The sequence below is a fragment of the Pseudomonas sp. TNT3 genome, assembly GCF_010095445.2.
Taxonomy (GTDB): Bacteria; Pseudomonadota; Gammaproteobacteria; order Pseudomonadales; family Pseudomonadaceae; genus Aquipseudomonas.
Genome location: NZ_WFGV02000035.1, coordinates 1 through 57671 on the forward strand (window position 1 = coordinate 1; position 57671 = coordinate 57671).

Here is a 57671-nt window from a genome sequence, read left to right on the forward strand (position 1 = left end):
CTGCGCCAGGCGGCCGCGGCCAGAAGTCGGCGCCAGGGTGGCGACGGGCAACTCGCGCAGTACGGGCTGGCCCAGGCGGGCAGCCAGTCGATTGATGCGCACCAAGGCATTCTCGGGGCGGCGGGCGATCAGAAAGTCCAGCGACTCAGGTAAGTACAGCAACACCAGGGGAATCACCGCCAAGGTCGCGGCGCCACCAAAGATGAATACCGATCGCCAGCCAAAGTGCGTCAGCAGCCACACCGACAACAAGCCCCCAAGCGTCGCGCCCAAGGCATAACCGGTGGATTGCAGGCTCACCGCCAACCCTCGCCAGCGTTTATTGGCGTACTCACTGGCAATCACATTACTGCTGGCCAGGATTCCGCCAATACCCAGGCCGGTCAGCCCACGCAGTAGCGCCAGTTGTACGGGCGTCTGGCTCAGGGCTGACAACAGCATGCCGACCCCCGAAAGCAGCAAGCAAAAGAGGATCAGCGGCCGGCGACCGAAGCGATCCGCCCATGGCGCAATGAACAGAGAGCCTGCCGCCATGCCAAACAGTCCGGCACTCAACAACAGGCCGATTTGTGCTCCGTTCAAGCCCCATTCCGCGGATACCGATGAGGCCGTGAAGGCCATCACCAGCACGTCGAAGCCATCGATCATGTTCAGGACAATACAGATTCCCACGGCCAGCCATTGGAAACGCGCCATTGGCTGCTCGTCCAGTACGCTCTTCAGGTCGACACTCATGGCTGCCCCTCGACATGAGGGTGGGTAAAGGTAAAGCGAGAAAGGCACACGAAGCTGGATGCAAGCCGAAGCCTGGACCCGATAGAGAAATCACTCATCACGACACCCTTGTTATTTTTATGAGCGGGCAGGCGCTACACCTGACACCGTGCGGCGCCAGTCAATCAATTTATGGATCCATTGAAAAGTGATTGCGGAAAGGTTGTTGTTGTATTTTGTCTTATAGATATATAAATACGTTTAAAAACAGATAGTTATATTAAACACAAAGTGTTCGATTATCGATCATGTGTAGATGTTACTTGGAAAGGATCCATTGGCGCTGCGTGAAGTCCGGTGCACGTTGACGCTCAAGAGGGGACGGCGGTCGTGAAACCGCCTGATATCGCTAGAAAGTTGAAAACTTCGACGGGGTGCTCAACTGGCGGTATTGAGTGGTGCTTCAGTGGTAGAACTGGAGCGGGCGATCACGGTGATGATCGACAAGGCGGCGATCACCAGTCCGGGTGAAGTCGCCAACAGCACGCCAGTAGTGCCGGCACCGGCGGCAAGGAGTTGCCCGGCGGCCAAGGGGCCTGCCACTGAACCCAAGCGACCAATGGCCACGGCCGCGCCGACGCCGGTTGCGCGCACTGCGGTCGGGTAGGACGGTGGTGCCAGGGCATAGAGCACCAGTTGCGCAGCCATGACGAAAAGCCCGGCGGCAAACCCTGCGATCGACATTGACACGATGCCGATAGACAGGCCGACCCCGGCCAGCGCCGCCAGCAACCCGACATACACGAACAGCACGACCTTCAGGCCATTGCAACGGTCCAGAAGCAGGCCGCCGAGCAGCGAGCCGAGGGCGCCACCGATGTTGAACAGCATCTGGATCATGCCCGCCTGTGGTTTGCTGAAGCCCTGTTCCAGCAGTAATGAAGGGAGCCAGTTGAGCAGCATGTACATCACGGTCAAGGTGAAGAAATAGCTCATCCATAAGGCAAGCGTGTTGCGTGTGCGGCCTTCGCCGAACAGCGCCTGTGCGGTGGAGGGCCTTGGGATGCCAGTTGCGCAATTTTGCTGGCGGAAGGCGGTGGACTCGGGCAGCAGCAGTGCCATCAGCGGTACCACCAGCAAGGGCACCAGGCCGCCGATGATGAAGGTGGTTTGCCAGTGTTCGCTGGAAAACATCGCCACTACCGCAGCGAGCGCGCCGCCCAGGGGCACGCCGCAATACATGACGCTGATAGCGGTGCCGCGGTTGCGTTCGCTCACGGCCTCGGCGCACAAGGCTATAAGGTTGGGCAGGGCGGCACCCAGGCCCAAACCGGTCATGAAGCGCACCAGCAACAGGCTGGAGTAGCTCCCGACATAGGCAGTGCAAAGGGAAAACAAGCCGAACAGCAGCACTGCACCGACGAGGATTTTCTTGCGGCCGATGCGATCGGCGATCCAGCCGCCAAAAAATGCCCCGGGCAGCAGGCCGATGATCCCGGCGCTGAACACCCAGCCCATCATCTTCGGGTCCAGGGCAAAACTCTGGCGCAGCCCGGCGGCAGTGGTGCCGGCGGCCTGCAGATCGAAACCCTCGATCAGCGCAACGATAAAGCACAAAGCGATTGTCAGCGTCGAACGACGCGATGGACTGTCCATGGGTGAACCTCATTGTTATTTTTTTTGTGGAGTCGAGCCGCCACATCGCACTGGTGCTGGCTGCTGATTATTAAGATAACAAAGATAACTAAAATATGAAGCGATCCAATAAAATTTTAAAAAACAGTAAAAATATCAAATAGATCAATAAGTTAATGGTTGATCAATAGTTAATCATAAAAATAGATAATAATATTAATGTTCGATTATCGGTCATTTACGATTGACAGGTGTCATTGGCTGTTTCCATTCTCTGCTCGCGAAGCCGGTTGCACAGCGCTCCCTGGCAGCACTGACAATAATAAAAATGGAAAACAAACATGCCAAAACTCCCTCTGGACACCGTCGCGACGACGTCAGCCACCTGTGTGCCTGGTATCAGCCGAGGGCTGCTCCTGGCGCTGCTCGGTTTAAGCGTTCTGCCCACCCAACTCCGCGCCGGGGGCTTTATCGAAGACAGCCATGGCACCTTGACCCTGCGTAATTACTACCTGGATCGCCAATACAAAGACGATGGAACCAAGACCGCTGCCCAGGAGTGGGCTCAGGGTTTCATCATGAACATGGAATCGGGATTTACCGAAGGGCCGCTGGGTTTCGGACTGGACGTACGGGGGCTGCTGGGGGTCAAGCTCGACTCCGCGCCGGATCGTAGCGGCACCGAGTTGTTGCCGGTGTCGGCCAGCGACAACCGAGCGGCGAATGACTATTCGCGCCTGGCCCCGACCGGCAAGCTGCGTTTTGCTCAAACCACGTTGAAGTCCGGGGATGTGTCGATCTTCCTGCCCTTTGCTTTTGCCAGTCCCTCGCGACTGCTGCCCCAAACCTTTCGCGGTACCACTCTCAGCTCCAGGGACATCGATGGCCTGACGCTGAACACCGGGTACATCGATCGCATCGATAAGCGCAATTCCACGAACTATGAGGCGATGACCATCGCTGCGCCCAATCGGAGGTTCAACGCTGCTGCCACGACCTCGCACATGGCTTATCTGGGCGGCGATTATCAGGTCAACAAGGCGCTGAGCCTGCGTGTTTATCACGCCGAGGTCACCGACTTGTATCAGCAGGACACGTTTGCGTTATTGCATGACCTGCCGCTGGGCGGGGGGGTATTGACCAGCGACCTGCGTAGTTTTTTCAGTCGCGAGGACGGCAGTTCCAAAGCGGGTGAAGTGGACAATCGCAACGTCTCTGGACTGTTCAGCTACCGATATGGCGGGCACCGTTTTGGTGTCGGCTATATGCATTCCAGTGGCGACACGGCGACACCGTACATCTCTGGGACAGAGTTGATGGGGATGAGTGAGCTGACCATGGCGTCGGACTTTCTCAATGCCAAGGAGCGCACGTGGCAGGCCATCTATGACTATGACTTTGCCGCGTCCGGAGTCCCCGGGCTGAGAGGCCGGTTGCGTTATCTGCGCGGTGACAATATCGAGCTGCAAGCCTTCAACGCCGAGGACCGCAAGGAGCGTGAGTTTCAGATGGAACTGGGCTACGTGGTGCAGAGCGGTCCGCTGAAAGACGTTGCACTGGTGGCGCGCAAGGCGATCTACCGCAATGATTTCCCGACCGGTGCAGCATTTCGCGATGAAAACCAGACCCGGTTTCTGGTGATCTACACCTTGCCGATCTGGTAGCCCTTGGGTCACCCAGGCCTCTCACCGGCACGTTCCTTTTTTTGAGGGGGGGCGTGTCGGCGCTGCGCCGTCACTCCTGATAAATCTTCTTCAGCAGACGCAGTAGCTCTTCGCGTTCTTGATTGTCCAGGGCAGCGGTGGCGTCCAGGTCGCTTTGCGCGGCGATCTGATTCAGCTCCTTGAGCAGGGTCTCGCCGGTCTTGCTAAGAAAAATCCCATAAGAGCGCTTGTCCGGCTTGCAACGCACGCGCACTGCCAACGCACGGCTTTCCAGTTTATTGAGCAGCGGCACTACTTGGGGCGGCTCGATGGTCAGTGCCCGCGCCAGATCTGCCTGCATCAGGCCGGGGTTCTGATTGATGATCGCCAGGGCCGAGAATTGAGCGGGTCGCAGATCGTGGTCCGACAGGCGGCTGATCAGGTTCTGGAACAGTTTGAGTTGCGCGCGGCGCATGGCGTAGCCGATCAGGTCGTTCAGCGCCGAATCGAGAGGTGCCTGCATCTCGACGTTGGTCGACGGTGCCTCGATCGATTCGGCGAGGGGGGAGGGCTTGGCCATTGCAGGTGAGTCCTGAGTATTGGGAGTTAACAAGGCTATCTATTTTGCCGGCGTTGACCGGTGATTGCTATGACCAATGTTGCTTGGCGTCTAAAAAGCGGGGGGCTTTCAGAAGTGAAAAAATGGTTAATTCTATTAATAGTTAATTGACATAACTAATTTGGTGATTTAATTTCCAGTCATCTTCACTCCCAGAACAAGAGAGCATCGTCATGAGTAATTACGAAGGTCGCTGGACAACGGTCAAAGTGGAAATCGAGGAAGGCATCGCGTGGGTCATCCTCAACCGTCCGGAAAAACGCAACGCCATGAGCCCGACCCTGAACCGCGAGATGATCGATGTTCTGGAAACGCTGGAGCAGGATCCGGACGCCGGTGTACTGGTGCTGACCGGTGCGGGCGAAGCCTGGACTGCCGGGATGGATCTCAAGGAGTACTTCCGCGAGGTGGACGCTGGCCCGGAGATTCTTCAGGAAAAAATCCGCCGTGAAGCCTCGCAATGGCAATGGAAACTGTTGCGCATGTACGCCAAACCGACCATAGCCATGGTCAACGGCTGGTGTTTCGGTGGCGGCTTCAGCCCCTTGGTGGCCTGCGACCTGGCGATTTGCGCTGACGAAGCAACTTTCGGTCTTTCGGAAATCAACTGGGGTATCCCGCCGGGCAACCTGGTGAGCAAGGCCATGGCCGACACCGTGGGCCATCGCCAGTCGCTTTACTACATCATGACGGGCAAGACATTTGGTGGGCAGAAAGCCGCGCAGATGGGCCTGGTCAATGAAAGCGTACCTCTGGCGCAACTGCGCGAAGTCACCGTGGAGCTGGCGCGTAATCTGCTGGAGAAAAACCCGGTGGTGCTGCGAGCGGCCAAGCATGGTTTCAAACGCTGCCGTGAACTGACCTGGGAGCAGAACGAGGATTACCTGTATGCCAAGCTCGATCAGTCACGCCTGCTTGACACCGAAGGCGGCCGTGAACAAGGCATGAAGCAATTCCTCGACGACAAGAGCATCAAGCCCGGCCTGCAAGCGTACAAACGCTGAGGTGCTTACGTTCAAATCGTTCCTATGCATTCCCGTTAAAGTCTATAAAGAGGAATCACCATGCTGGACGTGCCCCTGCTGATTGGCGGCCAGTCGTGCCCCGCTCGCGACAGTCGAACCTTCGAGCGCCGTAACCCGGTGACCGGCGAGTTGGTATCGCGGGTAGCGGCCGCCACCCTGGAAGATGCCGACGCCGCGGTGGCCGCTGCGCAGAAGGCGTTTCCCGTTTGGGCTGCGCTGGCACCCAATGAACGTCGGACTCGTTTGCTCAAGGCTGCCGAACAATTGCAAGCGCGCAGTGCCGAGTTCATCGAGGCAGCCGGCGAGACCGGCGCGATGTCCAACTGGTACGCGTTCAACGTGCGGCTGGCGGCCAATATGCTGCGTGAAGCGGCGTCGATGACCACTCAGATCAATGGCGAAGTCATTCCTTCGGATGTGCCGGGCAGTTTCGCCATGGCCCTGCGCCAACCCTGCGGCGTAGTGTTGGGCATCGCTCCATGGAACGCCCCGGTGATTCTTGCCACACGCGCAATCGCCATGCCATTGGCTTGCGGCAACACCGTCGTGCTCAAGGCCTCCGAACTCAGCCCTGCGGTGCACCGTTTGATCGGCCAGGTATTACAAGACGCAGGCTTGGGCGATGGCGTCGTCAATGTCATCAGTAATGCACCAGCGGATGCAGCGGCGATTGTCGAGCGGTTGATCGCCAACCCGGCGGTGCGACGGGTCAATTTCACGGGCTCGACACATGTCGGACGCATTGTCGGCGAGCTCTGTGCGCGCCACCTCAAACCGGCTTTGCTGGAACTGGGCGGCAAGGCACCGTTGCTGGTGCTCGATGATGCTGATCTGGATGCTGCGGTTGAGGCGGCCGCCTTTGGCGCCTATTTCAATCAGGGGCAGATCTGCATGTCCACCGAGCGCCTGATCGTCGATGCCAAGGTTGCCGACGCTTTTGTCGCCAAGTTGGCGGCCAAGGTTGCCACCCTGCGCGCGGGCGATCCTGCGGCTGCGGGCTCAGTGTTAGGTTCGCTGGTAGACGCAAGCGCCGGTATGCGCATCAAGGGGTTGATCGACGATGCCTTGGCCAAGGGGGCGCGACTGGTGGTCGGCGGGCAACTGGACGGCAGCATTTTGCAGCCGACCCTGCTCGACGGCGTCGACGCGAGCATGCGTCTGTACCGCGAGGAGTCGTTCGGACCGGTGGCCGTGGTGCTGCGCGGTGAGGGGGACGAAGCACTGCTGCACTTGGCCAACGACTCCGAGTTCGGTTTGTCGGCGGCGATTTTCAGCCGCGATTGCGGGCGAGCCCTTGCCTTGGCCCAACGGGTCGAGTCGGGCATCTGTCATATCAACGGCCCGACCGTGCACGACGAAGCGCAAATGCCCTTCGGCGGGGTCAAGTCCAGCGGTTACGGGAGTTTCGGTGGAAAGGCATCCATTGAGCATTTCACCCAGTTGCGTTGGGTCACCTTGCAGAATGGACCGCGGCACTACCCGATCTGAACAGGCGTCGCCACGTCGGGCATCGACTTCCCCGGAAGCGAATCACTCGCGTGCAAGGCCGAAATAACAATAACAAGGCTGCAGCCATCGGCTGCCACGCTAACGATGAGTCACCTGTGTGTGGCTTGTTTTTAGCGTGCCTCGACGGAGAACAAGCACTTGAGTTCCGAATTCAATTTGCAATCACATGCCGAAGCCAGCGCACTGCGCTATCGCCACGTGTCCATCGGTAGCGCGCCGGTCGAAGTTACGGAGCAGCAGGGTGTACTGCACATGCGCTCCCTGGAACCGTTGGCCGAGATGCCCAGGCGGTTGCTCGACCGTCTGGTGCATTGGGCTCAAGTGCGTCCCGAGCAAACCTTTATCGCCGCCCGCCAGGATGACGGTGAATGGCGTCGGGTGAGTTACGCGCAAATGCTCGACAGTGTCCGGGCTATCGCCCAAGGCCTGCTGCGCTATGACCTGTCGGCCGATAAACCCCTGGTACTACTCTCGGGCAATGACATCGAGCATTTGCAAGTCGCCTTCGGTGCCATGTATGCGGGCATTCCCTACTGCCCGGTGTCGCCGGCCTATTCGCTGTTGTCCCAGGATTTCTCCAAGCTGCGCCACGTTTGCGACCTGCTGCAACCAGGCCTTGTTTTCGTCAGTGACGCCCCCGCGTACCAGCGCGCCATCGACGCCGTTTTACCAGCCGATACGCCATTGATTAACGTCCGTGGCCAGGTCACGGGTCGCCGCCAGGCGAGCTTTTCCAGCTTGCTTGAACAACCGGGCGGCGCCGAGGCTGAAGCCGCTTTTGCCGCCACCGGCCCGGACAGCATTGCAAAGTTTCTATTCACTTCCGGCTCGACCAAGCTGCCCAAGGCCGTCATCACCACGCAACGCATGCTCTGCGCCAATCAGCAGATGCTGTTGCAGACTTTTCCGGTGTTCGGCGAAGAGCCTCCGGTGCTGGTGGACTGGCTGCCGTGGAACCACACTTTTGGCGGCAGCCACAACCTCGGCATCGTGCTCTACAACGGCGGCAGTTTTTACCTGGACGACGGTAAACCTACCGCGCAGGGGTTTGCCCAGACTCTGCGCAACCTCAAGGAGATATCTCCCACCGCCTACCTGACCGTGCCCAAGGGCTGGGAAGAACTGGTCTCGGCCCTGGAACAGGACGCGGAGCTACGGGCGTGTTTTTTCAAGCGCGTCAGCCTGTTCTTCTTCGCCGCTGCCGGGCTGTCGCAAAGCGTCTGGGATCGCCTGGACCGGGTAGCCGAACAACACTGTGGCGAACGCATTCGGATGATGGCCGGGCTCGGTATGACCGAGGCCTCGCCATCCTGCACTTTTACAACCGGGCCATTGTCCATGGCCGGTTATATCGGCTTGCCGGCGCCGGGTTGTGAGGTCCGTCTGGTACCGAAGGACGGCAAGCTGGAAGGGCGCTTTCGTGGGCCGCACATCATGCCCGGTTACTGGCGGTCGCCGCAGCAGACGGCCGAGGTGTTCGACGAACAAGGCTTTTACTGTTCCGGTGATGCGCTCAAGTTAGCCAACCCGCATGACCCGCAACTGGGGTTGATGTTCGATGGGCGCATCGCCGAGGACTTCAAGCTGTCTTCAGGGGTGTTCGTCAGTGTCGGCCCGCTGCGCAATCGTGCGGTACTGGAAGGTTCACCCTATGTCCAGGACCTGGTGGTGACCGCGCCGGACCGTGAGTGCCTCGGCGCGCTGGTGTTCCCGCGGATGTACGAATGCCGAATCCTGGCGGGGCTGACGACCCGTGCCAGCGACGCCCAGGTGTTGGCAAGCGCACCGGTACGCGAGTGGTTCGCCGATTGGTTGCAGCGGCTCAATCGCGACGCCGGCGGCAATGCCAGTCGCCTGGAATGGATTGCCTTGCTCGACGAGCCGGCCTCCATTGATCGCGGAGAAATCACCGACAAGGGTTCGATCAATCAGCGAGCGGTGTTGCAGTGGCGCGCGGAGCAGGTCGAGGCCCTGTATCGCGGTCTCGATCCGACGATCCTGCGCGCCGGCGCGAAGTCATGAACAGTGGCGGGCAGTACTCGGCCTATGCCGACGCGGCGATTTTCGATGCGGTGCGAACGCCGTGGGTCGACCTCGGTGGTGCGCTGGCCGAGGTCTCGCCGATTGACCTGGGCATCAAGGTCGGGCGCGAAGTACTGGCGCGTTGCGGTGTCGATCCGCTGGCGGTAGACAGCGTGCTGGCGGGTTCCATGGCCCAGGCCAGCTTCGATGCCTATCTGCTGCCACGGCATATCGGTCTCTATAGCGGTGTGGCGCAATCGGTTCCGGCACTGGGCGTGCAGCGTATCTGCGCCACCGGATTCGAACTGCTGCACCAGGCCGCAAGGCAACTGGATGGCGGCATGCAACTGGCGCTGTGCGTGGCTGCCGAATCAATGTCACGCAATCCGATTGCGGCCTATACCCATCGCGGCGGTTTCCGTCTTGGCGCCGGGGTGCAGTTCAAGGACTTTCTCTGGGAAGCATTGTACGACCCGGCTCCCGGGGTGGACATGATCGCCACCGCCGACAATCTGGCGCGGCGCTATGGGCTGAGTCGCGAGGCCGTGGACGCCTACGCCTGTGCCAGCCATCAACGAGCGTTTGCGGCGCAGCAGGCAGGATGGTTGGCGCCTGAGATTGTTGATGTAGTTCCTCAGATCTTTGAACTCAAAGGCTATCAATCTCGAGGTATTCGCCTGCCACGTGGTGTCGACTCGGTGAGTGACGACAGCCACCCACGACACGGAAATTTGGCCGCCTTGGCCCGGCTGCGCGCCGTGCACGAGGGAGGCGTACAAACTGCCGGAAACAGCTGTGCGGTAGTTGATGGTGCGGCAGCGGCGCTGGTCGGACCTGCTTCGGCTGGCCGCGATACGCCGTTAGCCTTGCTGCGGGCCAGCGCTGTGGTGGGGGTGGCGCCGGAGTTCATGGGCATCGGTCCTGCACCGGCGATTCGTCTGTTGGCGCAGCGCAGCGGCCTGAGCCTGAATCAGATTGGCCGCTTTGAAATCAACGAAGCCCAGGCCGCCCAGGTCCTCGCCGTGGCTCAGGAGTTGGAGCTGGACCGCTCCCTTCTCAACGTCCAGGGCGGCTCGCTGGCCCTCGGTCACCCGTTGGCAGCCAGTGGTCTGCGCCTGGTATTGACCTTGTCCCGGCAACTGCGCGAGCACAATTTGCGCTATGGGATTGCCGCGGCCTGTGTCGGTGGCGGGCAGGGTATGGCCCTGCTGATCGAGAACCCGTCCTGGCACATGCGACATTAGTCGCCCACTCGTAACGACGGATGTCACTTGTTCTCTACCCTATGAGGTTTCACATGTGGAGCTATCAGGCGCCCTTGCGCGATATGCAATTTGTTCTTGAGCACTGGCTTCAGGCGCCCAAGGCGTGGCATCGGAGTTCGGTATTCAAGGCGCTGGATTTACCGCTGGCCGTGCAGGTGCTGACGGAGGCCGGGCGTTTCAGTAGTGACATCCTGGCGCCATTAAACAGCATCGGAGATCGTCAGGGTTGCCGTTTGGCCGAGGGGCAGGTCAGCACTCCGGATGGCTTTGCCGATGCCTATCGGGCCTATGTCGAAGGCGGTTGGCCGGCCCTGGCCTGTGCCGAAGCGCTCGGTGGACAAGGCTTGCCGCAAGTGCTCGACGCGGCACTGCAAGAGATGCTGTACGCCAGTAACCACGCTTGGGCCATGTACACCGGCATTGCCCACGGCGCTTATCTTTGCCTGAAGGTCCACGCAGACGCGTGGCTGCAGGAGCGCTTTCTTCCCGCAATAATTAGTGGCGAAAGCCTGGCCACCATGTGCCTGACTGAGCCCCAGGCTGGCAGTGATGTCGGCCTGCTACGCTGTCGCGCCGAACCCCAGGACGACGGCAGTTATCGGCTCAGCGGCAACAAGCTGTTTATCTCGGGCGGCGAGCACGACCTCACCAAAAACATCCTGCATCTGGTGCTGGCTCGCGTACCGGGAGCGCCAGCTGGCAGCCACGGGATTTCGCTGTTTCTGGTGCCGAAGTTATTGAGTCAGGGTCAGGCCAACGGCGTGGCCTGCAACGGTATCGAGCACAAGATGGGGATTAAGGGCAGCTCCACCTGTTCCATGGTGTTCGAAGCGGCCCAGGGCTGGTTGATTGGCGAGGTCAATCACGGTCTGAAGGCGATGTTCGTGATGATGAATTCAGCACGTCTTCATGTAGGCCTACAGGGTCTGGGGCACAGCGAAGCGGCCTGGCAGAACTGTCGTAGCTACGCCAGTGAGCGGCTGCAGATGCGCGCACCGTCAAGACCGGCCGGGGTTGCGGCGCAGGCAGCCGACCCGATCCACTACCATCCGGCTATGCGCCGCGTCCTGCTCGAATTACGCGCCACCAGCGAAGGCATGCGCGCGATTGGCTACTGGGCCGCGCACCTGTTGGACCAGTCCGAACATGACCCACAGCTACTGGCTCGACAACAAGCCGGGCAACTGGCGCAACTGCTGACACCGATCATCAAGGCGTTTTTTACCGAACAGGGTTTTCGCCAGGCCAGCAACGCCTTGCAGGTGTTTGGTGGTTACGGTTACGTCTGCGAATTTGCCATCGAGCAAACCCTGCGCGACAGCCGCATCGCCATGATTTACGAAGGCAGCAACGAGATTCAGGCCAACGACCTGCTGTTACGCAAGGTGTTGGGCGATCAGGGCCAAACATTTGACCTGTTGCTGGCGCAATTGCGCGAAGAGTCCAGGCAGGGCGCCGAAACGCCACAGTGCGCGGGCTTTGCTGAGCAATTGGAGAGCCTGTGTGGTGAGCTTCACGTGCTGGTTCGCGAGGTGCGTGAACGATCGCTCAAGGATATTGAGTACCCGTATCGAGCAGCAGGGAGTTTCCTTCAGCTTTGCGGCCTGACCCTGCTCGCGCTGGCCTGGGCGCGGGCGGCCAGGGTCTCGCGGCAATTGCCTGAGGACGATCCACTGCGTGCCGTTAAACTTGAAACAGCCGGGTTTTTCTTCAGCTACCTGCTGCCCCAAACCAAGCAGCACATGGCTGCGGTGCGTGGGGCGCGAGCAGAGTTGGCGTTTATTTGAGGCCGGGCTATCCAGGATAGAAGCCCGCGTCGCAGGGCTCAGTCCTCAGTATGCCTTGACCTCGCGTGTGGTTTTTGACCATCAACTACCAGACTTTAAGCGTGTAGTCGACGTTAATCCGGGTTTCGTTATCACTGCGGAATGTCGATTCCTCACTCTGCTCATTGCGATACAACGCATGGCGCAGGCGCAGCGCGAGACCCTTTGCCGGGCCTGACTGTATGACATAAGCCAACTCGAGATCCTTCGACGACTCTGTCAGATTGCTACCTCCCAAGTGTGGCAGGTCGATGTTACTCCCCCTCAGATAGCGGGCCATGCCGGTCAACCCCGGCAAACCGACGGCCGCGAAGTTGTAGTCATATCGCACCACCCATGTCCGCTCCTTCGGGTTAACGAAGTCCGCACTCATGGTGCCGTCGCTGAGCACTGTTGGCTCACCGCCGGCGATGTAGGCCATTGCCGTGTCGCCTGTCTGGTGCATGTAACCCATTCCCAGGGTGTGGGCAGCGACCTGGTAGCTGAACATGGCTCCGACGTTCAAGTTGTCCACCTTGCCGGCTTCGGCATGGCCGTTTTCCTGACTGTTATAGACCCGCACATCTGTCTTCAGTTTGCCTGGGCCGAGGGGAAGCAGGTGGATGACGCCCCCAAAGTCCTGGGTGTACAGGTCCTTTAACTCGGCGTGAAAATAGCGAAGGGTTAACGTGTCAGACCACTGATAGTCGCCGCCAATGAAGTCAAAACGCTGCGAGCTGGCGCCCTTTTTGAAGCGGCCATTGGGCGAGGCCAGTGTGATTGGCTGATAGTCGGTGGAATCACGCAGGTTCACTCGATCCATTCGACCCGTGTGTAACGTAAGGCCATTGATGTCATCGGAAATCGCGTACGCGCCGCGAAAGGATTGCGGAACCAAACGAGCAGGGCTCGCGGTGATGACCGGCAGGGCAGGGAACTGCGTTCCAACGGATAACCGGGTCTTTGAGATTTTCGCCTTGAGCGCCACGCCCAGTTCAGAATATTCGTCTTCGGCCTTTCGGGTCGTCGGGTCAAAAGGCAGGAGTTGAGTGCCGGTCCGATTGGGCGACGAGTCAAGTTTGAGTCCCAGCATCCCCGTGAGATCAACGCCGAAGCCGACGGTCCCGCCGGTAAATCCGGAGTTGGCTTTGAGGATGAATCCCTGTGCCCACTCGCGAGCGGCCGAATAAGGGCTGTCGCCTTTGTAGTCCCGGTCCAGGTAGTAATTGCGCGTGGTAAGGGTCGCGCTGCTCTCGTCCACGAACCCTGCGCAGGCGGTGGAAGACGCGCAGGCTATCGCCATGCCCAGGCTGCAACGCCAAGGCCATTCAAGGGTTTTTTGCATGTGATGTGTCCTGCTTTTATTGTTATGGACGGTCGACTCAGGTGTTACTGACGGTGTTGAGCTGGAGCATCTTTTGCGGCTTCAAGAGCCAAACGGCGAGGGCGGCGAGGACGAAGGACAGGGCGAACAACAGGTACAGGTCGGCTGGCTGCCACTGCGCATCGATCAGTCGGCCAGCCACTAATGGCGAGAGAATCGCACCGACGCGCCCGATGCCGATGCCCCAACCCAAGCCAGTAACGCGCTGGGTGGCGTTGTAGATGCCAGGGGTAAGTGCATACAGCCCGGCGACGCAGCCGTTGACAAAAATACCGATCAGTAACACCAGGGCGAAGGCCAGCGTCAGGTTGGCAGTGAATTGCACAAAGACGGCCAGCAATACTGCATTGACCAGCAGGTAGGTCATCAGTACTTGGGATAAACGAAAGCGCGCCGCCAGCAAACCGATCAGCGAAGTGCCAAGAATGCCACCGACGTTGAGTAGTACACCCCCAGTGATTCCCTGGGTGTTCGACAAGCCGGCCGAAACCAGTAGCCTCGGCGTCCAGCTCATCACGAAATAGAAACCGAACATCACCAGAAAGAACGCGCTCCACACCAGCAAGGTTGAACGCAGCAGAGCCGGCGAGAAGAGCTCGGCAAACGTGGCGCGTAGCGGTTTCCTGGATTCGCGCAACGCCGCGGGTAACTGCTCCAGGGCAGTGATCGCTACTCGTTGCAGCAGGATATTGATACGCACCAGCGCGCGCCTGGGTTGGCGAGACAACAGGAAAGCCAGGGACTCGGGTAGCCATAATGCAAGGATCGGCAGGATCAGCAGCGTTGTTACGCCACCGTAAAAGAACACCGAACGCCACCCCAGGGACGGAATGATCTGCGCCGCGATGAGGCCGCCGATCGTTGCGCCCAGTGCGTAGGCCGTTGATTGCAGGCTGATGGCCAGACTGCGCCATTTCCTGTTGGCGTACTCTCCCGCAATGACATAGCTGCTCGCCAGGATGCCACCGATGCCGAGTCCGGTAATCAGGCGCAACACCGCGAGCATCTCGGCTGACGTCGCCTTCGAAGATGCCAGCATGCCGAGCCCGGTAATACCCACACACAACAGAATGAGTGGGCGTCGACCGAAGCGATCAGCCCAGGGGGCAATGAACAACGAGCCGATTGCCATTCCGACCAGTCCTGCACTGAGCAGGTAGCCGAGGTGAATACCGCTCAGGCCCCATTCGGCGGAAATGGACGCCGCGGTGAAGGCCATCACCAATACATCGAAGCCATCCAGCATGTTGATCAGAAAGCAGAGCGCAATCACGCCCCATTGGAAGCTGACCATGGGTTTCTCGTCCAGCTGTTGCCCAATCGTCTGGCTCATGGCGTCAGACTCCGCAGCGGTGGGTAGAGAAATGCTGTGAACGACGGGCAGCCAAAGCCGCCCTGCTGTGCAAGGGGTGCAGTGTGTACATGTCGATACCTTTTTGTTTTTGTTGGTCAGTGGAACATGCAAGGCGCCAAGGAGCCGGCGACACGGCTCCGGGGCGGCGACGGGTTCAGGACGCGGGCGCGCCTGCTCCGGTCGGAAAGCCTGTCATTCAGGGCACGCTGAAAGATGTGTGTGGATCGATCACAAACTTCTTCGGCACACCGGCATCGAACTCGCCATATCCCTCAGGCGCCTGATCCAGGCTGATGACCTGCACGCCCACCACTTCGGCGATGTTGATGCGGTCCCACATGATTGCCTGCATTAGTTGGCGGTTGTACTTCATGACCGGGGTCTGGCCGGTGTGGAAGCTGTGGGATTTAGCCCAGCCGAGGCCGAAGCGAATGCTCAGGCTGCCCATTTTTGCGGCAGCGTCGACAGCGCCCGGGTCTTCAGTGACGTAGAGGCCAGGGATGCCGATTTTGCCGGCAACCCGCACCACGCCCATCAGCGAGTTGAGCACGGTAGCCGGGGCTTCGTGTTTGACGCCGTCATGGCCGTGGCCGCGGGCTTCGAAGCCGACGCAGTCCACTGCGCAATCCACTTCCGGTTCGCCCAGCAGTGCGGCGATCTGTTCGTGCAGCGGCGCGTCTTTGGACAGGTCGACGATTTCAAACCCTTGCGCCTTGGCGTGGGCCAGGCGAATGGTGTTGACGTCGCCGATAATCACCACTGCTGCACCGAGCAGACGCGCCGAGGCGGCAGCGGCCAGGCCGACAGGACCGGCGCCAGCAATGTAGACAGTACTGCCCGGGCCGACGCCAGCAGTGACGGCACCGTGGTAACCGGTCGGCAGGATGTCGGAGAGGCACGTCAGGTCACGGATTTTCTCCATGGCCTTGTCGCGATCCGGCAGTTTCAGCAGGTTGAAGTCGGCGTATGGCACCAGCACATATTCGGCCTGGCCACCGGTCCAGTCGCCCATGTCGACATAACCGTAAGCACCACCGGGGCGGGCCGGGTTGACGGTCAGGCAGACGCCGGTGTGTTGCTCCTTGCAGGAGCGGCAGCGCCCGCAAGCCACGTTGAACGGTACGGACACCAGGTCACCGATTTTCAGGTTCTCGACGTCGCTGCCTTTCTCGATCACTTCACCGGTGATCTCATGACCCAGCACCAGGCCGGTTTGAGCCGTTGTGCGACCGCGTACCATGTGCTGGTCGGAGCCGCAGATGTTGGTGGAAATTACCTTGAGAATGACCCCATGTTCGATCTTGCGACCGCGCGGGTCCTGCATTTTCGGATAGTCGATTTTTTGTACTTCGACCTTGCCAGCGCCGAGATACACCACACCACGATTGCCTGACATGCTTTTTTCCCTCGAGGAATGTTGTTGTTATGTAGCGGTGCAAAGTGCTGCCTTCGGAGCAGCAAAAATTCCGGGAGCGTTGAGTCTGGTTTGAAGGACTCAACAGGTGGATTGGCGGAGTTGCTCGATGATCCGGCGGGCGCGATTGGCGCCGACATCGACGTGTATGTCGATCATCGGGCGCGCACCGAACCGGCACATGTTCTGGTATTGGGCTTCAATCACTTCCTTGTCTTCATCGAAGGTCAGGATGGTTTGTTCAACGACCTTGGCCTTGATGGCTTCCGGGTCACTCGCCGGGTTGGTTGCAATGGTCCAGAAGTAGTGAGTGGTGGTGTCGGTCTCTGGCGTTACGCCGTGGAATCCGCGCATGTGGAAGCCGCCGCGATCGGGGTTATCCAGTGAGTCGGTACCAGCATCCACCGCACCGGTCCAGATACGCAGATGACTGACGTGAAATTCGATTTCCTGCCAGCGGTCCACGGTACCTTTGAATGGGTAGGCGGCCGTATAAGTGGGCGGTGGAACAGAGTCCGGCATGTGGCGCACGACTCTGACGACGTTGTCATCACTTTCCACATTCATTCGCGCATTCATGTGAATGCTGGCGTTGCCACCGATGGTGTGCAGATGGACATACCCCAGGTGACTCAAGTCCATCAGATTGTCGTGAATCAGTTGATAAGGCGCGTTGTAGTGGTACACGCTGCCGTCAAACAGGTATTTGCCGTTGCTGTGAACCTGGTAAATCGGAGGCTCACAGTTCGGCTCAGGTTGAGTCACGCTGCCAAACCAGATCCACACGATCTGGTCCTGCTCACGTACGTGATAAGCAGGAACCCTGGCCTTGCTCGGGACTTTGTCCTGACCCGGAATTTCGACGCATTTTCCAAGGTCATCGAACAGCAACCCGTGATAGCCGCAACGAATGCCCGATGCTTCGAGCGTGCCGTGCGACAGTGGCATTGCCCTGTGGCAGCAGCGGTCCTCCAGCGCCGCGACCTCGCCGTTGGCTTTGCGAAACAGCACCACAGGCTTGTTGAGCAATGTCCGACCCACCGGTTTGTCCTTCAACTCCCAACCCAGGGCGGCGACGTACCACTGGTTGAGGGGAAAGCTGGGCAAGGCAGGCGCCGGAATTTCTTCGGCAAGGTGTTGGAGAGTGGAGGTGTTCATGGTGTTCTCCAGAAGGCACGGTTGATGTTGTTGTTTTTTGAAATCACAGATCGATAACAAGGCGCGATGATCTGGCGCGTGAGCAGCAGGGGGTGAAGCGGTCGTTTGCGGCGTGTTCGACCACCGTCAGGAATTTGTCCCGGTGTTCCGGAATACCCTTCAGTACGCGGGTTACGCAGGTGCCGCAGACGCCTTGTTCGCAAGATGACTCGATCGCTATGCCAGCCTCGTCGAGCACTTCGAACACCGTACGTTCGGCAGGGATCCGAAAAACCTGGCCATTGCTTGCCAGTTCAACTTCGAAGGGCGCATTGGCGCTTTGATCGATCGGGTCTGCGGCGAAGAACTCTTTGTGTACCCGGCCCTGCGGCCACCCAGCGCTCTGCGCGGCATCGAGGATGTAATTCATGAATCCGGCCGGCCCGCATACATAAAGATGGGTGACGTCATCTGGGGTTTTCAGCAGGGCAGACGCATCGAGCTTCTGGATGTGGGGGCCGCTGTCGTCATGCAACCTTATGCGATCAGCGAAAGGGGTCTGAGCAAGCATCTGCACGAACGCTGCGCGTTGGCTTGAACGGAAGCAGTAGTGCAACTCGAAGTCGACCCCTTGATGCGATAGCTCCCAAGCCATGGCCAGCATGGGGGTGATGCCGATGCCTCCGCCAAACAGCAGGTGTCGTTGCGCCGAGCTATCAAGCGGAAAAAGGTTACGCGGAGCGCTGATGGTCAGTGTTTGCCCTGACCGTACCTGCTCGTGCATGGCGATGGAGCCGCCCCGTGAGCTCGGGTCTTTAAGCACACTGATCAGGTAGCGGTGACGTTCCCTTGGGTCGTTGCACAAGGAGTACTGTCGGGTGAGGCCATCGGCAATGTGAATGTCGATATGGGCCCCGGCCTCGAACGCTGGCAGCGTACTGCCATCGGCCGCACATAATTCGAAACTGCAGATGCCCTCGGCTTCGTCTGCTTTGCGAGTGACGTTGACTTGAAGCATGACTTGTCCCTCCACATTGAAGTGGCTGCTGAAAAAAATGCATTGGTTAGAGCACTGGCCGGGGACGGATCAGCCGGGTTTTGGCGCGAGGAAGAAGAAGGCGACGAGATTGGAGGGCTTCATGACCAACACCTGATAATTATTTTTATGAGGCACGGCGACGGCATATCATGCAGCGAATCGCCCGTGACGTTCGGTTGAGAAATCCTCCGATTATTTAGTTGCGGTGTCAACTAATATTCAAAAGCTCCGCCGATAGGTGTTCACCGAATGTCCGCAGAATCCCAACTGAACCTGACGCGTTATGTCCCAGCCCTGTTGAATTTTTTGTCCAACAAACTCTCTGCCGGGGCCTCGCATTGCTATCGCAAACACTTCGGTATCGGTGTGGTCGAGTGGCGAATGCTTTCGATGCTCGCCGTTGAAAATGACATCACCGCCAACCGAATCTGTCAGACGATCGGGCTCGACAAGAGCGCGGTCAGTCGCTCACTCCAGTCCCTGGAAGCAGCAGGGCACATTCGCAGCCAAGTGGATTCGACGGATGCACGGCGCTACACCGTCAGCTTGACGGACAGCGGCAAAGCCTTGCACGAACGAGTATTGAAGGTTGCACTGGAGCGAGAGCGGCGCTTGCTCAGCGGGCTCTCTGCCTCGGAAGTGGACACCCTCGTCGAGTTGTTGGGCCGGCTGCATTCCCAGGTCACCCACGTGAACGAGTACGACCCGCAAGACGCTTGAACCTTCGACCGGCGCCGCGTTACCGACTTTTCAGGTATCGCGATTGCCGATAGGTCGCATCCCGACAAGCGATTGGTCAGCTCCCCTGTGTCACGTCAACCTTTGACCCCAATTAAAACAATAAAGGGTTCGGTCGATGGCTAATCGCTTTATCGCCGCGTCCAGGTCGAGCAAGTGAGAAGCCCTCTATTGGGTGCTTTGCTGAACCGTCTCAGTGTCGGTGGCAAATTGTCACTCGGTTTCGGTCTGGTTCTGATCTGCACGATGGGCATGGCGCTCACCGCTTGGTATTCAGTGCGGGTCACGCAATCGAGTACCTTGCAGTTACGGGAGCTGGATCGCCAGAAAGCCGGTCTGGCCCAGGCGCGACTTGCAGAAAAGGATTTCGGTTTGCTGCCGTCACGAGAATCCGCTGCGCAGGTCGAGGACTCTTTACGCCTGCTACAGGTCGGGCCGACGCCTCTTTTGGGAGAGGACTTCATAGAGGCGCTCGCGACATCATCCGATCGTTACCTGAAGGCGTTTCAGGCCTATGCCGAGGCGCGCCAGCAGGCGATTCGGGCAAGGCTGCGCATGCAAGAGCTGGCGGAAACGACAGGGCAGCGTTTCAGCGAAGTCTTCCTCGACCAGCTGGACGATATCAACCTCAATCTTGAACAACAGGTCCTGCCCGATGCGCAATCAATGCAGCAATTGGAAGGCGCGGCTGCATTACGCGAACGCTTGGCCAATCTGCGTGACAGCGAACTGTATTTCTCCCTGGATCCGCAAAACAGTTATCGCGACGATTGGGTCAATCGCATCAACGAGCTTGTCAGTGCGTTGGCTACCCTGAGTTCACAACTGGAAGGCGATCGTCGTCGCGCACTGGAAGAAGCCAGCGCAGCGTTGACCGAGTACAGGAAGGCTTTTCTGGGTTTTGCCAGCAGCGGTGAGCAGGCCATGACACAACAAGTGAGCATGTCGGTCTCGGCTGAGCAAGTGACGACGCTGTTGGAAAGCGAACGCGCGAAGGCTGCGCACTCTTATGAGTTACTTCGAAAACGTCTGGATCTGCAACTGGCTGCGATTGTGCTGCTTGCTTCATTGCTCAGCATCGGTGCATGCCTTTTGATCCAGCGTTCAATTGTCGTTCCCTTGAAGATAATGCTAGGTCTGGCGCAACGGGTGGCCGCCGGTAATCTGAAGGATCGCCCCGCGCTGATTGATCGCAAAGATGAGTTGGGCCAGCTCGGCAACGCTATTGACCTGATGTTGCAGGCGCTTCGCCGTCTTGTGGGGCGAATCGGCAGCGATGTGCAACAGCTGGACGATGCCGCCGTGTCTCTGGGTGCAATGGTTGATCGCACCGGACAGGGCGTGCGTGCACAGCGCGAACAGTCCGCCGAGGTGGTTGAGGCTATGAAGCATATGACCCGCGCCACCGCACAGGTCAACTCGCAAGTCGCGGGTAGCCAGGCAAGCCTGGGTGAAGCCTGCACTCTGATTCATAGCGGTGACGATCTGGTAAGGCAGGCGAGTCGAAGCCTTCAGCAACTGTCGCGGGAAATGACCAACAGTGCCAATTCCATGCAACTGCTGCAGACCGAAAGCCAGGCTATTACCGGTGTGCTTGATGTGATCAGCGCTCTCGCCGAACAGACCAATCTACTGGCTTTGAATGCCGCCATCGAAGCAGCCCGTGCCGGTGAGCAGGGGCGCGGTTTTGCTGTAGTGGCGGACGAAGTGAGGGCCCTCGCCAGTCGAACGCGAGCGTCGACCGGCGAAATCGACAGCATGATTCAGCGTCTCTGGAAGGTCACCGGCGACACCGCAGCCAGTCTTTGCGATAGCCAGCGACTGACTGCCGAAGGCGTTGAACTGACTGTGCGCGCAAGCCAGGTCCTGGACGCGACTACCGAGGCCATCTCCCGTGTTGAGCAGAGCGGACAGAGCATTGCCCAAGCTACAGCATCGCAACATGACATAGCCTGCCGAGTGGATGCAGCGCTTGGTCAAGTCGACTGGGTAGTAGAGCGAAATGCTGAGGAGTGCGCTCGATTGGAAATGGCCAATGGCAACTTGCAGCGGCTAAGTGTCAGCCTTGGTGAAGCGGTTGGGGCATTTCACCGCGACACGTGAAGTACGTCCAGGGAGTGGACGATTATGACCTCATGCTCTGGGGGCGATCAGGGCCGTCATTCAAATACCGATCAACCAAAACTGGACACAACATGCGTTATCGACGGCTTGACTTGAACTTGCTTGTCGCGCTGGAAGCGTTGCTGAGTGAATGCAGCGTCAGCAGGGCTGCCGAGCGATTGTGCCTGGGGCAATCGGCAACCAGTTCGGCGCTGGGACGTTTACGTGAGCATTTCAATGATCCATTGCTGGCCCAGGTTGGGCGGCGACTGGAGCCCACTGCATTAGGTCTGACGCTGCTTCCAAAAGTGCGTGAAGCGCTGGCACTGACCCGGGAAATTGTCGATGCACCGGTCAACTTTGAACCGGCCAGCTGCGTTCGACACTTCACGTTGGTGGCGTCCGACTACGTGGCCGGGGTGCTGCTGCCAGCCGTCAGTCTTGAACTGGCTCGAATCGCACCAGGTGTGCGCTTGAGTCTGCGGGACATGCCTGTACCGCGTGACGGCGACGTGGTCAGCGAAGCGCTCGATTATCGCCGCAGTGATTGTGTGATTGTGCCTCAGCGACGATTGAACCCGGCTTACCCCCATGTACCGCTGATGAACGACCAGCTCTGTTGCATCGTCTGCGCTGGGCAAACCCGGTTCCGCGACGGTTTGAGCCTGGCCGATTATTGCAACGCTGAGCACGTGGTTCGTGAATTTGCCGATGGCCGAAACCTGGCGATGGACGCTGCGCATTTGCATGAGGTGGGCGTTCAACGCCGAGTGGCGGTGGCTCTTGAAAGCTTCGTATTGATACCGGAATTCATCATCGGTACTGCACGCATTGCCACCGTATTTCGACGACAGGCGCAGCGCTTTGCTCAACATTACCCACTGCGTATTCTCTCGGCACCGCTCGCATTTCCCGACGCCGTTCAAGTCCTGCAGTGGCATCCTTATCAGAACCATGACCCGGCCATGGTTTGGTTTCGCGGCCTGTTGTCGGAGCAGGCCGCGTTGCTTGATCAGCGCACGATCTGATCACCGTTGTCCGCCACTAGCGTAGCCAGTGCAATAGCGTGCAAAGCGCATCGTTCGTCGTTGTCCGAAGTGTCACCACTGATGCCAATGGCGCCCAGAATCAGTCCTTCGGCGTTGCGGATCAGCACACCCCCGGCGACGGGTATGACCCCGCCGCCGGTCAGGCTGTTGATGGCGTCGAAGAACGCCGGCATCGCTTGCGCGCGCCGGGCAAGTTCGCGTCCGCCAAAGCCCATTCCCAGGCACCCCCTTGCCTTGCCAGTGGCGATTTGTGGTCGAAGGAAACTCGCACCTTCATCTCGCAGGACAGCCAGCGGATGACCCGCGGCATCCAGCACGGCAACCGCCAGGGGGTTGATGCCCGTTTCCCGGGCGATGCGGATGGCGTTACTGGCGAGGTCGGTGGCGGTCATCAAGTCGAGTTGCTGCAGGGTGTTGGTCCTCATTGTGCCCACTTCCTCAATTGGGTGACGCGGTCTCGCGTGTACAGGTCAGTCCATTTCAACGAGTTGAAATCGGATACTTGTTTGGGGTTGTAGGGGCTGCGTTCCATACGTACAGGCTGGCCGGCCTTGTACACGGCTTTCAGGCGAGAGCGGTCTTGTAAAATGCGGATGTCGTGCAAGGGGGAGCCGTCGAGTAGCAAGAAGTCCGCTTGCTTGCCCACTTCGAGGGAACCGATCGTCTCACCGCGAGGCATGCAACGTGCCCCGACCGCCGTGGCGGCATACAACGCTTCTGCCGGTGTGAAGCCCAGTCGGGTGACCAACAGTTCCAGCTCACGCGCGTGCCACTCCCCGTAAGGCGTTACCGCGAAGCCGCTGTCGCTGCCACACGCGAAAGGCACGCCAGCGGCCTTGGCACGTTTGAGCACTGCCGAACCGACTTCCAGGGTGCGGGCACAGTAGCCCGCGTAACCGGTGCTGATGGCCGGGTCGTGGGGTTGGCAGAAGTCCACGGTGTTTTGTGGGAAGGTCATGGTCGGCGCAAGGATGCTGCCGGCTTCGAGCAGCGCCTCGATACACGCGTCGTCCATGTAAAAGGCGTGGAACACCAGGTCGACACCGGCGCGTGCGGCGTACATCACCGCCTCACGGCCATAGGCATGGGTCGCCACTTTACAGCCCAGGCGATGGGCTTCTTGCACCATCTCACAGGTTTCTTCGGCGGTGAACGCGGCGATGATTTCACCATTCGAGCGACGGTGGGTACCGTCCATGGCGATCTTGATCAGGTCGACGCCATCCTTGGCCTGTTTGCGGATTTCAGCCAACGCTTCGCTGCGGCTGGTCACCAGGCGCGCAGTGAAAAATTCCGGTGCACCCATGCGGCTCGGGAACCAGTCGTTGAGGCTCTGTCGATTGGTGATGACCCGGCTGCTGGCAGCAATCCGCGGGCCCTCGAACAAACCGGCAGCGATTGCGTTGCGCACCGCGATGCTGAGTTGGCCGCTATCACCCGGACAGACCATGCTGGTCACGCCGGCGGCCAGCACATGTTGGGCGAAGAACATGCCACGCAACGCGCGGAATTCGTCACTGGTCCAGATATCAATGTCTTCTTCGCTTTGCGCGTTGCCGAAAGCCAGATGGGTGTGCACATCCACCAGACCCGGCATGACAAAGTTGTCGCCGGCGTCCAGCAGGTTGTCTCCCGGTTGCAGCGGCGGGGCGAGGGCAGTCGGTCCCACATAGGACAGCAGGCCGTTTTCCACGATCAGGGTTTGCTGTTGACGGGTTTTCAGGCCAGTGCCGTCGAACAAGGTCTGGCATTTGAGGTGCAGGGCATTCATGGCGTTTTCACTTTGCGAATTGTTATGCACGCGAAGCTAGGGCAGGACCCTGGTAGCCACCATCAACTTGCATCAATGGCCGGGTATTGATGGCGTCGATAGGTGCTCAAGCCCAACACGGGCGGGGCCTTGGCAGCGCTGAGGGAGATCAGGAGGCGGGTATCGCGAGTCGAGATGGCTGGCATCGCGATCGACGATTTTTTACCGGCTGTATCGCACGTCTATGGTGCGCGTTCATCACCTACAGAGAGCCGTCCCATGACCACCGCAACTGCAAGAACCGAACTCCTGGCACTTGAGCAGGAACGCCGCCGGGCTCTGGTCGAAGAAGACTACCCACGCGTCGCCGAGCTGTTCGCCGATGACCTGGTGTACGTGCACACCACCGGATTGGTGCAAGGCAAGGCGGACTACCTGGAGTACGCCAAAAGCGCCGTGCAGTATCTGGACATTGAACGTGGCGAATTGCAGATCCGCTTCTACGGCGAACACCTGGCAGTGATGACCGGTACGCAATGCAACACCTTGCGCAAGCGCGGCGGCGACCAGTCGATTCGCGGCGAGGGCTTTGCCACCCAGGTCTGGGCGTTCGGTGCAGAGGGTTGGCAGATCAGCTCGTTCCATGGAACGCGTGCACCTGACTGAGTTCATTCAACGCTCAATGAAAACGCCGGAGAGCCCCTAAGGACTTCCGGCGTTTTGCTGTGAACACTCAAAATCTTAAGAAGCCCACCGTTGCCGTTGCCGTTGCTTTGGCTTTAGATTTTCCTTGCCCCATCGCGGCGGGACCCTGTAGGAGCGAGCTTGCTCGCGAAAAACCTGAGAGCACTGCGGGGTGTCAGGCTCCCCGCATCATCGTTGACCTCCATCGCGAGCAAGCTTGCTCCTACAGGCACTTCCAAGTGACTCGCTGTAAGAGCGAAACCATAAGTGGCCGTTACCGCAGCAATGGATATGTACGCGGTCAACAAACAAGAGGTCGGCTGTCAGGCCGCCCTCGCCAGCAGGCTGGCTCCCACAGTCGATCAAGTACGGCCGCGAGAGATGTGGCGGCTGTGAGGCCGCCATCGCCGCTAGCCAGCTCCTGCACCAGTCCGGTCAAGCCGTATGGCCACCCAGGTTTTCAGCAACCCAGTCTGCGATGTACTGACCGGCGTTGATGCTGTTGTCAAAACTCGAATGCTGCACGCCACCCTCGCGTTCGGTGAAGATCTTCAGTTCACGTTTGGGGCTGTTGACCAGTTGCTCGTACGTACGCTGTGCCCACTTCAGCGGGATCTGCGAGTCCTTTTCACCGTGGGTCACCAGGAACGGAACCTTGATGCGGTCCAGTACGCCGTCCAGGTGCACGTTCTCGGCAATCGCCATGAACTCATCCATATCCTTTGCACCCCACACCCACTGCACGTGCGCCCAGTAGTGCGGTACGGGGAAGCTGCCTTCTTTCTCCAGACGACGTTTCTGTACATCGCGCCAGTCATGGTTGGCGCCCCACACCACACCGCAGGCAAACCGTGGTTCAAACGCCACGGCACGCGGGCAGTAATAGCCGCCCAGAGAAACACCTTCCAGGCCAATGCGTTTGGCATCCACGTCGCTACGGGTCTCCAGCCAGTCGACCACGCGACTGGCCCAATGCTCGCTGTCGAAACGGGCAATCAGGTTATGCAGGCGCAGGGCTTCGCCTGTCCCGGGCTGGTCGATGATCAACGATGAGACACCACGTTTTGCCAACCACGCCGGCAGTCCGACGCGATATTTCATTTCTTTGGTCGAGTCCAGTCCATTGACCTGCACCAGGATCGGGGCGGGGCCGGTCACGCCTTCGGCACGCACCAGCAAACCGGAAATGTGTGCGCCCTCGTAGGGGATTTCGACGCGCTCGCAGTTCTCCCGCGACAGTTCGATACCGCGTTTGAAGGTCTGCAAAAAGCGCTGGTACAACTCGGTACGGCCGGGCGCGCCGTGGGCCTGAAGTCGTTCGCACGTGAGGTAATAAGTGGCCGCGCGGTTGTACTTTTCACCCGCTGAAAGAAGACGGCCGTTACCTTCATCTTCCTCGGCCAGGCCGCAGAGTTTGTCGGCCATCTTGGCCCAGGTTTCGCGAAACGCCTTGGTTCCGGCGGCGTCGGGCTGCTGGGCGGCTTCTTGCAGCGGCGCGCACATCTCTTCGATTTCACCTATGCGGGCGCCCATCTCGATGGCCAGGTCGACGGAGAGATTCCACACGTAATTGGTCGGGAAATAACGGAACATGATTGTTGTTGTCCTTTTGGTTGCCTTGAGCGTTCACAAGGCACGTTAAGGACGCTCGGGCTAATTGACCAATCGTGACTCGGGATGAGAGGTATCGCGCGCGGCGATATGATCGTGCTCCAGATGCTGGATGAATTCGCTGATTCGCTCGCGCAACCAGCGGTGCATCGGGTCGCCGTCCACGCTGCGGTGCCACAGCATGACCTCGCGCATGACAGGGATTTTCACAGGGGGATTGAGGATGCGCAGCGGCAGGTGTTCGGCATACAACCGCGCCAGACGCTGGTGCATGGTGGCGATGCGTTGAGTGCCGACGACCAGTTGCGGCAGGGTGTTGAAGTCATTGGTGATGACCTCGATACGGCGGTTGAAGCCGTATTGATTCATGAACCACTCTTCGATGCTCAAGTGCCGGGTGCGACCAAAACCGACGGAGACGTGGCCCATGTCCATGTACTGTTCAAGGCTCAGGCTATCGCCGACCTGAGTATTGCCGTCCCACACCACGCAGACGTGTTCTTCTTCGAACAGCAGCTTGTGAGGGTGACCCTCGATGATGTAGCGCTCAGGCACGATCATCAGGTCGACTTCGCCGCGAACCAGTAATTCACCGGAGTTGTCACCAGGGCCAAGCATCTCGAACGTGATGTTCGGCGCTTCCTGATGGATCTTCTGGATCACCTGGGCAAACAGCACGCTGATCAGGTAATCCGAGGTCACCAGGCGAAAGTGGCGCTTGCTGGTGGTGGGGTCGAACACCGGCTTGGCGGTGATCGAGGACTGAATCGTCAGCAGCACTTCGCGGATCGGTTTGGCGAGCTCCTGGGCATAAGGCGTGGGCTGCATCTTGCGCCCCACCTGCACCAACAGTTCGTCTTCGAAATAACTGCGCAGACGTCCGAGCACGCCACTGGTTGCGGATTGAGTCATGTGCAGGCGTTCGGCGGCACGGGTGATGTTCTGCTCTTCGAGCAACACATCAAGTGCCACCAACAGATTGAGATCCAGGTGGTTGAAGCGCATCAGGCATGCCCACTGTTGTATTTATTTTCACGATACATTCCGGTGAATTGATCGTCCCGTCAACCCCGCCTTCACGCGGCCATCCCGCGCCATCAGGTATCGCGTTTGCCGATAGGTCGCATCCCCACTCGCGATTAGTCAGTTGCCAAACCGCGCGTCAATCTTCGCCGCAGTCGGACCTCTGGCCGACACCACCACCGGATTCCATGCGCAGCTGAACGGCCTGGTCGAGCAGTCTCCGGATCATAATTTCAATGGAGTGGTAAGCCATGAACATCATTGGCCTTGATGCCCTGATCTTTGGCGTCGATGACATCCAAGCCTGTACCGATTGCCTGCGTGACTACGGCCTTGCGCCGGTTGACGTCGACAGCGATGGCGGGCGTTTTGAAGCACTGGACGGCACGGCCGTGATCATTCGCCGTGCAGACGATCCGACCCTTCCGGCGGCCATCGGCCCGGCGCCGTCGATTCGCGAAACCGTCTACGGCGTTGCCAGCGCGGCGGACCTCGACGCCATCGAGGACGAGTTGGCGCGAGACCGCCAGGTCTCCCGGGAAAACGGCGTGCTGCACAGCGTCGATGACATGGGTTTCGCGATCGCTTTCCAGGTCACCGTGCGCAAGGCGTACGACGCCCCGGGCGACCTGACCAACGCCGCCGGTCATGCGCCACAACGCCCGCTGAACCAGCCCGGCATCACCCTCGACATGAGCGCGGTGCCCCGCACCTTGTCCCACGTGGTGTATTTCGTCCCCGACGCGGCCAAGGCTGAAGCGTTCTATGCCGAGCGCCTGGGCTTTCGGACCACGGACACCTTCATCGGCGCCGGCCCTTTCATGCGCCCGGCAGGTTCCGATGATCACCATTGCCTGTTCATGATTCAGACCCCGCCACACATGAAGGGCTGCGAGCACTTCACTTTTCACATGGGCAGTGGCACCGAAGTGCTGTTGGCCGGTACTCGTTTCGAGCAAAAAGGCTGGACCAGTTTCTGGGGCCCTGGCCGTCACCTCTTTGGCTCCAACTGGTTCTGGTACTTCAACAGTCCGCTCGGTTGCCATATTGAATACGACGCCGACATGGACAAACACGATGACGCCTGGGAGGCCCGTCGCGCACCGTTGTCAGCCGATAACTCGCAACTGTTTCTGTTCAGCTCAAAAGAAAAATGGGCACCCGGCGGTCCACCACCCAAGCAAGGTTGAGTGCAGATGTCAGCCAGGAGCCAAAGGGATTTTTTCCTGTGCCGGCTGGACGAGCTAGCGCAAGGGCAGGCGCGTGGATTCGATCCATTGCAGCGCGGCAGGGACAGTGTTTTTGCTTTGCTGCACGAGGGACAGGTGCGGATTTATCGCAACAGCTGCCCGCATCTGGATGTGCGCCTGGAGTACCGCAAGGATCGTTTTTTATCGGCCGACGGCCAGTTGATTGTCTGTTACGCGCACGGTGCACAGTTTCTGCCGAGCACGGGTGAATGCGTCTACGGCCCCTGTCTGGGCCAGACACTGGAGGCGTTGCGGTGGCGTTTGGAGGAGGGCTGGCTGGTGCTGCAAATGCCCGACACGGAGTGCGCATCGACCCACCTCGAGGTATCGCGTTTGGAGATACATCGCATCCCTACTCGCGATTAGTCAAATCCCTGCTTTGGCGGGAAGCTGAACCTAACGACGCAGTGCCCGACGCTGTATCGAATCACAAGAATAAAAAAGTGAGAAAACCATGAGTGCAGTGAACAAAGTTCTGATCGTGGGCGGTGGTATTGGTGGCTTGTGTTCCGCCATTGCACTGCGACGCAAGGGCATTGAAGTCGATCTGATCGAACTCAAGTCGGAGTGGACGGTGTACGGCGTCGGGATCATCCAGCAAAGCAACGTTGTCCGCGAGATGGCCAAACTGGGTGTGCTGGATGGGTATCTCGATGCGGCGTATGCCTTCGAAGACGTCGCCATCTATGGCCCGGCCGGCCAGCAACTGGCGCGCATCCCCGGTCAACGACTGGCAGGGCCTGCGTACCCGGCCAACGTGGGCATTTCACGCCTGGCATTGCACAAGGTCCTCAGTGAAACGGCGCTGGAACTGGGCGCGCAAGTACGCCTGGGCCTGAGCGTTGAATCCCTGGACGATAAAGGCGACAGCGTCGATGTAGTGTTCACCGATGGCACTGGCGCTGCCTACGACCTGGTCGTCGGCGCCGACGGTCTGTTCTCCAGGGTTCGCGATTTGCTGTTTGGTGACACCTACACCCCGCGTTTCACCGGCCAGTCGGTGTGGCGCTACAACTTCCCGCGTGATCCTCAGATCGATCACCTCGCCAACTACCAGAGCGCCGAAGGCAACGCCGGCCTGGTGCCGCTGGCGGGTGACCTGATGTACCTGTTTCTCACGTCCCACGAACCGTCCAACCCGTGGATGGACCCGACGACGCTGGCCGATCAGATGCGCCAACGCCTACAGGGTTTCACCGGCCTCATCGGTGAGCTGCGCCAACAAATCACCGACAGCAGCCAGGTGGTCTACAAGCCGATGGAAGTGGTCTTCGTCGATGAGCCCTGGTATCGCAGTCGCGTCCTGCTGATTGGCGACGCTGCACACGCCACTACGCCGCACCTTGGCCAAGGGGCCGGCATGGCGATTGAAGATGCCATCGTGCTCAGTGAAGAACTGACCCGCGACGGCAGCGTCGAGCAACAGCTCCAGCGCTTCATGACGCGCCGGTTCGAGCGCTGCAAGTACATCAGCGAGAGTTCTGTACTGGCTGGAGACAAGGAAATGCAACACGACCGTGCATTCGACCGTATCGGCCTGGTCAAGCAGATGCTGGCGCGCACGGCAGAGCCCATCTGATTCAAAAGCTCCGTCATCCGCAGCTGTTACCACTATAAAAACAAGAGGTTAACGCGATGGTTAGCTCCACGACTGCGACGCTTGCGCGCCGCCCGGTCTGCACGTCTGCACCCTTTGGTTTCACATTGGCCGCCGCGTTGGTGCTGTGCAGCCAGGCTGCCCATGCCTTTCAGGTGGATACCGGCAATCCGGATTTCAACCTGCGCTGGGATAACACGGTGAAGTACAGCGCCGCCTGGCGAACCCAGAATCCCGGCAGCAAACTGACCGAGGGGCAGGTGGCACTCAATCAGGACGATGGCGATCGGGCTTTCAAAAAGGGTCTGATTTCCAACCGTACGGACATCCTCTCCGAGTTGGATATGTCGTTCAAAAACGTCGGCGCACGCCTCAGCGGCGCCGCCTGGTACGACACCGAATACCAGAACGACAACGATAATGACGATCCGGCACGGGCCAACGCGCGTTCGGTGGCCTATGACGAATTCACCGACGACACCCGTCACCTGCATGGCGGCGACGGCGAATTGCTCGATGCGTTCGTGTACTGGAACGGTGAGCTGGCCGATCACGCCACGTCCGTGCGTGCCGGTCGCCACGGCTTGATCTGGGGCGAGAGCCTGTTCTTCGGTGCCAACGGCATTGCCGGTGGCATGGGACCGGTCGATGTGGTGAAGGCGCAGTCCGTACCGAACACCCAGTTCAAGGAAATCACCCGCCCGGTCAATCAACTGTCGGGGACCTTCCAGCTGACAGATGATGTGTCGCTCGGCGCTTACTACCAACTCGAGTGGGAAGAGACGCGCCTGCCGGGGGCCGGTAGTTACTTTTCCACCAGCGACACCATTGGTGAAGGCAACGAACGCTTGATCGTGGGAGCGCCATTTCCTGCATTCCTCGGTGGCAATCCTGGCAGCCCGGCAGCGTTCTTCCATGGCAATGACAAGGAAGCGAGAAGTTCGGGGCAGGGTGGCCTGCAGTTGAAGTACAGCGCGGAAACGGTGGAGTACGGCCTGTACGCGATTCAGTATCACGACAAAACACCCAAGCTGTACCTCAAGCCATCCACCGGTACACCGAACTTCAGTACCGGCCAGATCGGCGAGTACTACTGGGTGTACCCGGAAGACATTCGCGCCTTTGGAGCGAGTTTTTCGACCACCGTCGACGAGTACAGCTTCGCCGGTGAAGCTTCCATGCGCTGGAACATGCCGCTGGTTTCCAACGGTCAAACCGTCCTGCCTGGCGTGGTCGCTGACAACGATGACGATGCGCTCTACGCGGTCGGCCGTACTGCTCACGTCAACCTCAACGTCCTGGCCTCGTTCGGGCCGAACTTCATCGCAAGGGAGTCGGGGCTGGTCGGTGAGATCGCCTGGAACCGACTCCTGAACGTCACGAAAAACCGTGCCGCCCTTGACCCCAATGCCACCGATGACGGCCTTGGTTTCAAGGTGGTGTACACCCCGACTTATCGCCAGTTCTTCTCCGGTATCGATATCAGCATCCCTGTCGGTCTCAGCTACTTCCCGCTGGGTAAATCGGCCGTGGTCAGCTCCTTCGGCCCGGACAACGGCGGCGATATGAACATCGGTATTACCGCGACCTACCTGGATCGCGTTACCGCCGGCCTGACCTACACGCATTACTACGGCCCCGAGGACACCAACCTCAATGCGGCCAGCCAGTTCAACTACAAGCAATCGCTGAAAGACCGGGACTACCTGGCTTTCTCCGTCAAGACCACGTTTTAAGAGGACTTGCGCATGACTCACAACAACAAAATCGGAGCTTTCAAGCTCAAAGCGCTTTGCTTCGCACTGCTGGGTAGCCTGGCCATTTTCAGCCAGGTGACGCTGGCGGCAACGGCTGAAGACGCGGCCAAGCTGTCGAAGAGTCTGACACCGTTCGGTGCCGAGCGCGCCGGTAACGCTGACGGCTCGATTCCCGCATGGGACGGTGGTTACACCAAGGTCGATCCGTCGTACAAGGAAGGCGGCAAGCGTAGCGACCCGTTCGCGGCAGACAAGCCGTTGTTCAGCATCACGTCAAAAAATCTCGCCCAATACGCTGGCAAACTCAGCGATGGCACCAAGGAGATGTTCAAGCGTTTCCCGGACACGTATCGCATCGACGTTTACCCGACACGTCGTACGGCTGCCGCACCGCAATGGGTGTATGACAACACCCTGAAAAACGCCACGCGCGCCAAGCTGGTGGACAGCAGTGCTGGCCCGGTACCTCAAGGCGCGTTTGGCGGCATTCCGTTTCCGATCCCGCAAAACGGCGCCGAAGCCATGTGGAACCACGTACTGAATTGGCGTGGCACCTCGGTATCGATGCATTTCCGGCATTACCTGATGACTGCCGACGGCAAGCAGGTCATGACGACCGACGGGCAAGCCATTCAGGAGATGCCGTATTACTACCAGGATGGGACGCCGGAATCGTTTGCCGGTGATTACTGGCTATTCCGACTGCTCAACGTCGGTCCGCCATTACGCGCTGGCGAGCAGATCATGGGGCGCACCAACATCAACGGCGACCTGTCCCAGGCGCACGTTTATCTGACCGGCCAACGCCGTGTGCGCAAATTGCCCAATGCTTGCTGCGATACGCCGACGCCCGCGACTGCCGGGGTGATGTCGTTCGACGAATTGAGCGTGTTCCAGGGCCGCATTGACCGCTTTAACTGGAAGCTCGTGGGCAAGCAGGAGATGTACATCCCCTACAACACGAACAAGGTGCAAACCGCCGCCAAACCGGAAGACCTGTTTCTCCCTCACCACATGAATCCGGATTACGTGCGCTGGGAGCTGCACCGGGTGTGGGTCGTGGAAGCGGACCTGGCACCGGGTAAGCGTCACCAGTTGCCGAAGGGCCGCTACTACCTTGATGAGGACACCTGGCAAGCCATGTTGGGCGACCGTTGGGATGCCAACGGCCAGCTCGCCAAGACGTTGTGGTCGTTGCCGGCGGTACTCCCTGACCTGCCCGCACAAGCGCAATTGTCCTCGGGCTTTTACGACCTGACCTCCGGCGCCTGGTTTATCCAGAACGTCTACACCGGCCAGTCGGAACAGTACGGCATGGTTGATCGCTACAAGGCCTCCGAGTTTTCACCGGCGGCGATGGCGGGTGCCGGCGTTCGTTGAGAAAGACCGGGTCGCGGTTTGCGAACCCTGATCCGGTTTCAAAAGGTTTTTCGAGGTCGGTAATGAACAGAATCTGTCAGGTGGTTGGTCGGCTGATGTGTCTGATGGCATTGCCATTGGGCCTGGCGCATGCCGCATCGGTGGGCGACACGCTCGATACTCCGGCAATGCAGGCGCCACAAGCGAAATCAGCGGTGCTGCTGGACTTGGCTCGGGCAGGTGCGCGGCTGGTGGCGGTGGGTGAGCGGGGCATCGTGCTGCTTTCCGATGACCACGGCGTGAGCTGGCGTCAAGCGACGGTACCGGTTTCCGTCAGCCTGACGGCCGTGCAGTTTGTCGACGCCCTTACGGGCTGGGCCGTCGGGCATGCGGGTGTTGTATTGGTCACGCATGACGGTGGAGAGCACTGGGTGGTGCAACTCGATGGCCTGCGTGCCGCACAGCTGGAGCTGGTAAGCGCTCGTCAGCAACTGCCATCGGCCAACGATCAGGTTGCCGCCGCCGCACGGGTGCAAACGGCTGAACGACTGGCCAGCGATGGGGCTGACAAGCCGTTTCTCGCTGTGCAATTTGTTGACGACCGACACGGCCTGATCGTGGGTGCGTATGGCCTTGCCTTCCGAACCGACGATGGCGGCACCACCTGGCATTCCATCATGGGGGACATTGATAACCCGATGGGTGCGCACTTGTCTGCGATCACTCAACAGGGACAGCACTGGTTTCTGGCGGGAGAGCAGGGCTACCTCGCTCGTTCCGACGACGCCGGCCATTCATTCACGCCGTTGGACAGTCCTTACACCGGGAGCTTCTTCACCGCGCAAACGGGCGACAACGGTGTGTTGCTGGTGGCCGGGTTAAAGGGCAATGCGTTTGTCTCGAGTGACCTGGGCCAAAGCTTTCAGCCTGCACCGGTCTCGATGCCGGTGTCGTTCAGCGATGCCATTCGTACCGACGACGGCCAGTTGTTGCTGGTCAATCAGAGTGGCGCCTTGTTTCGCACCGACAACCCGTCCGGCGCGACGCTTGTGCCCTATGGCAAACCGCTCGGCAAGCCCGTCTCCAGCGTTATCCAGGCCGCCGATGGCAGCCTGACGCTGGCGGGTTTCACTGGATTGACGCGCCTGTCGCCGTCAGTCGCCAACGCTTCGGAGTGAGGTTATGAAGTCTTTCGACAACGCCACGGCAAGCCTGGCGAATTTCGATCCACGCTCCGGTTCAGTGGTAGAGCGCACGCTGTTCAATCACCGCCTGTGGGTCCTTGTGTTATGTGTACTGACGACCCTGGTGCTGGGTTATCAAGCCACTCGTATCGAGCTCAATGCCAGCTTCGAAAAGATGATTCCCACGCAGCAGCCCTACATTGCGAATTATCTTGAGCACCAGAAACAGCTCACGGGTTTAGGCAACGCACTGCGGATCGTCGTAGCCAACAAACACGGCGATATCTACGACGCCGAGTACCTGAAAACCCTGCAAGCCCTGAGCGACAAACTCTACCTGATGCCGGGTGTCGATCGAGCGTACATGAAGTCGCTGTGGACACCGGCCACGCGCTGGGTCGCGGTGACTGAAGAGGGCCTCGATGGCGGCCCGGTGATACCGGATGACTACAGCGGCACCGCTGCTAACCTCGATGCACTGCGGCGCAATGTGCAGCGCTCCAACGAGCTTGGCCAACTGGTAGCTCTTGACCAGACCTCGAGCATCATTTACGTGCCGCTACTGGCCGCCACTTCGGATGGAAGGCCGCTGGATTACGCGGTTCTGTCCGAGCAACTGGAGACGCTACGCAGCACTTATCAAAGCGATGACATCGACATTCGTATCACCGGTTTCGCGAAAAAAGTCGGTGACTTGATTGCCGGCCTGAAGCAGATCCTGCTGTTCTTCGCCGTCGCGATCCTGATCACCACCGCCGTGCTGTTCTGGTACACCCGCTGCTTGCGCAGTACGGTGCTGGTGGTGTTGTGCTCGCTGGTGGCGGTGGTCTGGCAGCTCGGGTTGCTGCCATTGCTGAACTACCAGTTGGACCCGTATTCCGTGCTGGTGCCATTTCTGGTGTTTGCCATTGGTATGAGCCACGGCGCGCAGAAAATGAACGGCATCATGCAGGACATCGGGCGGGGCATGCACCGGGTGGTGGCGGCGCGATTCACCTTTCGACGCCTATTCCTTGCCGGGCTGACAGCGCTGCTGTGCGATGCCGTGGGTTTTGCGGTGCTGATGTTGATCAAAATCCAGGTCATTCAAGACCTCGCGGTCATCGCCAGTATCGGCGTGGCCGTGCTGATTTTCACCAACCTGATTTTGCTGCCGGTGTTGCTCTCTTATGTCGGTGTGACGCCCCGCGCCGCGCAACTGAGCCTCAAAAGCGAGCAAGCCGAGCAAACGGGCCAGACGCGCCATGCGTTCTGGCGTTTTCTGGACCTGTTCACTCATCGGCGTTGGGCGAGCTTGTGCATCGCTATCAGCCTCGCATTGGCAGCAGTCGGCTTTGTAGTCAGCCTGCAACTGAAAATCGGTGACCTCGACGCCGGTGCACCGGAGTTGCGTGCGGACTCGCGCTACAACCAGGACGATGCCTATCTGACCCGTCATTACGGCGCCAGCAGCGACCTGTTCGCGGTGATGGTGAAAACCCCGGCCAGCAGCTGCGCGCGCTACGACATCCTGGCTAAAGTCGATGCCCTGGACTGGCAATTGCGCGCCTTGCCGGGCGTTGATTCGACCAATTCACTGGCGTTGCTGAACCGGCGGATGCTGGTGGGCCTTAGTGAAGGCAATCCCAAGTGGTACGAGCTGCAAAACAATCAGGCGATGCTCAATATGATCACCGCCAGCGCGCCGCGTGGCTTGTACAACGAAGATTGCAGCCTGTTGACCTTGTACGCCTATCTCACCGACCACAAGGCCGAAACGCTGACCCGCCTGGTCGACCACGTGGAAAAATTTGCCGCCGAGAACAACACCGGGGAAGTGCAATTCCTCCTGGCGGCAGGCAACGCCGGCATCGAAGCGGCGACCAACATCGTGGTCAAACAAGCCAACCGCGAGATGCTCATTTGGGTTTACGGCGCGGTCATTGTGCTGTGCCTGATTACTTTCCGCTCCTGGCGCGCGACGTTGTGCGCCGTGATTCCGCTGATGCTCACGTCCATCCTCTGCGAAGCCTTGATGGTCTGGCTGAATATCGGTGTGAAAGTCGCCACGCTGCCTGTCATCGCCCTGGGTGTCGGCATCGGCGTCGACTATGCGTTGTACGTGATGAGCATTCTCCTGGGTCATCTGCGTCAGGGGGCAAGCCTGTCCGAAGCGTATTACCGGGCACTCGTTTCCACCGGCAAGGTGGTGATGCTGACCGGTATCACCTTGGCCATCGGTGTAGCGACCTGGACGTTTTCACCCATCAAGTTCCAGGCCGACATGGGCGTGCTGCTGGCCTTCATGTTTGTCTGGAACATGGTCGGCGCATTGGTATTGCTGCCGGCGCTGGCGTACTTCCTGCTACCCGCACGCCGCCAGGTGCAGGGAGCTGATGCGCCGATACACATCACGGAGGGTCCTGAGAAGGCAGTGGTTGCGGACGTCCTCCACCGGGAAATAAAGGAGCACTGTCTTGGTCGCTGATACCTTCGCAAAGCCCGTCCGGCAAGCCGGATTGGCGCAATCGCTATTGCTGCTGTTCGGCAGCTGCTTGCCGGTGTTGGGCGCCGTGTTGCTGGCCCCCGTGTTGCCGAGGATGCAGGCGCATTTTGCCAGCGTCGACGGCAGCGCCGTGCTGGTCCCTATCGTACTGACGCTGCCGGCATTGATGATTGCGTTGCTGGCACCGTTCGCCGGGCTGATCGCCGATCGACTGGGGCGTAAGCCGTTACTGCTGGCGAGCATGGTGCTGTATGTCCTCTGTGGCGTGTTGCCGCTGTGGCTCGACTCGCTGCACGCGATCGTGCTCAGTCGGGCGGGCATTGGTTTGGCCGAGGCGGGCATCATGACCTGCTGCACCACGCTGATGGGTGACTACTACAGCGGTGCCAAACGCGAGCGTCTGTTTGCCTTGCAGATGGTTGCGACGTCGTTGTCGGCGGCGGCGTTCATCGCGCTGGGAGGCTTCCTGGGACAAAACGACTGGCGTACGCCGTTTGCGTTGTACGCGGTGGGCCTGATTTTTCTCCCGCTGATGGCCTGGCAGCTGTGGGAGCCGCAAGCCCGCACGCAGCCTGAGCAACCGACGCCGCCATTGTCGACCGGGAAGTTTCCGTGGCGCGTGCTTACGCCCCTGTATGGGTTGTCGTTACTGGCCGGTTTGAGCTTGTTCATCGTGCCGGTGCAGGCCGGCTATCTGCTTAATCTGCTGCATGTGGATGCCCCGCAACAAATCGGCATGACCATGGGGGCCAACCAACTGGGCGTGCTCGTCGGTGCGCTGAGTTTTCGTTTGTTCAGCGGGATTCGCGGGCAGTACCTGCTGCTCATTGCCTACGCACTGGCGGGCATCGGCGGGCTGTTGATGGCGGCTGCCACAACCCATATGCAGGTCGTGGTTGCTGTGACGATCAATGGTCTGGGCATCGGATTGATGCTGCCAACCCTGATCACCTGGATCATGTCACACGTCAGTTTCCATCACCGCGGGCAGGCGGCCGGGTGTTTCACCGCGGCCATTTTTGCCGGCGAATTTATCAGCCCTCTCGTTGTTCTTGGCATCACCCGTGGTGACTCCATGGCGCTTCCTCAGGCACTGGCCATCGTGGGTAGCCTGCAACTGTTGGTGGCGGTGTTTTGTCTGGCCGTGCCCAGGCTTGGTGGTCTGCTGCGCGGCGCAAACGGGGCCGGTGGCACGACCATGGCCGACGAAAACTGAAACGAGGATTTTCCATGCAAGCGCTTCCTGAATTCAAACGAGTGGTCACCGGTCACGATCAGCAGGGCCAGGCCATCATCGCCAGCAACGGGCCGACGCCTAACGTCTTCCCGCTATCGGCGGTGCCGGGCACGGTGTTTTATGAACTGTGGAACAGTACTGCCAGCCCCGCTTTGCTCGACAACGCCAGCGACCCAAGCAACAAGCCATTGCAACTCAGCCCCGTGGCTGGGGGCAGTGTCATCCGGGTGGTGGATATTCCACCGGACAGCGTGCAGAACCAGGTCAGCGCCGACGATGCCGCGGCGGTTTTCGCCGAAATAGGTGAAGTCCATGCAGGCACCGGTCAACGTGACTCCAAACATAAGTTGATGCACCGCACCGAGACCCTCGACTACGGCATCGTCACCGAAGGTGAAGTGTGGCTGGTGCTGGATGAGGAAGAGGTGCACCTCAAACGCGGCGATGTGGTGGTTCAACGCGGCACCAATCACGCCTGGAGCAACCGCACCGAAGCGATGGCACGCATGGTCTTCATTCTGCTCGACGGGCGCTATGCCACTGAATTGAGCAACATCAAGGGAGCATCGGCATGAAGCTCGCCACCCTGAAAAACGGCCATCGCGATGGTCAGCTCGTGGTGGTCTCACGGGATCTCGCCTGGGCGCTGGATGCCAGTTCTGTGGCGCTTACCCTGCAAGAGGCCATCGAAAACTGGAGTAGCGCCGAGCCTCGCTTGCAGCTGCTGTCGAAGCAGTTGAATGCGGGCGAGGCGGCGGAGGCCTTTGCCTTCGACCCCGCCCAGGCGATGGCGCCATTGCCCCGCGCTTATCAATGGTGCGATGGCTCGGCCTTTCTCAGCCACGGTGCGCTGATGCAGAAAGCGTTCAATCTCGATCCTATCGACGGGGTCGAACGCACGCCGCTGATGTACCAGGGGGCCGGCGATGATTTCATTGGCGCACGGGACGATATCGCTTTGCCGAGCGAGAGTCAGGGCATCGACTTCGAAGGCGAGTTTGTGGTGCTGGTGGATGATGTGCCTATGGGCTGCGACGCCGAGCAGGCGCAGCAACACATCAAGCTGATCCTGCAAATCAACGACGTCAGTTTGCGCGCCCTGGCCCCTCGGGAAATGAGTACGGGTTTTGGATTCCTGCAGGCCAAACCGTCCTCCAGCTTCGCTCCGCTGGCCATCACACCGGACGAATTGGGCAATGCCTGGCGCGACGGCCGTGTGCATTTGCCTTTGCAGGTGCACTGGAATGGCCAGTGGTTTGGTCATCCGCACGGCGGGCAGATGAACTTCAGTTTCGGTCAGTTAATCGCTCACGCCGCGCTCACTCGCAGGCTGCGTGCCGGCACGCTGATGGGTTCCGGAACGGTTTCCAATGCCGAAAGAAGCGCGGGATCGGCATGCATCGCCGAGCGTCGCGCCATCGAGATGATTGAGCATGGTGCCGCCCAGACCGGCTACATGCGCTTTGGTGACCGCGTGCACATGGATGTCACGGGCAGCGATGGCCAGTCGCTGTTCGGTGCAATCGATCAGCGCATCGTTCAGGCTCAGGACTGAGGAGCGGCATATGCGTGTGTTGATTACCGGTGCCAATGGGTTTGTCGGGCGTGAGCTGGTGCGTTGCCTGCTGGCGGTTGGCCGCTTGCGAGGGCAGGCCATTGGTTCGTTGCTGGTACTGGATAAAGACTTGCAGGACTTGCCGGAGGACACCCGTCTTCGCCGTCATTTCGGCAGCGTGACGGATCCGGCCTTGATGCGTCGGGTCTTGGCCGACGGCATTGATGTGGTGTTCCATCTGGTCAGTGTTCCAGGTGGCGCCGCGGAAGAGCATTACGAACTCGGTTACCAGGTCAATCTGCTGGCCAGCCTGGAATTGCTCAACCAACTGCGCAACAAAACCCGGCCGCCAGTTTTGGTGTATGCGAGCAGTGTTGCGGTGTACGGCGGGGTGCTTCCCGCGCGAATGAACGAGACAGCTGAACTGCACCCCGAACTGTCCTATGGCACCCACAAAGCCATGGTGGAAAGCGCCATCAGTGATCTTGCCCGACGGGGAGATGTTGACGGACGTGTGTTACGCCTGCCTGGCATCGTCGCCCGGCCTCGCGAACCCAATGGGTTGCGCTCTGCATTCATGAGCGACCTGATGCGAGCCTTTGCCGAAGATGAACCCTATCAATGCCCGGTCTCGCCAGAGGCAACGGCGTGGTGGATGTCCTCCCGCTGTTGCGTGAACAACCTGATCCACGCTGCAGGACTGGAAGGTACCTTGCTCGCGGCACAGCGCGTATGGCAGTTGCCGGTGCTGCATTTGTCGATTGCCCAGGTCATCGACGCATTGGCTGAGCGCTATGGGCAAGAGCGTCGCGCATTGATCAGCCATGCGCCCGACGCCAGGCTGGAAGCATTGTTCGGACGTATGCCGCCGTTGAAAACGCCGCAGGCGCGCGCCGCCGGTTTCAACCATGACCGCAATGCTGCAACGCTGGTCCGCAATGCCCTTAATCCTTCGAATCCCCGACATTCGCCACTGAACGGAGACACGTTTCATGTCGCAGCCAACTAAGCCAAAACGTCGTCTCGTCGACCTTTCGGTCACCCTCGACAATAACCCCTATACCGATCCGCCACCGTTACTGCCGAAGATCGATTACATGGATCACCAGCAAGGCTGGCCCGAAATGGCCGCAATGTTCCCAGGCTTGCAACTTGAGCAGATGCCGGGAAACGAATCCTGGGCCGCAGAGCGACTGCACATCACCACACACAGCGGTACGCACATGGATGCGCCTTGGCATTACGCGTCGACCACCAATGGGGGGCAGCCGGCTTTTGGTATCGATGAGCTGCCGCTCGACTGGTGCCTGCAACCCGGTGTGAAACTGGATTTTCGGCACATGGCCGATGGTCATGTGGTGACCGCTGACGAAATGGAAGCTGAGCTTGCGCGCATTGGCCACGCGTTGCGGCCATTGGACATCGTGCTGATCAACACCCGTGCCGGCGCGTTGTTCGGCCAGCCGGGATATCTCGATGCCGGCGTCGGCATCGGTCGTGAAGCCACGATGTATCTGCTCGAGCGAGGGGTGCGTGTCGTAGGTACCGACGCCTGGAGTTGGGATGCACCGTTCAAGTACACCCGTGAACGTTTTGCAGCCGACGGCGACGCCTCGATTATTTGGGAAGGGCACAAGGCCGGACGCGATATCGGGTATGGGCAAATGGAAAAACTGGCCAACCTGGAGTCCCTGCCATCGAGTGGCTTCGTGGTGTCGTGCTTCCCTTACAAGATCAAGCACGCATCGGCCGGGTTTGTTCGGGCAGTGGCGATATTCGAAGAGTAGGGCGCCTGCGGAAAATGCAGAAACAGGTCTCGGACCCACACAATAAGAGAAAAGAACATGCCACTTTTTTGTCTGTCAAAAACATTACTGGCGACAGTGCTGGCGCTGGGCAGCAGTCTGGTCCTGGCGGCGAGTGCTGATACGGCGCAGCCGAATATTTTGCTGATCCTGGCGGATGACCTGGGGTATTCCGACCTGGGCAGTTATGGCGGCGAAATCAGCACACCAACCCTGGATCAACTGGCCAGGGACGGGTTGCAGTTCACCAACATGTACGCGACGCCAACCTGTTCGATCACACGCTCGATGCTGATGTCCGGCACCGACAATCACCTGGCCGGACTCGGCACCATGGCTGAAGCGTTGCAACCGTACCAACGTGGCAAGCCGGGTTACGAGGGCTATCTGAACCAGCACTCGTACTCGATAGCCGAACTGCTGAAAAAGGGTGGCTACAGCACGTTGATGGTGGGCAAATGGCACCTGGGCCTTGAGGCGGATCAAGGCCCGGATCATCGCGGCTTCGAGCAGTCTTTCACCCTGCTCGAGGGTGGCGCATCGCACTTTAAACCTGCCAGCGTAGACCCCAGCAAGCTTGAGCAAGTGCACTATCGCGAAAACGGTAAGGCCGTGGGGCTGCCGGACAATTTTTACTCCACGGATTTCTACACCGACAAGCTGATCAGTTACCTGCAAAACAGCAAAAAGGACGGTAAGCCGTTTTTTGCCTACGCCGCTTACACCTCGCCGCACTGGCCACTGCAAGCACCCAAGGAATATCTCGACAAGTACCAGGGACGATTTGATCAGGGCTATGACAGCGTGCGCCTGGCGCGTATCCAGCGTATGAAAGACCTCGGTGTCATGGCCAGCGATGCCCGACCTGCGCAGCCACTGCCGGTGAATCCCAAGCTGCCAGGGTGGCAACAAATGAGCCCTGAGCAGCAGCGTATTGAAGCGCGCAAAATGGAAATCTACGCCGCCATGGTCGATAACCTCGACCATAACATTGGCCGACTGATCGATTACTTGCGCCAGAGCGGGCAGTACGACAATACCTTGATCGTGTTCATGTCGGACAACGGTGCGGCGGGAGAGAACCATGCACAGTTCTATCCACCGGGTGCACTCACTGACAATAGCGTTGCCAACCTCGGGCAAAAGGGTTCTCAGATCGACTATGGCTTGCGCTGGGCTGAGGTTAGCGCAGCGCCATTCCACTTGTTCAAAGGCACCACTGCAGAGGGCGGTATCAGCGTTCCGGCGATCATCCAGTTGCCCAAGGCACTGCGTCGCCAAGGCATGGAGCGCGGTGTTGCGCGAGTAGATGACCTGGCCCCGACCTTTTTAGAGTTGGCGGGTATTGCATTGCCAAGCGAAGCGCCAACGGATGCGCGTAAACACCCGATCACCGGCAAATCAATGCTGCCAATGCTTACCGGTAATGGCAGCCCGCACACCACCGACAGCCTGGCTGGTGAGCTGTTTGGTAATGCCTATTATCGGGAGGGAAATCTGAAGTTGTTGGGCCTTCGACCCCAGGCAGGCTTTGGTGAAAACGCGCAACCATTGCAATGGCAATTATTTGATCTGGCGCAGGATCGCGGCGAAACCGCAGACCTGGCTGCCTCCAGGCCAGAGACGGTACAACGGCTAAAGGATGCGTGGTTGCAGTATGCAAGGAAGGTGGGTGTTGTTTTTTCCGGGCAGTAGCTGCCTAAGCACTGGACTGCCGAGCGGAGTCCCCAGAGTTACGCTACCGGGCGCATCTTTACATGCACTCAATGTTCATGCCTGTGGTGCGCGTCTGGAAAGTGCAGATGGGTGTGCTTCATTGGCTCGTGCCTGTGCCAATGTTGGTGCTTGGTGCCGGGCGCGACGGGTTCGTCGTGATCATGTTGGTGGTGTTCGTCGTGTGCATGCTCGTGGTTGTGCTCCATCGGCTCGTGCCGATGTTCATGTTCATGCCGTTCCGTGAGGTGTAGCCAAATGCCAACGGCCATTAGCGATCCGGCGATCAGCAGCGGTAGCGTGACGGGATCGCCCATGGCGACGGCCAGCAATGTCCCTAAAAACGGCGCCACGCAGAAGTAAGCGCCCGTACGGGCGGTGCCCAGGCGGCGCAAGCCGATGACGAACAATGCCAGGCTGACGCCATAGGCCAGAAAGCCTAAGACCAGGGCGCCTGCCAGGTTGGGCAGTGGCGGTAACGTCGCCCCTGCACAGAAAGCCAGGACCAGGTTGACTGAACCCGCGACCAAACCCTTGACCGAGGCAATCCAGGTTGCGTCCGTCAGGGACACCTTGCGAGTCAGGTTGTTATCAATGCCCCAGGCAAAGCAGGCGCCGAGGACCGCCAGTGCTGGCCACAACCCGGCAAAGCTCGCTTCAGTGGGCCAACTCAGAACCAGCGCGCCGGCCACGATAGCGACCATGCCCAACGCAATACGCCGGTCAAAGTTCTCTTTGAAGGCAAACCACGCGAGCAGGGCGGTAAATACACCTTCGGCGTTAAGCAGCAGTGATGCCCCCGAGGCAGGCATGCCCGTTAATCCCACCATCAGCAATACCGGCCCGGCAACACCACCCGCCGCAATTGCACCGGCGAACCAAAGCGCTTCATGGCGTGGCAGACGCACGGCGGGCGCGCGGCTCAGCACTCGATATAGCGTCAGTCCAAGTCCGGAACCCAGATAAAGCAAACCCGCCAGCAGCCAGGGACTGACACTGTCCAGCAGCAGTTTCGCCAGCGGCGTGCCTGCGCCGAATAGCACCGCGGCACCGAGCGCGGCCAGTACACCCGATTGTCTCAGACCTTCCTTCCAGTTCATTTTTCCAACTCCCCGCTCAATGGTGCCCAAGCTCAATCAGGAGGGAGTTTGGGAGGCTGTCTGGATTGATTCTCCTCGTTGAGACGGGGAAACGAAAGGTTTTCCAAACCTTATGGGTTCGGGGCGGCGGCATGGGAAGAATGTCGGTTAATGGCCGTTGGCGGTCTGTCTCGAGAAACGCCATTCCTCAGCCTGAACGACCCGGCAGAATGGCCCCGCCAACGTTGCATTGTGGTGGGCAATGATGACCTCTGCTTTGAGCGTGGGCGTATCGGAGCAGCTATGTCCATCGGCGATGAGCACAGCGTCGAAACCCAAATCCCGGGCGGCACGGCAAGTACTGTCTACGCAGTATTGAGTTTTCATGCCGGTCACGACGATGCCTTCACAGCCGCGTGCGCGTAGTTGATCGGCCAACTCAGTCGCTGCAAAGGCGTTGGGACGTTTTTTTTCAAAAATCACTTCGTCACCCATCAGCTGCAACTCCTGGACAAGCTCGGTGAGCGGACTGCCCGGCTCGATTGGGGAGCCGGCCGGGCCGAGGTGGCGGGCGAGAAAGATGGGGGCGCCGGCCTCCCGTGCGTTGCTCATCAGCGTATTCAATGTCTCTAAAAGCGCTTCACCGCCCCAGGGCCTGTCCGGGCCGTGAACGAGGCCTACCTGCATGTCGAGAATCAGTAGTGCATACATCTGCGTTTCCTTACGGTTGTGCAAAAAATCCGGGGCAAAAAAAAAGACCCGGTCCATTGCTGGCGGGTCTTCGGGGTTATGCGTTTGTTAACTCACACAACCTCCTACGACCCACCTTTGGTGGTCGTGAGGGTTGTGGTCGAGTTGAGGCGTGGTGTCGTCATGACGCAGACCTTAACGTTGACGCGCAGGTCTTGCAAGGTCGGCCGAACCGCGCGCCTCAACCCCTGCTCGATAGCTCCATGGTGGCTGCTTCAATGGCGAACGGGTTCTCGTTAGTGGGATAGCCAGCCGCCTATGTCAATAAATTCAATCGGAAAGTTGCTGGGTTCTGAAGCGCATCAAATCGACTTTGCAAGCACTTACAAAATCTCCAGCGCCCGAGCCGCCCATCGCCGAGTCACCTTCCCATTGACACTGAGCATCCCTGAACTTCTCGAAAGCCTTCTGAGAGGCGAGTAGCGAGGCAAGGGCTTTGGCCGTCGCACTCGAATCGACTTCCTTTGTCTGGGCTTCCAGTTTTTTGTAGGCGATATTCATCTGAGATGTGACTTCGCGAGTCTTACGCTCAAGGCAAGACTGCAACGCTGTCCGGGGCTGATCGCCAAGGGTGCTGTAGCATTCGTTCAATGCTCCAGCGTCGCTGTTCACTGCAGTTTTTGCTGCGGTGTCGGTAGGCGTAGATGCCAGATTGACCGCGTCATTTGTGCTTGGATTCACATCAGGTTTCGCGGGTACTTGAGCGAATGCCGTACCAATGACAAATGAAGTCGCTACAGCGACCACAGAAATGAGTTTTCTCATTTTTATCTATCCTTTGGAAAGCATTTTTGGAGGGGCAGAAACAACTTTGAATGCTGGGTCAATTGTGTACTACGTACGCAGGATCAGGCCCATTGAGGTCTAATAGTGCTCACAGTCCCAGCGCGTGTTTGACTGCATCCTCGTCAAACTGTTCAACGCCGCTAAATCAGATCGACGCCAGGCAATGGGGCCGCAATTCGTGCGCCGAGCATTTTTGCGCAGCTAGCCAACAGATAACAGGGAATCACAATGGCTGAATACCGTTACACGAACGCGGATAGATTGAGTCAGCTCAAGAAACTGGAGTCAGCACTGCCCGAACTGATACGGGTCGCTAGTTCCACTCCAGCGATGACTTACGTTGAAGTTTACCGTCTGGCGCTAAAGAAGGCCGTTGAGCTTCAAAAAACGGGCTTTACCCAAAATGAACTATCAGCCCTGGCGCGAGCCATCCCGGATGTTTTCGATCGACATAAAGACTGGATGCCACCCATGCACCAGACAGAGACTGGTGAATGGGTTGAGCATGAGTGGTGGACGTTACTTGATGAAAAATTACAGCCTGTCCTGAATCTTGCTAGAACGTTGCAAACGCTTGGGTACTACTAGTTAGGAACTAAGCGGTTCTGACTGCCAAAGCTTTTTGCCGACGATACAGAATCGTCGTCGCCGTGAACCCGCAGACCGCCGCAAACATCAGCCAGTAGGCAGGTGATGCCTTGTCACCCGTGGCCTGGACAAGCAATGTCGAGATTGCCGGGGTAAAACCGCCAAACACCGCGGTGGCCAAACTGAAGGCCAGTGAGAACCCGACTACCCGCACGTTCTGTGGCATGACCTCGGTCAGGGCCGCGACCATGGCGCCGTTGTAAATGCCAAAGAAGAATGAGAAGTACAGCAGAACAGCGAGCAGTCGTTTGAAACTCGCCGCCTCTGCCAGCCAGTGCATGGCGGGGTAGGCGGTGAAGATGCACAGCAGCGATATCGCCAGCAGGAGTGGCCGCCGGCCGATGCGGTCGGAGAGGGCGCCGCCGATAGGCAGCCAGATGAAGTTGCTGATGCCGACCAGCAGGGTAACCACCAGGCTGTCGGTGGTGCTCAGGTTCAGTACTGTCCTGCCAAACGTCGGTGTGTAGACCGTAATCAGGTAGAACGTGGTGGTGGTCATGGAAGCCATCAAACCGCCCGCCAGTACGGTGCGCCAGTTGTCACGCATCGAGCGAAAAACTTCTCGAGTAGTGGGACGATGGGTACGAGCAGTGAAGGCGGCGGTCTCTTCCAGTGAGCGGCGAATAATGAAAATGAACGGGATGATCACGCAGCCAATGAAGAACGGAATACGCCAGCCCCAATCGGCGATTTCCGCGGCTTGCATCGTGGCATTGATCGTGTAGCCCAACGCGGCTGCGACGACGATGGCCACCTGCTGACTCGCCGATTGCCAACTGGTGTAGAAACCGGTGCGGCCGGGGGTGGAAATTTCCGCGAGATACACGGAAACACCGCCCATTTCCGCGCCGGCGGAGAAGCCCTGGAGCAGCCTGCCCAACAACACCAGAATGGGGGCTGCCACGCCGATGGTGGCATAGCCCGGCACCAACGCGATCAGTACGGTACCGGCGGCCATGATCGACAGCGTCACGATCAGCCCCTTGCGACGGCCCACCTTGTCGATGTAGGCCCCCAGCACGATGGCGCCTAGAGGACGCATCAGGAATCCGGAGCCAAAAACCGCGAAGGTCATCATCAGCGAGGCAAACTCGCTGGTGGCTGGGAAGAAGGTCTGGGAGATGTAGGTCGCGTAGAACCCGAACAGAAAGAAGTCGAACTGCTCGAGAAAGTTACCGCTCGTGACTCGCAAAATGGCGCCCAATTTGGACCCCTTTGCCTGGGTTGTTGCCGTTGTCGTTTTCATCATGGCTACCGTTATGCTCACTATTGTTTTTGGAATGAGTGCTTTATTCGTCAGTCGCTGCCGGCGTTGATCGGGTTGGGTTGACGCTTCTCGATCGCGTGTTTGAGCAGCGCCGCGCTGCGGAAGATTCCATGGGCGAATTTGCTGTAGGGCATGGTCAGGAAAAACGCCATGACCAGGCCGAGATGGATCGCCAACATCAAGCCCAAGGCACTGGTTTCACGAAAAGCCAGTAGCGCCAGGCCGCTTGCACTGACCAGAAACAGCAGCGCGATGAAGCCGCGATCCATGGGGTTCTGGTTTTCATCGCCGTGCGCAGGGTTGCGACGCAGGTTCAGCCAGAGAAGACCCGCCGGGCCGATCAGCAGGCCGATGCCACCGGCAATACCCAACATCACCGGCAAGCTGAAGATCGGATAAGGCGCCGACCACTTCAGCAGATAGTGAAAGAGCGTGGCGACACCGGTGGCGGCGAAGCACAGCATGAAGCCGTAGAAGGTCAGGTGGTGGAATCGGCGTCGCCACAAGGTGAATTGATCGTCGGCGTTGTTGCAGCCTTCGCCATGGCCACCGTCCAGGTATTTGAGCTTCGCGACGTTGGCCGTCGCCTCCAATGCAGCGGACGTTTTCAACGGCAGTGACGCTGCGACCGGTGAAACGTTGCGCCAGAAGCGCCGTACCCCCATGGTCAGGGCAAGTACCGCAAAGCCGAACACTGAACCGAACATCAGCGCCAGGGTGTTGTGCGGGAAAATCTTGTAGAAGTCGCCCCCGGGAATGGCCGTGAACAGGTTACCCATGAGCATCAGGGTCAGGCATAAAAACAACGCCAGTCCCCCACCGGAAGCCAGCGCCAGGGTCAGGCCGTTGCGCTGATACAACTTGCCCATGGCTTGCGGCCAGGCGTATTCGGCGTAAGTATCCAGGCGCACTTTGGCCATGGCTTTGGGGATGTTGACGTCGAATTCGTGTGGGGCGGCGTACTGACAGGCGTGCAGGCACGCGCCGCAGTTATGGCACAAGTTCGCCAGGTAATGGATGTCGGCCTGAGTGAATTCCAGGCGCCGGGTCATCGCCGGAAATACCGCGCAGAAGCCTTCGCAATAACGGCAGGCATTGCAGATCGTCATCTGCCGCTGGACTTCACTTTCGTCAAGATTCAGCACCGGGATCAACCCACCCGATGCTTGGGGATCAAATAGTTGCATGTCGAGACTCCGTGTTTGCGGATGAAACGCCAAAGCCCACTGAAGCGGCCGCCTGCACACCGGCGATGCGACCAAACGCGGTACCGATGGCCATGCCGATGCCGGCGGTGTAGCCCTTGCCCAGCACATTGCCGGCCATCATTTCTCCCGCGACGAACAGGTTGGGGCTCGCTTTGCCGTTGAAATGCACGGCAGCGGTTTCGTCCGTGGCGAGGCCGAGGTAGGTGAACGTGACACCCGGTTTAAGCGGGTAGGCGTAGAAAGGTGGTTTCACCAATGGCCGCGCCCAATGGGTTTTGGCGGGCGTCAGTCCTTGGGTGTGGCAGTCGTCCAACGCCGTGTGATCGAACGTGCCAACGTGGCAGGCGCTGTTGTAGTCCTCGACCGTCTTGACGAATGTTTCTTGAGGCAGCTTCAGCTGGCGGGCAAGGTCTTGCAGCGTATTGGCGGTGGTGCCGGGAAAGACCGGCGGCATGAAGCGGCCGATGGCTTGTTGATCGATGATCGAATACGCCTGCTGACCGGGTTGCCCGGCCACCAGACGCCCCCAGATCGCATAACGTTTTGGCCAGAAATCCTCACCTTCGTCATAGAAGCGTTCGCCCTCGCGATTGACCACCACACCCAGCGACACGCAGTCGATTCGGGTACAGATGCCGCCGTCGTAGAGTGGCGCGCGGGCATCAATCGCGACCATGTGGGCTTGCGTCGGATCACCGATCACATCGGCGCCAAGGTCGAGCATGCGCCGTAGCAAAACGCCGGTGTTGAACCGGGTGCCGCGGATCAGGAAATTGTCCGATGGCCATTCACCGCGTTCGTTCTGACCCCAGGCTTCGCGCAGCCATTCACGGTTGGATTCGAAGCCGCCGGCCGCCAACACACAGGCCCGGGCTTCAATGCGTTCTGCGGCGAAACGCTGACCGTCGACCTCATGTTCGGCCACATGGGCAGCGACGAATTTCCCCTCATCCAACTCGATGTCGGTGACTTGCGTGTTGTAGCGAACGTTTACACCCAGGCGCTCGGCGCTGCGGAAATACGCATTGACCAGCGCTTTGCCGCCGCCCATGAAAAATGCATTGGTCCGCGCCACGTGCAGCGCGCCGGACAGCGGTGGCTGAAAATGCACGCCGTGGGAACGCATCCAGTCGCGGCAGGAAGACGATGCCCGAATGGCGATGCGTGCAAGCTTTTCATCCGTGAGGCCACCGGTGACCTTCAACAGGTCTTGCCAGTATTCTTCTTCCGGGTAGGCATCGATCAGCACGTCCTGCGGTTCGTCGTGCATGCACCGCAGGTTACGGGTGTGTTGGGAGTTGCCACCGCGCCAGATTTTCGGGGAGGCTTCCAGCAGCATCACGCTGGCGCCCGCTTCTCGCGCCATCAGAGCGGCGCACAAGGCAGCGTTGCCACCCCCTATGATTAAGACATCGATCATTATCGCTCCTCGATTGGCAAGGAAGCGGGAACGAAGTGCTCCTTGCGAGTGGGGAGAACGATAGGGCGGGGAAGGAATGGTCGAAAGGCTGCGATTGACGTGGGGTGTTTAGTTTTTCTAAAGGCTTTTCGTCAAGAGAGACCCATGTGTAGGGTGTGAAAGAGGATTACGTGTCGACACCCTCTATCCATGTCGCTCCAGGCCACTGTTTGTCGGCGACCAGTTGTCGCGCCACGTCGACAATAACCAACCGCGTTGCCAGCGCCGCCGGAGAGAGTTCATCGTCAGCCAGCGTCGCCAGAAGATTGCGCCGGCCCACATGGGGATCGGCAATCCTGGTCAGTGAAAGTCCGGACTCGTCTTTCAATGCAGCGGCCGCGCCCGGTTGTATCGTTGCCGCATGACCGGCCCGAACGGCGTTCATCAAAACGGCGAGACCGTCGACCTCCATAATGACATTGGGTGTTAACCCGACCCGCTCGAATGCGCTCATCAATGCCGAGCGCAATCCATGTTGCGCGCTGGGCATCACCAGCGGCAGGCTGCCGAGGTCGGCTATCTGCACGCTGTCACCAGAAGGCGCTTGAGGCAGGCTGGGCGAGGCAATGACAAACAGCTTTTCATCCAGCAGCGGGGTCACGCTCCAGCGTTTACCCCCTTCGAGCTGGAACAGGATGGCCAGATCAATTTGCCGTGCATTGAGCTGCGCCGCCAAGTGGCCGGAAAGCATCTCCACCAAATGCAGCTGGATGTCCGGATAACGCGCACGCATTGCGTTGATCAACGGCAACGCGAGCACCGTCGCAGTAGTCGGTGGTAAGCCGACGCTGACATAACCGCTCATTCGTCCGCGATGGGCGGCCATGATTGCGTTTTCCGCCTGACGTAGCGTCAATTGGGCATGGTGTAAAAACGCAAAACCGGCGCTAGTGGGCGTCACGCCGGTAGAGGTTCGATTCAGGAGGCGGGTGCACAGTTCGCTTTCCAGCTTGGAGATTTGCTGACTGAGGGCTGACACACCAACGTCCAGTTCAAGTGCCGCGCGCCCCAGGCTGCCAAGCTCGATGATTTTTACGAAATAGCGCAGTTGTCTCAATTCCAATGTGGCGGCTCCTCGCGAATTTGTTATTCAAATACCTGAACGTTCGCCACACAAGTTGCGAAGCCCGAAGAGGCAGCATTCTCGCAGGTTTGGGTTGACCGTTGAGCGCTCGTTAAGGTCGTGTCTAGCGAACCCGACGCTATAGATATCCAGTGTGCGTATTCACTCCGGCTTCGCGACCAGAACAGCGAGAACCGCAGTGGCCGCAGGACTGATGAAGCTCAAAAATGTCCAGGTCTGTTTGACGAGGTAGCCTCCTGTGCCTAGTGTTCTTGCAGGCATTCAGTCGTCAGACTGGCGCTTCAGATGGTTTGCGCCTGTCGTTTGAATTGATTAATGGGCCATTAGCTTCGATGGAACGTCCGTTATTGGCCAGGCGTTAAAATTATTTCACCGTGGCCATGAACACGCACGGCGCCGACTTGCTCAGAACAAACGAGGTGGACATGAAAAGGACGTTAAACCGGGGCTGGACACTAGCTGCGGCCCTCGTCGTGGTGGGATCAACGCTTTTCACGGGATGTGCGAGCAAGAACGATCCGATCACACAGGCAGACAAGGCGGATGTGGCCAAGGGCGTACCCGCGCCGAGCCTCGAACAGACGAAGGCTATCGCCGAGGAAGGCTTTATCTACGGCTTGCCGCTGGTGATGAACTACGCCGTGATGAACGAGTTCGCGGTGGACCCCAAGTCCAGCCAGTTCAAGGCTCCCTTCAACCGACTGTATAATGAACATCGGGTAGCGACGCCCGCTGACACTGCCGTCATTACGCCAAACAGCGACACCCCATACTCGATACTTTGGACTGATTTGCGCGCTGAGCCTATGGTGATCAGCGTGCCGGCAGTTTCCAAAAAACGCTATTACTCGGTACAGCTGATCGACGGCAACACCTATAACTACGGCTACATCGGCAGCCGGGCAACGGCCAGCGCCCCGGGGAACTACCTGATTGCAGGGCCTGACTGGAAAGGGGCGACACCGCCTGGCATCGAAAAAGTGTTCCACTCAACGACCCCCTTCGCCCTGACGTTGATCCGGACCCAGTTGTTTAACCCCGCCGACATGCCCAATGTCGAGAAGGTTCAGGCGGGTTACAAGGTCCAGCCGCTTTCAGCCTTCCTCCATCAACCAGCACCGCTCGCGGCCTCGAAGATTGATTTCGTACCCGCCACCACGGCAGGGATCAAGGAAAATTTCTTCGAGTACCTGTCGGCCGCGTTGGAGTATGTGCCGCCATCGGCTGATGACAAGGAGATTCGGTCGAGGCTGGCCAGCATCGGCGTAGGCCCCGGCCGGCGTTTCGAATTCAAAGACCTCTCGCTCGAACACAAGGCGGTGGTCTTGTTGGGGATGAAAGCTGGCGATGAGAAGGTTGACAAGTTTCTCTCGAGTGGCATGAAAAATATCAATGGCTGGAACGTCGGCGCGTTCTTTGGCGACCAGGCGTTCTACAAGGCCGACTGGCTGATGCGCGCCGGCGCCGCGAAGGGCGGTCTTTACGGCAATGACGCCGTTGAGGCGATGTACCCCTATACCCGCACCGACGGCAACGGCCAGACGCTCGATACCAGCAAGCACAACTACACGCTTACGTTTCCGGCCGGCAAGCTGCCGCCAGTCAATGCCTTTTGGTCGGTGACTATGTACGACGGCAAGAGCCAACTGCTGATCAAGAATCCGCTCAACCGTTACCTGATCAATTCACCCATGCTGCCGGCCATGAAGAAAAACGCGGATGGCTCACTGACGCTGTACATCCAGAAGGACTCTCCCGGCAAGGCCAAGGAAGCCAACTGGCTGCCGGCACCTGACGACACGGTCTATCTGGTGATGCGTCTGTACTGGCCGAAGACTGCACCGCCCTCGATTCTTCCCGCTGGCAAAGGCAGCTGGCAGCCACCAGCGCTGGTGAGATCGAAGTAGTGCGACCCACCGCTGACACGTAGATCGGTGTCGGCCAGTTCTATTTTGTTTACCTATGGCAGCCGATCATGAAGGGTTGCTATTGGCCGAGTGTTGCCTGTCACGAAGGGCTGGTTTCGATCCAAAGCGGTCAATGAGTTACCCGCGATAGCAGCACCGAATGGTTATCCAGTGGCAGGGTGAAGGCAGTTTCTCCCGCCGCGCCTGTATCCCATAAATGCGGGCCGTCTGTGTCTATCGGCACCATCGCCCGAATGATACGGTCTGCATTTATTGCATTTCGATGAGGCAACAATGGATCTCACTGCAATCCCATTTGGTACCACCGATTGGTCAACGATAGAGCCGGTGGCGCATGCCGGTCAGACAGGCACAGCCTATTGGCGTACCTGCCAGTTTGGTTCTGCGCGTGTGCGGATGGTCGAATACAGCCCTGGATATCTGGCCGATCACTGGTGTTGGAGGGGGCACATCCTGCTGTGCATGGAGGGTCAGTTGCATACAGAACTTGAAGATGGTCGTCAGTTTACACTGATGCCAGGCATGAGCTATCAGGTGGGTAATAATGCTGAGGGACATCGGTCATTCACCACGATCGGGGCAAAGTTGTTCATTGTGGATTAGTCGTGGGGGCGACCTGTAAAACGCACCCACCCAGTGCGTTGGCAGCTGATACGTCCGCAATCTGGGGTCTGAAGTATACCTGTGCGAATGACTGCTTCTGGCCGTTCTCTGACTGTCCCGAAAGACCGCAGCCGGCCAGGATCAGACACTGAAACCGCGTTCTGAGCGATCAGGTTTTCAGGTGGTGAAATGCTCCAGCCGTCGTACCATGGGCAGGTCGACAGAATGGAGGTTGATATGGGGAATGCTCAGGGCAAACGAGTCGTGGTCATTGGTGCAGGCATCGTGGGTGCTTCGCTGGCGTATCATTTGGCTGCTAAAGGCGCAAATATCACCGTGGTTGAGGCTGGAGATATCGCGTCGGGAGTGACTGGAACTTCATTCGCATGGATCAACACCCAACACGCAAAACCCGACCCCATTGCAGAGCTGCGCGCAGCTGCAATCGAGGCCTATCGTCGACTCGAATCCCGGTTACCTGACCTGAACATACGATGGACAGGTGCTTTGTCTTTCAACGCGACGGCAAGTGAAGCGCTGTCAGCTTCAGGTCATCAGGCTTCGGCAAATCTGGTAGATAGATCGCAGATTCTCGGCCTTGAACCAAATCTCAAGAATCCTCCTCAATCTGCGGTGTATGCGGCTGATGAAGGGGCGCTGGACGCAGTGGCAGTTACTCATGCGTTGATCGCAGGTGCCCAGGCAAATGGGGCGAAGATTCACACCCATACGCGTGTTCTGGGCTTTGTAATCCGGGGCGCTACGGTGACGGGCGTTGAAACGACAATGGGTATCATCGATGCTGATGTGGTCGTACTTGCGGCCGGAACAGGCATCACGACACTGACAGACAGGCTTGCGGTGTCTCTTCCAATAGAGGCCTCGCCTGCCATTTTCATCCGTTACAAGTCTCAACCCGAACTCGTGCACACTCTTATATCCAGCGCTGAGATGGAAGTGCGACAAAGTGCGGAGGGTGCGTTGCTGGCAGCAGAAGATTATCTGGACGACGCCATTGAGAATCAGCCCGCAGCGATAGCGCTTCGAACTGCCAGGACAATCCGCAACCAACTCCATGGGACGGGTTCCATCGATGTGCAATTGGCTTGTGTCGGACTCAGACCCATGCCTGCGGATGGCCTACCCATCATCGGTTATCTACCAGAAGTGGGCGGCGTCTATGTGTGTGTCATGCATCCTGGCGTCACTTTGGCGGCGATAGTGGGACGTCTTGCCAGCGAGGAAATCATCGACGACAAGCTATCCAGCGCCCTTTGCCCATGCCGGCCCGATCGATTCCTTCAAGTGTAGTGCGCCGGTTTCATAAAAAACCGAACGATGCCAAAGACCCATTCAAACGCAACAATGCTGGTTTTTCGGCGGGCTGTTCTCCGATGCAACACACTTGCGGGTCGCTGAGAGAGCACCAGACCGAAACCGGATCGCGGGCACGTCATCAGCACTCATAAATCTCCTGATAATGTGCCCGACATGCAGGGGCGACGTGGTCACCGATGTTCTGCTGCCAGCATTGACCTGAACTGAGAAACGATCTCTGAAGATAGCCCGGCACTGTCGAACACTGCGCAGGTGAAGCTAACCGGGGCAGGGCCTGGGGCAGTGATGATGAGGTCTGCGACCACGGCTACCGAACTGTTTTGATACAGCGCGCGGCCTTCATAATTCAAGGCGTTCTGTTGTAAGAAGTCAGCGCTGTTCGAGGTATGAGGAACCGTGTCGAGAAGCCCTGCCCTGGCAAGTGCCAGCGTTCCGCCACAGATACCGGCGATTGTCGCTCCACTTGAATGACTGGCTTGAAGAAAGTCCCGGATGTCCGGCGCTTCTGCACTTTCCCAGATCATTCCTCCAATCACGACAATCACGTCCGGCTTCCAGTCTCGACAGTGTTGCAAGCTGCCATCGACAGTGACCGCCAATCCGCCCTGGGACCGGAACTGCCCCATAGCGGGCGCAAAAAACCTGACGTCGATCCCGTAAAACGGGGAGCCAGTACCCGCAATGAACGCATATTCCCAGTCCGCAAAACCGGGTGTCAGTATCAATCCCACGCGTGCCATCAGTCAGAATCCTCCATGAATGCCAATAACCAGCAAAACATACCGCAAGGGCTTCTTTGGGTCGAACGCGTCTGAGAGGAATGTCTGCTTCTGGATGATAGTTCCGGCTTTCTCATTAGTTCGGGGGTGGTTCAAGTTGGCGCCGCATACACGTTCATCGGCTGGCGAATGTCATCAGGATTGCACAGCGGGGCCTTTCAGCTCGATTTGATTGTCATCCGGGTCATTGAGGTAAATGGACAACCCTGTTCCCTCCGCTCCATAGCGCATCGCCGCCTTCTCTGCGGATACACCGCTCTGCGCCAAGTGGCGGAGGATGGCCTGTTCATCAAACGGCTCAACCCGAAGGCAGACGTGATCGACGTTGTGTCCTTGCTTGCCCGCCGGCTGACCACCCTGACGACCGATCGGCCCGTTCACATCCACTAGGTCAATCATGGATGTGCCTGCGCTCAGATGAATCATGCCAAGGTCGTCACGGCGCTTGCTGACCTCACATCCCAGGACTGATGTGTAAAACGCGAGGCTGCGCTCAATGTCCTGCACCCGAAGTACAACATGGTCTATACGTTGAATTGAAAAACTGCGCATGACGATCACTCCTGTCGGATCACTGATTTTAGTATCCATCCCGGCGAGGGCAAGCGCGTGTAGCCTGGTCAGCTTCTGATTTTTTCCATGGCCAAAACAATGCGCTCAGCCGCACCCTGGTCACCACGGTGTTTGAGTTCGCTAGCCACTTGATTCAACTGCTGCGCCGTGAGGCCAACATTCATACTGATCTTCAGGTGTGATTCCAACTGCGCCTCTAGCCCTGGCATCGCGGCAAGTGCCCCGACAGTGGCCAGTTCACGAGCCACCCAATCGAGGTTGTCTCGGGCGAAGATATCGCCGAACAGGTGAACCTTCAGAAACTGGTCAATCGCAGGGGCGAATTCAAACAGCGGTCCCGAGACCGGTGCACCCACCAGACGGGTTTGATTGTCTGTACCCAGTTCGAGCAAAGCATGCCCCGACGGCACAGGGCCCGGTTCGCGTCCCGGTTCGTCGTGAGTGCCGCGTGTCTCGCGCTCTTGCAACACGCTCATCAGTTGCGAAAGCGCATTGAGGCTGCGTGGGAACCCGGCATACGCATAAAGCTGGACCAGGATTTCCTTGCACTCACTAATCGTCAGGCCGGCGTCGAGACCACGATTGAGTGCATCACGTAAACGGGGCATATCGCCGCTGGCCATGCTGGCGCCGACAGGGGCGACAGCCAGTTGTTTTGCAGTCAGGGTTTGTTCAGTCATCATCTTTGTCTCCGAATCTGTCGC

At 58.9% G+C, this 57671-nt stretch carries 49 protein-coding genes; 27 read left to right on the forward strand and 22 right to left on the reverse strand.

The genetic code is table 11. The features are described from left to right. Together GBC55_RS19595 and mhpT are read right to left on the reverse strand one after the other, a co-directional pair. On the reverse strand, nucleotides 1–735 hold a 735-nt coding region (locus GBC55_RS19595; RefSeq protein WP_247266955.1), incomplete at its 3' end, for an MFS transporter. A gap of 417 nt (nucleotides 736–1152) precedes the next feature. Beyond that, on the reverse strand, nucleotides 1153–2370 hold the full coding sequence (mhpT, locus tag GBC55_RS19600; protein WP_162438941.1) for a 3-(3-hydroxy-phenyl)propionate transporter MhpT: 1218 nt from the start codon (nucleotides 2368–2370) through the stop codon (nucleotides 1153–1155). Nucleotides 2371–2690: 320 nt separating this feature from the next. Between mhpT and GBC55_RS19605 the strand changes: the two genes are divergently transcribed. Continuing rightward, the gene (locus GBC55_RS19605) at nucleotides 2691–4013 is read left to right on the forward strand and encodes an OprD family porin (RefSeq protein ID WP_162438942.1); all 1323 of its coding nucleotides are present in this window, start codon (nucleotides 2691–2693) and stop codon (nucleotides 4011–4013) included. A gap of 70 nt (nucleotides 4014–4083) precedes the next feature. Here GBC55_RS19605 and GBC55_RS19610 read toward each other — a convergent pair whose 3' ends face one another. Beyond that, nucleotides 4084–4572 carry a MarR family transcriptional regulator gene (locus tag GBC55_RS19610; protein ID WP_162438943.1) on the reverse strand — a complete coding sequence of 163 codons (489 nt, stop codon included), beginning with the start codon at nucleotides 4570–4572 and terminating at the stop codon, nucleotides 4084–4086. 212 nt (nucleotides 4573–4784) lie between these two features. On the opposite strand from GBC55_RS19610, the gene GBC55_RS19615 reads away from it, so the two are divergent. The 5 genes from GBC55_RS19615 to GBC55_RS19635 all read left to right on the forward strand — a co-directional run bounded on the left by GBC55_RS19615 (nucleotide 4785) and on the right by GBC55_RS19635 (nucleotide 12219). After that, nucleotides 4785–5615, forward strand: coding sequence for a p-hydroxycinnamoyl CoA hydratase/lyase (locus tag GBC55_RS19615; protein ID WP_162438944.1), 831 nt, complete (start codon nucleotides 4785–4787; stop codon nucleotides 5613–5615). A gap of 60 nt (nucleotides 5616–5675) precedes the next feature. Continuing rightward, complete coding sequence (locus tag GBC55_RS19620; RefSeq protein ID WP_162438945.1) at nucleotides 5676–7124, forward strand: aldehyde dehydrogenase; 1449 nt, start codon at nucleotides 5676–5678, stop codon at nucleotides 7122–7124. A gap of 159 nt (nucleotides 7125–7283) precedes the next feature. Then, nucleotides 7284–9167, forward strand: coding sequence for a feruloyl-CoA synthase (locus GBC55_RS19625; RefSeq protein ID WP_162438946.1), 1884 nt, complete (start codon nucleotides 7284–7286; stop codon nucleotides 9165–9167). Continuing rightward, a complete protein-coding gene (locus GBC55_RS19630) occupies nucleotides 9164–10411 on the forward strand; it encodes a thiolase family protein (RefSeq protein WP_162438947.1) in 1248 nt (415 codons plus the stop codon). The genes GBC55_RS19625 and GBC55_RS19630 overlap by 4 nt, the downstream gene beginning before the upstream one ends. Nucleotides 10412–10464: 53 nt before the next feature. Next, a complete protein-coding gene (locus GBC55_RS19635; protein ID WP_162438948.1) occupies nucleotides 10465–12219 on the forward strand; it encodes an acyl-CoA dehydrogenase in 1755 nt (584 codons plus the stop codon). 85 nt (nucleotides 12220–12304) lie between these two features. On the opposite strand, the gene GBC55_RS19640 is transcribed toward GBC55_RS19635, so the two are convergent. The 5 genes from GBC55_RS19640 to GBC55_RS19660 form a co-directional block, all read right to left on the reverse strand. Further along, nucleotides 12305–13582, reverse strand: a complete 1278-nt coding sequence (locus GBC55_RS19640) for an OprD family porin (RefSeq protein WP_162438949.1) — start codon at nucleotides 13580–13582, stop codon at nucleotides 12305–12307. Nucleotides 13583–13619: 37 nt separating this feature from the next. Next, nucleotides 13620–14954: an MFS transporter gene (locus GBC55_RS19645; RefSeq protein ID WP_162438950.1), complete on the reverse strand. Its 1335-nt coding sequence runs from the start codon at nucleotides 14952–14954 to the stop codon at nucleotides 13620–13622. A gap of 217 nt (nucleotides 14955–15171) precedes the next feature. Further along, a complete protein-coding gene (fdhA, locus tag GBC55_RS19650) occupies nucleotides 15172–16371 on the reverse strand; it encodes a formaldehyde dehydrogenase, glutathione-independent (RefSeq protein ID WP_162438951.1) in 1200 nt (399 codons plus the stop codon). Between the two features lie 99 nt (nucleotides 16372–16470). Continuing rightward, nucleotides 16471–17547, reverse strand: a complete 1077-nt coding sequence (locus tag GBC55_RS19655; protein ID WP_162438952.1) for an aromatic ring-hydroxylating dioxygenase subunit alpha — start codon at nucleotides 17545–17547, stop codon at nucleotides 16471–16473. A 43-nt stretch (nucleotides 17548–17590) separates the two neighbouring features. Continuing rightward, the gene (locus tag GBC55_RS19660) at nucleotides 17591–18544 is read right to left on the reverse strand and encodes a PDR/VanB family oxidoreductase (RefSeq protein WP_162438953.1); all 954 of its coding nucleotides are present in this window, start codon (nucleotides 18542–18544) and stop codon (nucleotides 17591–17593) included. A gap of 270 nt (nucleotides 18545–18814) precedes the next feature. Between GBC55_RS19660 and GBC55_RS19665 the strand changes: the two genes are divergently transcribed. From GBC55_RS19665 to GBC55_RS19675, 3 genes are all read left to right on the forward strand, one after another. Continuing rightward, a complete protein-coding gene (locus GBC55_RS19665; RefSeq protein ID WP_162438954.1) occupies nucleotides 18815–19285 on the forward strand; it encodes a MarR family winged helix-turn-helix transcriptional regulator in 471 nt (156 codons plus the stop codon). 174 nt (nucleotides 19286–19459) lie between these two features. Next, nucleotides 19460–21406 (forward strand): methyl-accepting chemotaxis protein, encoded by a 1947-nt coding sequence (locus GBC55_RS19670; protein WP_162438955.1) that lies wholly within the window; start codon nucleotides 19460–19462, stop codon nucleotides 21404–21406. 92 nt (nucleotides 21407–21498) lie between these two features. Further along, nucleotides 21499–22434 (forward strand): LysR family transcriptional regulator, encoded by a 936-nt coding sequence (locus tag GBC55_RS19675; RefSeq protein WP_162438956.1) that lies wholly within the window; start codon nucleotides 21499–21501, stop codon nucleotides 22432–22434. Here the strand turns inward: GBC55_RS19675 and GBC55_RS19680 are convergent. After that, the gene (locus GBC55_RS19680) at nucleotides 22419–22865 is read right to left on the reverse strand and encodes a heme-binding protein (protein WP_162438994.1); all 447 of its coding nucleotides are present in this window, start codon (nucleotides 22863–22865) and stop codon (nucleotides 22419–22421) included. The two genes, GBC55_RS19675 and GBC55_RS19680, sit on opposite strands and share 16 nt — an antisense overlap. Nucleotides 22866–22876: 11 nt before the next feature. Continuing rightward, complete coding sequence (locus GBC55_RS19685; protein WP_162438957.1) at nucleotides 22877–24226, reverse strand: amidohydrolase family protein; 1350 nt, start codon at nucleotides 24224–24226, stop codon at nucleotides 22877–22879. A 258-nt stretch (nucleotides 24227–24484) separates the two neighbouring features. On the opposite strand from GBC55_RS19685, the gene GBC55_RS19690 reads away from it, so the two are divergent. Further along, nucleotides 24485–24871, forward strand: a complete 387-nt coding sequence (locus tag GBC55_RS19690) for a nuclear transport factor 2 family protein (RefSeq protein ID WP_150763097.1) — start codon at nucleotides 24485–24487, stop codon at nucleotides 24869–24871. Between the two features lie 453 nt (nucleotides 24872–25324). Here GBC55_RS19690 and GBC55_RS19695 read toward each other — a convergent pair whose 3' ends face one another. Next, nucleotides 25325–26482: a prolyl oligopeptidase family serine peptidase gene (locus GBC55_RS19695; RefSeq protein ID WP_162438958.1), complete on the reverse strand. Its 1158-nt coding sequence runs from the start codon at nucleotides 26480–26482 to the stop codon at nucleotides 25325–25327. A 60-nt stretch (nucleotides 26483–26542) separates the two neighbouring features. Then, nucleotides 26543–27505 (reverse strand): LysR family transcriptional regulator, encoded by a 963-nt coding sequence (locus tag GBC55_RS19700; RefSeq protein WP_162438959.1) that lies wholly within the window; start codon nucleotides 27503–27505, stop codon nucleotides 26543–26545. A gap of 269 nt (nucleotides 27506–27774) precedes the next feature. Between GBC55_RS19700 and GBC55_RS19705 the strand changes: the two genes are divergently transcribed. From GBC55_RS19705 to GBC55_RS19765, 13 genes are all read left to right on the forward strand, one after another. Then, nucleotides 27775–28713, forward strand: a complete 939-nt coding sequence (locus GBC55_RS19705; RefSeq protein ID WP_162438960.1) for a VOC family protein — start codon at nucleotides 27775–27777, stop codon at nucleotides 28711–28713. 6 nt (nucleotides 28714–28719) lie between these two features. Next, the gene (locus GBC55_RS19710; protein WP_162438995.1) at nucleotides 28720–29139 is read left to right on the forward strand and encodes a Rieske (2Fe-2S) protein; all 420 of its coding nucleotides are present in this window, start codon (nucleotides 28720–28722) and stop codon (nucleotides 29137–29139) included. A gap of 88 nt (nucleotides 29140–29227) precedes the next feature. Then, the gene (locus tag GBC55_RS19715; protein ID WP_162438961.1) at nucleotides 29228–30352 is read left to right on the forward strand and encodes an FAD-dependent oxidoreductase; all 1125 of its coding nucleotides are present in this window, start codon (nucleotides 29228–29230) and stop codon (nucleotides 30350–30352) included. Nucleotides 30353–30408: 56 nt separating this feature from the next. Beyond that, nucleotides 30409–32106: a DUF1302 domain-containing protein gene (locus GBC55_RS19720; RefSeq protein WP_162438962.1), complete on the forward strand. Its 1698-nt coding sequence runs from the start codon at nucleotides 30409–30411 to the stop codon at nucleotides 32104–32106. Between the two features lie 12 nt (nucleotides 32107–32118). Further along, complete coding sequence (locus tag GBC55_RS19725; RefSeq protein ID WP_162438963.1) at nucleotides 32119–33507, forward strand: DUF1329 domain-containing protein; 1389 nt, start codon at nucleotides 32119–32121, stop codon at nucleotides 33505–33507. Between the two features lie 62 nt (nucleotides 33508–33569). Continuing rightward, the gene (locus tag GBC55_RS19730) at nucleotides 33570–34664 is read left to right on the forward strand and encodes a YCF48-related protein (protein WP_162438964.1); all 1095 of its coding nucleotides are present in this window, start codon (nucleotides 33570–33572) and stop codon (nucleotides 34662–34664) included. Between the two features lie 4 nt (nucleotides 34665–34668). Beyond that, nucleotides 34669–37137 (forward strand): MMPL family transporter, encoded by a 2469-nt coding sequence (locus GBC55_RS19735; protein WP_162438965.1) that lies wholly within the window; start codon nucleotides 34669–34671, stop codon nucleotides 37135–37137. Then, complete coding sequence (locus GBC55_RS19740) at nucleotides 37127–38371, forward strand: MFS transporter (RefSeq protein WP_162438966.1); 1245 nt, start codon at nucleotides 37127–37129, stop codon at nucleotides 38369–38371. Before GBC55_RS19735 ends, GBC55_RS19740 begins: the two co-directional genes overlap by 11 nt. Nucleotides 38372–38385: 14 nt before the next feature. Continuing rightward, nucleotides 38386–38967: a cupin domain-containing protein gene (locus tag GBC55_RS19745; protein ID WP_162438967.1), complete on the forward strand. Its 582-nt coding sequence runs from the start codon at nucleotides 38386–38388 to the stop codon at nucleotides 38965–38967. Beyond that, on the forward strand, nucleotides 38964–39947 hold the full coding sequence (locus tag GBC55_RS19750) for a fumarylacetoacetate hydrolase family protein (RefSeq protein WP_162438968.1): 984 nt from the start codon (nucleotides 38964–38966) through the stop codon (nucleotides 39945–39947). The genes GBC55_RS19745 and GBC55_RS19750 overlap by 4 nt, the downstream gene beginning before the upstream one ends. Before the next feature lie 10 nt (nucleotides 39948–39957). Then, complete coding sequence (locus GBC55_RS19755) at nucleotides 39958–40956, forward strand: NAD-dependent epimerase/dehydratase family protein (protein WP_162438969.1); 999 nt, start codon at nucleotides 39958–39960, stop codon at nucleotides 40954–40956. Further along, a complete protein-coding gene (locus GBC55_RS19760; RefSeq protein WP_162438970.1) occupies nucleotides 40940–41734 on the forward strand; it encodes a cyclase family protein in 795 nt (264 codons plus the stop codon). The genes GBC55_RS19755 and GBC55_RS19760 overlap by 17 nt, the downstream gene beginning before the upstream one ends. 57 nt (nucleotides 41735–41791) lie before the next feature. After that, nucleotides 41792–43447 (forward strand): arylsulfatase, encoded by a 1656-nt coding sequence (locus GBC55_RS19765; RefSeq protein WP_162438971.1) that lies wholly within the window; start codon nucleotides 41792–41794, stop codon nucleotides 43445–43447. Between the two features lie 68 nt (nucleotides 43448–43515). Here the strand turns inward: GBC55_RS19765 and GBC55_RS19770 are convergent, their stop codons facing one another. The 3 genes from GBC55_RS19770 to GBC55_RS19780 form a co-directional block, all read right to left on the reverse strand. After that, nucleotides 43516–44565 carry a DMT family transporter gene (locus GBC55_RS19770; RefSeq protein ID WP_162438972.1) on the reverse strand — a complete coding sequence of 350 codons (1050 nt, stop codon included), beginning with the start codon at nucleotides 44563–44565 and terminating at the stop codon, nucleotides 43516–43518. A 147-nt stretch (nucleotides 44566–44712) separates the two neighbouring features. After that, the gene (locus GBC55_RS19775; protein WP_162438996.1) at nucleotides 44713–45255 is read right to left on the reverse strand and encodes a cysteine hydrolase family protein; all 543 of its coding nucleotides are present in this window, start codon (nucleotides 45253–45255) and stop codon (nucleotides 44713–44715) included. 309 nt (nucleotides 45256–45564) lie between these two features. Then, nucleotides 45565–46059, reverse strand: coding sequence for a lysozyme inhibitor LprI family protein (locus tag GBC55_RS19780; RefSeq protein WP_162438973.1), 495 nt, complete (start codon nucleotides 46057–46059; stop codon nucleotides 45565–45567). Nucleotides 46060–46308: 249 nt separating this feature from the next. Here GBC55_RS19780 and GBC55_RS19785 point away from each other — a divergent pair, with 249 nt between their 5' ends. Continuing rightward, a complete protein-coding gene (locus GBC55_RS19785; protein WP_162438974.1) occupies nucleotides 46309–46668 on the forward strand; it encodes a hypothetical protein in 360 nt (119 codons plus the stop codon). A gap of 7 nt (nucleotides 46669–46675) precedes the next feature. Here the strand turns inward: GBC55_RS19785 and GBC55_RS19790 are convergent, their stop codons facing one another. The 4 genes from GBC55_RS19790 to GBC55_RS19805 form a co-directional block, all read right to left on the reverse strand. Next, nucleotides 46676–47977 (reverse strand): MFS transporter, encoded by a 1302-nt coding sequence (locus GBC55_RS19790; RefSeq protein WP_162438975.1) that lies wholly within the window; start codon nucleotides 47975–47977, stop codon nucleotides 46676–46678. A gap of 47 nt (nucleotides 47978–48024) precedes the next feature. After that, nucleotides 48025–49182 (reverse strand): tricarballylate utilization 4Fe-4S protein TcuB, encoded by a 1158-nt coding sequence (tcuB, locus tag GBC55_RS19795; protein ID WP_162438976.1) that lies wholly within the window; start codon nucleotides 49180–49182, stop codon nucleotides 48025–48027. Next, on the reverse strand, nucleotides 49169–50623 hold the full coding sequence (tcuA, locus tag GBC55_RS19800; protein ID WP_162438977.1) for an FAD-dependent tricarballylate dehydrogenase TcuA: 1455 nt from the start codon (nucleotides 50621–50623) through the stop codon (nucleotides 49169–49171). The genes tcuB and tcuA overlap by 14 nt, the downstream gene beginning before the upstream one ends. Nucleotides 50624–50789: 166 nt before the next feature. Beyond that, nucleotides 50790–51725 (reverse strand): LysR substrate-binding domain-containing protein, encoded by a 936-nt coding sequence (locus GBC55_RS19805; protein ID WP_162438978.1) that lies wholly within the window; start codon nucleotides 51723–51725, stop codon nucleotides 50790–50792. Between the two features lie 446 nt (nucleotides 51726–52171). Between GBC55_RS19805 and GBC55_RS19810 the strand changes: the two genes are divergently transcribed. From GBC55_RS19810 to GBC55_RS19820, 3 genes are all read left to right on the forward strand, one after another. Next, complete coding sequence (locus GBC55_RS19810; RefSeq protein WP_162438997.1) at nucleotides 52172–53653, forward strand: DUF1254 domain-containing protein; 1482 nt, start codon at nucleotides 52172–52174, stop codon at nucleotides 53651–53653. A 294-nt stretch (nucleotides 53654–53947) separates the two neighbouring features. Continuing rightward, nucleotides 53948–54277, forward strand: a complete 330-nt coding sequence (locus tag GBC55_RS19815; RefSeq protein WP_162438979.1) for a DHCW motif cupin fold protein — start codon at nucleotides 53948–53950, stop codon at nucleotides 54275–54277. Nucleotides 54278–54514: 237 nt separating this feature from the next. Continuing rightward, entirely contained in the window at nucleotides 54515–55588 is a 1074-nt protein-coding gene (locus GBC55_RS19820; RefSeq protein WP_162438998.1) for an FAD-binding oxidoreductase, read from the forward strand. A gap of 197 nt (nucleotides 55589–55785) precedes the next feature. On the opposite strand, the gene GBC55_RS19825 is transcribed toward GBC55_RS19820, so the two are convergent. From GBC55_RS19825 to GBC55_RS19835, 3 genes are all read right to left on the reverse strand, one after another. Next, a complete protein-coding gene (locus GBC55_RS19825) occupies nucleotides 55786–56355 on the reverse strand; it encodes a DJ-1/PfpI family protein (RefSeq protein ID WP_162438980.1) in 570 nt (189 codons plus the stop codon). A 174-nt stretch (nucleotides 56356–56529) separates the two neighbouring features. Beyond that, a complete protein-coding gene (locus GBC55_RS19830; RefSeq protein WP_162438981.1) occupies nucleotides 56530–56946 on the reverse strand; it encodes a VOC family protein in 417 nt (138 codons plus the stop codon). A gap of 68 nt (nucleotides 56947–57014) precedes the next feature. Continuing rightward, nucleotides 57015–57650, reverse strand: coding sequence for a carboxymuconolactone decarboxylase family protein (locus GBC55_RS19835; protein ID WP_162438982.1), 636 nt, complete (start codon nucleotides 57648–57650; stop codon nucleotides 57015–57017). Nucleotides 57651–57671: the final 21 nt, after the last annotated feature.

What these genes read in the sequence shown, in the direction of transcription:
- mhpT (WP_162438941.1), bottom strand. Translation starts at nt 2,370, where the DNA reads ATGGACAGTCCATCGCGTCGTTCGACGCTGACAATCGCTTTGTGCTTT.
- GBC55_RS19605 (WP_162438942.1), top strand. Translation starts at nt 2,691, where the DNA reads ATGCCAAAACTCCCTCTGGACACCGTCGCGACGACGTCAGCCACCTGT.
- GBC55_RS19610 (WP_162438943.1), bottom strand. Translation starts at nt 4,572, where the DNA reads ATGGCCAAGCCCTCCCCCCTCGCCGAATCGATCGAGGCACCGTCGACC.
- GBC55_RS19615 (WP_162438944.1), top strand. Translation starts at nt 4,785, where the DNA reads ATGAGTAATTACGAAGGTCGCTGGACAACGGTCAAAGTGGAAATCGAG.
- GBC55_RS19620 (WP_162438945.1), top strand. Translation starts at nt 5,676, where the DNA reads ATGCTGGACGTGCCCCTGCTGATTGGCGGCCAGTCGTGCCCCGCTCGC.
- GBC55_RS19630 (WP_162438947.1), top strand. Translation starts at nt 9,164, where the DNA reads ATGAACAGTGGCGGGCAGTACTCGGCCTATGCCGACGCGGCGATTTTC.
- GBC55_RS19635 (WP_162438948.1), top strand. Translation starts at nt 10,465, where the DNA reads ATGTGGAGCTATCAGGCGCCCTTGCGCGATATGCAATTTGTTCTTGAG.
- GBC55_RS19640 (WP_162438949.1), bottom strand. Translation starts at nt 13,582, where the DNA reads ATGCAAAAAACCCTTGAATGGCCTTGGCGTTGCAGCCTGGGCATGGCG.
- GBC55_RS19645 (WP_162438950.1), bottom strand. Translation starts at nt 14,954, where the DNA reads ATGAGCCAGACGATTGGGCAACAGCTGGACGAGAAACCCATGGTCAGC.
- fdhA (WP_162438951.1), bottom strand. Translation starts at nt 16,371, where the DNA reads ATGTCAGGCAATCGTGGTGTGGTGTATCTCGGCGCTGGCAAGGTCGAA.
- GBC55_RS19655 (WP_162438952.1), bottom strand. Translation starts at nt 17,547, where the DNA reads ATGAACACCTCCACTCTCCAACACCTTGCCGAAGAAATTCCGGCGCCT.
- GBC55_RS19660 (WP_162438953.1), bottom strand. Translation starts at nt 18,544, where the DNA reads ATGCTTCAAGTCAACGTCACTCGCAAAGCAGACGAAGCCGAGGGCATC.
- GBC55_RS19665 (WP_162438954.1), top strand. Translation starts at nt 18,815, where the DNA reads ATGTCCGCAGAATCCCAACTGAACCTGACGCGTTATGTCCCAGCCCTG.
- GBC55_RS19675 (WP_162438956.1), top strand. Translation starts at nt 21,499, where the DNA reads ATGCGTTATCGACGGCTTGACTTGAACTTGCTTGTCGCGCTGGAAGCG.
- GBC55_RS19685 (WP_162438957.1), bottom strand. Translation starts at nt 24,226, where the DNA reads ATGAATGCCCTGCACCTCAAATGCCAGACCTTGTTCGACGGCACTGGC.
- GBC55_RS19690 (WP_150763097.1), top strand. Translation starts at nt 24,485, where the DNA reads ATGACCACCGCAACTGCAAGAACCGAACTCCTGGCACTTGAGCAGGAA.
- GBC55_RS19695 (WP_162438958.1), bottom strand. Translation starts at nt 26,482, where the DNA reads ATGTTCCGTTATTTCCCGACCAATTACGTGTGGAATCTCTCCGTCGAC.
- GBC55_RS19700 (WP_162438959.1), bottom strand. Translation starts at nt 27,505, where the DNA reads ATGCGCTTCAACCACCTGGATCTCAATCTGTTGGTGGCACTTGATGTG.
- GBC55_RS19705 (WP_162438960.1), top strand. Translation starts at nt 27,775, where the DNA reads ATGAACATCATTGGCCTTGATGCCCTGATCTTTGGCGTCGATGACATC.
- GBC55_RS19710 (WP_162438995.1), top strand. Translation starts at nt 28,720, where the DNA reads ATGTCAGCCAGGAGCCAAAGGGATTTTTTCCTGTGCCGGCTGGACGAG.
- GBC55_RS19715 (WP_162438961.1), top strand. Translation starts at nt 29,228, where the DNA reads ATGAGTGCAGTGAACAAAGTTCTGATCGTGGGCGGTGGTATTGGTGGC.
- GBC55_RS19720 (WP_162438962.1), top strand. Translation starts at nt 30,409, where the DNA reads ATGGTTAGCTCCACGACTGCGACGCTTGCGCGCCGCCCGGTCTGCACG.
- GBC55_RS19725 (WP_162438963.1), top strand. Translation starts at nt 32,119, where the DNA reads ATGACTCACAACAACAAAATCGGAGCTTTCAAGCTCAAAGCGCTTTGC.
- GBC55_RS19730 (WP_162438964.1), top strand. Translation starts at nt 33,570, where the DNA reads ATGAACAGAATCTGTCAGGTGGTTGGTCGGCTGATGTGTCTGATGGCA.
- GBC55_RS19735 (WP_162438965.1), top strand. Translation starts at nt 34,669, where the DNA reads ATGAAGTCTTTCGACAACGCCACGGCAAGCCTGGCGAATTTCGATCCA.
- GBC55_RS19745 (WP_162438967.1), top strand. Translation starts at nt 38,386, where the DNA reads ATGCAAGCGCTTCCTGAATTCAAACGAGTGGTCACCGGTCACGATCAG.
- GBC55_RS19750 (WP_162438968.1), top strand. Translation starts at nt 38,964, where the DNA reads ATGAAGCTCGCCACCCTGAAAAACGGCCATCGCGATGGTCAGCTCGTG.
- GBC55_RS19755 (WP_162438969.1), top strand. Translation starts at nt 39,958, where the DNA reads ATGCGTGTGTTGATTACCGGTGCCAATGGGTTTGTCGGGCGTGAGCTG.
- GBC55_RS19760 (WP_162438970.1), top strand. Translation starts at nt 40,940, where the DNA reads ATGTCGCAGCCAACTAAGCCAAAACGTCGTCTCGTCGACCTTTCGGTC.
- GBC55_RS19765 (WP_162438971.1), top strand. Translation starts at nt 41,792, where the DNA reads ATGCCACTTTTTTGTCTGTCAAAAACATTACTGGCGACAGTGCTGGCG.
- GBC55_RS19770 (WP_162438972.1), bottom strand. Translation starts at nt 44,565, where the DNA reads ATGAACTGGAAGGAAGGTCTGAGACAATCGGGTGTACTGGCCGCGCTC.
- GBC55_RS19775 (WP_162438996.1), bottom strand. Translation starts at nt 45,255, where the DNA reads ATGTATGCACTACTGATTCTCGACATGCAGGTAGGCCTCGTTCACGGC.
- GBC55_RS19780 (WP_162438973.1), bottom strand. Translation starts at nt 46,059, where the DNA reads ATGAGAAAACTCATTTCTGTGGTCGCTGTAGCGACTTCATTTGTCATT.
- GBC55_RS19785 (WP_162438974.1), top strand. Translation starts at nt 46,309, where the DNA reads ATGGCTGAATACCGTTACACGAACGCGGATAGATTGAGTCAGCTCAAG.
- GBC55_RS19790 (WP_162438975.1), bottom strand. Translation starts at nt 47,977, where the DNA reads ATGATGAAAACGACAACGGCAACAACCCAGGCAAAGGGGTCCAAATTG.
- tcuB (WP_162438976.1), bottom strand. Translation starts at nt 49,182, where the DNA reads ATGCAACTATTTGATCCCCAAGCATCGGGTGGGTTGATCCCGGTGCTG.
- tcuA (WP_162438977.1), bottom strand. Translation starts at nt 50,623, where the DNA reads ATGATCGATGTCTTAATCATAGGGGGTGGCAACGCTGCCTTGTGCGCC.
- GBC55_RS19810 (WP_162438997.1), top strand. Translation starts at nt 52,172, where the DNA reads ATGAAAAGGACGTTAAACCGGGGCTGGACACTAGCTGCGGCCCTCGTC.
- GBC55_RS19815 (WP_162438979.1), top strand. Translation starts at nt 53,948, where the DNA reads ATGGATCTCACTGCAATCCCATTTGGTACCACCGATTGGTCAACGATA.
- GBC55_RS19820 (WP_162438998.1), top strand. Translation starts at nt 54,515, where the DNA reads ATGGGGAATGCTCAGGGCAAACGAGTCGTGGTCATTGGTGCAGGCATC.
- GBC55_RS19825 (WP_162438980.1), bottom strand. Translation starts at nt 56,355, where the DNA reads ATGGCACGCGTGGGATTGATACTGACACCCGGTTTTGCGGACTGGGAA.
- GBC55_RS19830 (WP_162438981.1), bottom strand. Translation starts at nt 56,946, where the DNA reads ATGCGCAGTTTTTCAATTCAACGTATAGACCATGTTGTACTTCGGGTG.
- GBC55_RS19835 (WP_162438982.1), bottom strand. Translation starts at nt 57,650, where the DNA reads ATGATGACTGAACAAACCCTGACTGCAAAACAACTGGCTGTCGCCCCT.